This is a genomic window from Streptomyces sp. NPDC049915 (assembly GCF_040656475.1).
Classification (GTDB): domain Bacteria; phylum Actinomycetota; class Actinomycetes; order Streptomycetales; family Streptomycetaceae; genus Streptomyces.
Genome location: NZ_JBFAMH010000042.1, coordinates 1 through 40,723 on the forward strand (window position 1 = coordinate 1; position 40,723 = coordinate 40,723).

Annotated in this window: 38 protein-coding genes; 25 read left to right on the top strand and 13 right to left on the bottom strand. The window is 72.6% G+C overall.

The genetic code is table 11. From position 1 onward, the window contains the following. Positions 1–151: 151 nt before the first annotated feature. From ybaK to AB0J12_RS37015, 4 genes are all read right to left on the bottom strand, one after another. Positions 152–655, bottom strand: coding sequence for a Cys-tRNA(Pro) deacylase (gene ybaK / locus AB0J12_RS37000; protein ID WP_363269137.1), 504 nt, complete (start codon positions 653–655; stop codon positions 152–154). A 58-nt stretch (positions 656–713) separates the two neighbouring features. Beyond that, positions 714–1,454, bottom strand: coding sequence for an LON peptidase substrate-binding domain-containing protein (locus tag AB0J12_RS37005; RefSeq protein WP_363269138.1), 741 nt, complete (start codon positions 1,452–1,454; stop codon positions 714–716). A 161-nt stretch (positions 1,455–1,615) separates the two neighbouring features. Then, positions 1,616–2,620, bottom strand: coding sequence for a hypothetical protein (locus AB0J12_RS37010; protein ID WP_363269139.1), 1,005 nt, complete (start codon positions 2,618–2,620; stop codon positions 1,616–1,618). Between the two features lie 146 nt (positions 2,621–2,766). Then, on the bottom strand, positions 2,767–4,344 hold the full coding sequence (locus tag AB0J12_RS37015) for an oxidoreductase (protein ID WP_363269176.1): 1,578 nt from the start codon (positions 4,342–4,344) through the stop codon (positions 2,767–2,769). A 224-nt stretch (positions 4,345–4,568) separates the two neighbouring features. On the opposite strand from AB0J12_RS37015, the gene hisD reads away from it, so the two are divergent. The 10 genes from hisD (at position 4,569) to AB0J12_RS37065 (ending at position 12,278) form a co-directional block, all read left to right on the top strand. Further along, entirely contained in the window at positions 4,569–5,894 is a 1,326-nt protein-coding gene (hisD, locus tag AB0J12_RS37020) for a histidinol dehydrogenase (RefSeq protein ID WP_363269141.1), read from the top strand. Next, positions 5,891–7,000: a histidinol-phosphate transaminase gene (locus AB0J12_RS37025; RefSeq protein WP_363269142.1), complete on the top strand. Its 1,110-nt coding sequence runs from the start codon at positions 5,891–5,893 to the stop codon at positions 6,998–7,000. Before hisD ends, AB0J12_RS37025 begins: the two co-directional genes overlap by 4 nt. Then, entirely contained in the window at positions 6,997–7,590 is a 594-nt protein-coding gene (gene hisB, locus AB0J12_RS37030; protein WP_363269143.1) for an imidazoleglycerol-phosphate dehydratase HisB, read from the top strand. The genes AB0J12_RS37025 and hisB overlap by 4 nt, the downstream gene beginning before the upstream one ends. Positions 7,591–7,595: 5 nt before the next feature. Next, positions 7,596–7,760: a hypothetical protein gene (locus tag AB0J12_RS37035; protein WP_363269144.1), complete on the top strand. Its 165-nt coding sequence runs from the start codon at positions 7,596–7,598 to the stop codon at positions 7,758–7,760. Beyond that, positions 7,760–8,401, top strand: coding sequence for an imidazole glycerol phosphate synthase subunit HisH (gene hisH, locus AB0J12_RS37040; protein ID WP_363269145.1), 642 nt, complete (start codon positions 7,760–7,762; stop codon positions 8,399–8,401). Before AB0J12_RS37035 ends, hisH begins: the two co-directional genes overlap by 1 nt. After that, positions 8,398–9,123, top strand: coding sequence for a bifunctional 1-(5-phosphoribosyl)-5-((5-phosphoribosylamino)methylideneamino)imidazole-4-carboxamide isomerase/phosphoribosylanthranilate isomerase PriA (priA, locus tag AB0J12_RS37045; RefSeq protein WP_363269146.1), 726 nt, complete (start codon positions 8,398–8,400; stop codon positions 9,121–9,123). The genes hisH and priA overlap by 4 nt, the downstream gene beginning before the upstream one ends. Further along, complete coding sequence (locus tag AB0J12_RS37050) at positions 9,120–9,530, top strand: RidA family protein (protein ID WP_363269147.1); 411 nt, start codon at positions 9,120–9,122, stop codon at positions 9,528–9,530. The genes priA and AB0J12_RS37050 overlap by 4 nt, the downstream gene beginning before the upstream one ends. Beyond that, complete coding sequence (gene hisF, locus AB0J12_RS37055; RefSeq protein ID WP_363269148.1) at positions 9,527–10,282, top strand: imidazole glycerol phosphate synthase subunit HisF; 756 nt, start codon at positions 9,527–9,529, stop codon at positions 10,280–10,282. The genes AB0J12_RS37050 and hisF overlap by 4 nt, the downstream gene beginning before the upstream one ends. A 122-nt stretch (positions 10,283–10,404) precedes the next feature. After that, positions 10,405–10,995, top strand: coding sequence for a helix-turn-helix domain-containing protein (locus AB0J12_RS37060; protein ID WP_363269149.1), 591 nt, complete (start codon positions 10,405–10,407; stop codon positions 10,993–10,995). A gap of 41 nt (positions 10,996–11,036) precedes the next feature. Further along, the gene (locus AB0J12_RS37065; protein ID WP_363269150.1) at positions 11,037–12,278 is read left to right on the top strand and encodes an MFS transporter; all 1,242 of its coding nucleotides are present in this window, start codon (positions 11,037–11,039) and stop codon (positions 12,276–12,278) included. A 24-nt stretch (positions 12,279–12,302) separates the two neighbouring features. Here AB0J12_RS37065 and AB0J12_RS37070 read toward each other — a convergent pair whose 3' ends face one another. Then, a complete protein-coding gene (locus AB0J12_RS37070; protein ID WP_363269151.1) occupies positions 12,303–12,938 on the bottom strand; it encodes a TIGR03085 family metal-binding protein in 636 nt (211 codons plus the stop codon). Positions 12,939–12,999: 61 nt separating this feature from the next. Here AB0J12_RS37070 and hisI point away from each other — a divergent pair, with 61 nt between their 5' ends. The 10 genes from hisI to lgt all read left to right on the top strand — a co-directional run bounded on the left by hisI (position 13,000) and on the right by lgt (position 21,960). Next, complete coding sequence (gene hisI / locus AB0J12_RS37075) at positions 13,000–13,455, top strand: phosphoribosyl-AMP cyclohydrolase (RefSeq protein WP_363269152.1); 456 nt, start codon at positions 13,000–13,002, stop codon at positions 13,453–13,455. Positions 13,456–13,466: 11 nt separating this feature from the next. After that, entirely contained in the window at positions 13,467–14,966 is a 1,500-nt protein-coding gene (locus tag AB0J12_RS37080) for an anthranilate synthase component I (protein WP_363269153.1), read from the top strand. A gap of 68 nt (positions 14,967–15,034) precedes the next feature. Further along, entirely contained in the window at positions 15,035–15,682 is a 648-nt protein-coding gene (locus AB0J12_RS37085; protein ID WP_363269154.1) for a TIGR02234 family membrane protein, read from the top strand. A 116-nt stretch (positions 15,683–15,798) separates the two neighbouring features. Then, on the top strand, positions 15,799–16,062 hold the full coding sequence (locus AB0J12_RS37090) for an HGxxPAAW family protein (RefSeq protein WP_363269155.1): 264 nt from the start codon (positions 15,799–15,801) through the stop codon (positions 16,060–16,062). Between the two features lie 97 nt (positions 16,063–16,159). After that, on the top strand, positions 16,160–16,573 hold the full coding sequence (locus tag AB0J12_RS37095; protein WP_363269156.1) for a DUF2752 domain-containing protein: 414 nt from the start codon (positions 16,160–16,162) through the stop codon (positions 16,571–16,573). Positions 16,574–16,712: 139 nt separating this feature from the next. Then, on the top strand, positions 16,713–17,522 hold the full coding sequence (gene trpC / locus AB0J12_RS37100; RefSeq protein ID WP_363269157.1) for an indole-3-glycerol phosphate synthase TrpC: 810 nt from the start codon (positions 16,713–16,715) through the stop codon (positions 17,520–17,522). Between the two features lie 329 nt (positions 17,523–17,851). After that, the gene (gene trpB, locus AB0J12_RS37105; RefSeq protein ID WP_363269158.1) at positions 17,852–19,135 is read left to right on the top strand and encodes a tryptophan synthase subunit beta; all 1,284 of its coding nucleotides are present in this window, start codon (positions 17,852–17,854) and stop codon (positions 19,133–19,135) included. Further along, positions 19,132–19,950, top strand: a complete 819-nt coding sequence (gene trpA / locus AB0J12_RS37110; protein WP_363269159.1) for a tryptophan synthase subunit alpha — start codon at positions 19,132–19,134, stop codon at positions 19,948–19,950. Before trpB ends, trpA begins: the two co-directional genes overlap by 4 nt. A gap of 120 nt (positions 19,951–20,070) precedes the next feature. Continuing rightward, positions 20,071–20,847: a thioredoxin domain-containing protein gene (locus AB0J12_RS37115; RefSeq protein WP_363269160.1), complete on the top strand. Its 777-nt coding sequence runs from the start codon at positions 20,071–20,073 to the stop codon at positions 20,845–20,847. A gap of 126 nt (positions 20,848–20,973) precedes the next feature. Continuing rightward, positions 20,974–21,960: a prolipoprotein diacylglyceryl transferase gene (lgt, locus tag AB0J12_RS37120; RefSeq protein ID WP_363269162.1), complete on the top strand. Its 987-nt coding sequence runs from the start codon at positions 20,974–20,976 to the stop codon at positions 21,958–21,960. A 59-nt stretch (positions 21,961–22,019) separates the two neighbouring features. Here the strand turns inward: lgt and AB0J12_RS37125 are convergent, their stop codons facing one another. From AB0J12_RS37125 to AB0J12_RS37150, 6 genes are all read right to left on the bottom strand, one after another. After that, positions 22,020–22,826 carry a CoA ester lyase gene (locus tag AB0J12_RS37125; protein ID WP_363269177.1) on the bottom strand — a complete coding sequence of 269 codons (807 nt, stop codon included), beginning with the start codon at positions 22,824–22,826 and terminating at the stop codon, positions 22,020–22,022. Positions 22,827–22,930: 104 nt separating this feature from the next. Continuing rightward, positions 22,931–24,121 carry a CoA transferase gene (locus AB0J12_RS37130; protein ID WP_363269178.1) on the bottom strand — a complete coding sequence of 397 codons (1,191 nt, stop codon included), beginning with the start codon at positions 24,119–24,121 and terminating at the stop codon, positions 22,931–22,933. Positions 24,122–24,147: 26 nt separating this feature from the next. Continuing rightward, a complete protein-coding gene (locus AB0J12_RS37135) occupies positions 24,148–25,503 on the bottom strand; it encodes an ADP-ribosylglycohydrolase family protein (RefSeq protein WP_363269163.1) in 1,356 nt (451 codons plus the stop codon). Continuing rightward, a complete protein-coding gene (locus AB0J12_RS37140) occupies positions 25,491–26,669 on the bottom strand; it encodes an ADP-ribosylglycohydrolase family protein (RefSeq protein ID WP_363269165.1) in 1,179 nt (392 codons plus the stop codon). The genes AB0J12_RS37135 and AB0J12_RS37140 overlap by 13 nt, the downstream gene beginning before the upstream one ends. Before the next feature lie 8 nt (positions 26,670–26,677). Next, on the bottom strand, positions 26,678–27,793 hold the full coding sequence (locus AB0J12_RS37145) for an ADP-ribosylglycohydrolase family protein (RefSeq protein WP_363269166.1): 1,116 nt from the start codon (positions 27,791–27,793) through the stop codon (positions 26,678–26,680). Next, positions 27,790–29,040, bottom strand: coding sequence for an ADP-ribosylglycohydrolase family protein (locus AB0J12_RS37150; RefSeq protein ID WP_363269167.1), 1,251 nt, complete (start codon positions 29,038–29,040; stop codon positions 27,790–27,792). The genes AB0J12_RS37145 and AB0J12_RS37150 overlap by 4 nt, the downstream gene beginning before the upstream one ends. A gap of 254 nt (positions 29,041–29,294) precedes the next feature. On the opposite strand from AB0J12_RS37150, the gene AB0J12_RS37155 reads away from it, so the two are divergent. From AB0J12_RS37155 to AB0J12_RS37165, 3 genes are all read left to right on the top strand, one after another. Continuing rightward, entirely contained in the window at positions 29,295–30,026 is a 732-nt protein-coding gene (locus AB0J12_RS37155) for a VIT1/CCC1 transporter family protein (protein ID WP_363269168.1), read from the top strand. Between the two features lie 406 nt (positions 30,027–30,432). After that, positions 30,433–35,040 carry a glutamate synthase large subunit gene (gltB, locus tag AB0J12_RS37160; protein WP_363269169.1) on the top strand — a complete coding sequence of 1,536 codons (4,608 nt, stop codon included), beginning with the start codon at positions 30,433–30,435 and terminating at the stop codon, positions 35,038–35,040. After that, complete coding sequence (locus AB0J12_RS37165; RefSeq protein ID WP_363269171.1) at positions 35,033–36,496, top strand: glutamate synthase subunit beta; 1,464 nt, start codon at positions 35,033–35,035, stop codon at positions 36,494–36,496. The genes gltB and AB0J12_RS37165 overlap by 8 nt, the downstream gene beginning before the upstream one ends. Before the next feature lie 156 nt (positions 36,497–36,652). Here AB0J12_RS37165 and AB0J12_RS37170 read toward each other — a convergent pair whose 3' ends face one another. Next, on the bottom strand, positions 36,653–37,576 hold the full coding sequence (locus tag AB0J12_RS37170; RefSeq protein WP_363269172.1) for a rhomboid family intramembrane serine protease: 924 nt from the start codon (positions 37,574–37,576) through the stop codon (positions 36,653–36,655). Positions 37,577–37,724: 148 nt separating this feature from the next. Here AB0J12_RS37170 and AB0J12_RS37175 point away from each other — a divergent pair, with 148 nt between their 5' ends. Beyond that, the gene (locus tag AB0J12_RS37175) at positions 37,725–38,450 is read left to right on the top strand and encodes a VWA domain-containing protein (protein WP_363269173.1); all 726 of its coding nucleotides are present in this window, start codon (positions 37,725–37,727) and stop codon (positions 38,448–38,450) included. A 19-nt stretch (positions 38,451–38,469) separates the two neighbouring features. On the opposite strand, the gene AB0J12_RS37180 is transcribed toward AB0J12_RS37175, so the two are convergent. Then, positions 38,470–38,934, bottom strand: a complete 465-nt coding sequence (locus AB0J12_RS37180) for a MarR family transcriptional regulator (protein ID WP_363269174.1) — start codon at positions 38,932–38,934, stop codon at positions 38,470–38,472. A 112-nt stretch (positions 38,935–39,046) separates the two neighbouring features. Here AB0J12_RS37180 and AB0J12_RS37185 point away from each other — a divergent pair, with 112 nt between their 5' ends. Further along, positions 39,047–40,492, top strand: coding sequence for an MFS transporter (locus AB0J12_RS37185; RefSeq protein ID WP_363269175.1), 1,446 nt, complete (start codon positions 39,047–39,049; stop codon positions 40,490–40,492). The last annotated feature ends 231 nt before the right edge of the window (positions 40,493–40,723 follow it).

The window sequence follows — 40,723 nt, forward strand, 5'->3', positions numbered from 1 at the left end:
GACCGAGGACGGACACCCCCCACCCCGGCCCCGACCCACAACGAACCGCAGGCGCTACGCACGCCACGACGCACCGCAACGGGCCGCCGCAGGCACAAAAGGGGCGCGGGGAACTGCGCGACCAGCCACAACCCAACCCGCGCCCGAAAAACTACCCCCGCCCGATCGGCGCGAGAACCGCCTCCGTCAGCTTCGCCAGATCCCCCGGGGACAGTTCGACCTCCAGCCCCCGACGCCCCGCGGAAACACAAATCGTGTCGAACGAGGAAGCCGACGCGTCCAGCACCGTCCGCAGCCGCTTGCGCTGCCCCAGCGGCGAGATCCCCCCGCGCACATACCCCGTCGTGCGCTCCGCCAGCGACGGATCGGCCATAGCCGCCCGCTTGCCGCCCACCGCCGAGGCCAGCGCCTTGAGATCCAGCTGCCCTGCCACCGGCACGACCGCCACCGTCAGCGCCCCGTCCACGTCCGCGACCAGCGTCTTGAACACCCGTTCCGGGGAGACGCCCATCGCCTCGGCGGCCTCCTCGCCGTACGAGGGATGGCTCGGATCGTGGTCGTAGGCATGGACCGTGAAGTCCACGCCCGCCGCCGCGAGCGCCACCGTCGCCGGCGTCCCCCCGGACTGCTGCTGCTTCTTCGCCTTCTTCGCCATACCCGGCCGTTCCCCAAAGATCAGTTCACGAGTTAACGAGCTGCCCGAGTTGACGAGTTCAGTTCAGACTCGTCGGCCCCCGCGTCAGGTCCGCCGCGGGCAGCGACGGCAGCGTACGGATGATCGCCGTCTCGGCGCGCAGGAGTTTCAGCTCGTCCCGCAACCGGGACGCCGTGTCCGGCGCCTGCAGCAGCCGCTGCTTCGCCGGCGTGTCGAGCATCATGGCGGCCGCCACCAGGTAGGACACGACCGACGGCTCGTCCGGCAGATCCGCACCGGTCGACAGCGACCGCTCCCGCGCCCCCGCCAGCCGCTTCTGGTACTGCCGGAACGCCCGCAGCACCCCCTCCGCGAGCGCACCGGCCTCGTCGCCGGGCTCTTCGGGGAGCTCCTCGAGTTCCGCGGTGAGGAAGGGCCCCGAGGCGTCGACCGACAGCAGCCGCACCCTCGTCGTCCCGGTCGCCAGCACCTCGAAGGTGCCGTCGGCGCGCTCGCGGACGGTCGCCGCGTCCGCGATACAGCCCACGGAGTGGAAGGCCTTCGCCGGATCGGTGCCGAAACCGGCCGCGGGCCCATGCTCGGGCAGCGCCGTCTGGTCCGGCATGCCGGGCAGACTGGGCGCGACCTCGCGGCCGTCGCGGATGGCCACGACGGCGAACCGGCGCGGTTCGTCGTCGGGCGTCTTGAGCAGCTCGCGCATCATGGCGCGATATCGCTCCTCGAAAACGTTCAACGGGAGGACGAGCCCGGGGTACAACACCGAGTTCAGGGGAAAGAGCGGGAGCCGGACGGTGGTCACGGCGCCAAAGCCTAATGGCCGACCCGGCACCCGTGTCCGCCCCGCCCGCCCTGCGGACGCCACGACATCCGCCCAACGGTGATCACGACACCCGCCCGCAGCGGTCACGACACCCGCCCAGCGGTGGTCACCGGTGGCCACGGCACCCGGGACACCACACGTCACCGCCCCCCGGAGACCGCCACCCGCAGCTCCTCGCGTACCTGCAGAAACCGCCCCAGCGGGTCGTCCGACTGCCGCTCCCAGGGAAACGACGTGGCGTACGGGCCGTTCAGCCGCAGCTGCTCCAGCGCGTCGCCCGGCCGGTCCAGCCGGGCCAGGACGTGGATCAGCAGGTTCCGGATGGGTGCGGGCCAGGGATCGGCGGGCCCGAGCCGCGCCGACAGCGCGATCGCCCGGTCGGCCGCCGCGTCCAGCCGTTCGCGCTCCACGCGCGACTCGCGCGGACCGCGTGGGCCGACCAGACAGGCGAAGGCCGCCCGCAACGGCAGCGCCTGCACGAACGAGTCGGCCGGCGCGTCCTGTGCGGCCCGGTCGGCGAAGTCGAAGCAGGCGCGGTGGGCGTCCTGCCCGGAGGCGGCCAGATACCGCAGCGCGGCCACATGGCAGCCGTAGTGGTGCGGCGCGCGCCGCACCGCCGCCTCCCACAGCTCCTCGAAGTACCGGTGCCCGGCTCGCGCCCCGCGCGCGTGGTCCAGCGCGATGCGCCACGGCACCGGGTCGCCGTCGTCGCTGCGCGCGGCCCGGGTGATCAGCGGGCTCACCTCGCGCAGCGCCTCGGTGCGGGCCGGGGAGCGCCAGGCGCGGTCCACCGCGAGCTGGGCCTCGACCACCAGCCCGTGCGGGTCGTGCGGGTCGGCCGTGCGCCAGGCGTCCAGCCAGTCGGGGCGGGAGTGCGCGAAGGCGGCGAGCCGCAGGACGTAGCGGTCCCGGCGTTCCCACTCGGCGGCGGCGCGGGTCGCGCCGAGCAGCCCGGCGGCGGGCGCGTGGTCGCCGCGCGCGACCGCGACCAGCACGGGGGCCAGCCGGGAGTCGGGCGCGTCGAGGAGCACCTCGTCGTCGGGGACGTGGGGGGCGTCCGCGTCGGGCCCGGCGGGGTGCGCGGCGGTGGGGGTCATCCGGCCCGAGCGGATGAACGGCAGCAGCAGAGCCATGGTGTCGACCATTGAAAAGCCGCTGGTCGTGACGGCGCCAGTGGCTACACGGAACCTCCCGAAAGTTGTACGCCCCGCGGTCAAGGAAGAGCAAAACGTGACTCTTCCTCAACTTATCGAACCCCTGTGCTGCGTACCTCGGGTAACCGCAGGTCACGCTATCCGCGCCGTAACAGCCGTGTCGCCCCCGCCGCCACCGCCGTGGCCAGGACCCAGCCCAGCAGGACCAGCGCCGCGGCCAGCCACTGCCATCCGCCGGTCAGCTGCCACTGGCCGACCTGACCCAGGTCGATCACCGGCAGCAGCAGGTCCAGGGCGAACAGCGCCGGATCCCACGCCGGGTGCTCGTCGCGCTGCACCGGCGGCGGCCCCGCCTGCGCGAAGGCCAGCGAACCCGCCGCCCACAGCACCGCCAGCCACAGCGCAGCCCGGCCCGGCCGGTAGCCGTAGGCCACCGTCCAGTCCTGGGCGTATCCCCACAGCTTCGCGGCGAGCGGCAGCGTCTCGCGGCGGTGGCGCTGCTTGGCGAGCAGCACTTCGCGCGCGTCCTCGTCCTCGCCGGCGCCCCGCAGCACCGCGGCGAGGCGCTCGTACGGCTCCGGGTTGTACTCGGCGGTCGCCGCGGCCACCCATCCGAGCCGCTCGGCCAGCGGGAAGGGTCCGTGCGGCACCAGGCACTCGTAGGTGAAGCCGGCCATCTGCAGCCGCCCCGGTCCCGGCCAGGCGCTCGCCCGGTCGATGAGCGTGACGATCCGAGCCCCGGACAGCACCACCCGCCCCAGCCGCGGCTGCTCCCCGAGGAAGCGCAGCTCCGGTGTCTGCACCCGGCGCAGCGACAGCTCCTGCTCCTCGCCGAGCGCGAACCGGGCCCGCTCGAAGTCCACCGCGTCCCCGAACCGCCCGTCGTCCAGCCGCACCCCGCCCCGGCACTCGAACGCCTGGATCCGCGTGCCCTGCGCCGGTGTGACACCCATCAGCGTCTGGCCGATTCCGGCCGGGGTCAGGTACAGCGTGCGCTCGACGGTCAGCTGCGGGGCGTTCAGCGCGTGCCGGGCGTACGGGTTGGCCAGCCGCGCCCCGCGCAGGCTCAGCGACACGCCGATCTTCGCGCCGCGCAGGCTCAGCTCGCCGTCCGACTGGAGCAGCTCGGCCTGCAGGTCCTGGCCGACGCTCAGACCGTCCCCGGCGATGGACCGGCCGGTGCGGTCGCGGTGCACGATCGCCTCATTGAGCATCAGATCGGTGCCTATGTGCGCGTCGGTGAGCCGGACGCCGCGGTGGAAGCGGCAGTGCGGCAGATGCAGATCGCCCTCGGTGTGCAGCCGCGCGGCCTCCAGCCGCGGCACCGAGCAGTTCACCAGCCGCAGCGTCGTGAAGCGGGCCTCCGGCAGCAGCACGTCGCTCTCGAAGCGGCAGCCGCGCAGCTCCACGTACGGCGCGACCGTGCCGCCCGCGAGGTCGAGCGCGCCGCTGAGCTGCACCCCGACCAGTTTCAGCGCGGAGACGCGGCCCGCGAGGGCGGGCGGGCCGTCCAGCAGCAGCCAGGCCACGATCCGCGCCCGCACCGTGCGCTCCGCTCCCCAGGGGTGCCCGCCGTGCGGGTCGTCGACGGTCAGGTCGCCGCTGCTCAGGTCGTACACACTGCCGTTGCGGAAGGCCAGCCACATGCCGGCTTCCGTGGCGGTCAGCTCGTCCGGCAGATCGCCGGTGTCGTGGAGGCCCACCTCCTCGGTCACCACGCTCACTTCCTCCCCGGCTACTCGCGGGTTCGGTCTTCGTACAGCCGTTCATGCCCGGTGGGTGACACGCCGAACACCGAAAGTGACGGTCGTGTTCCGGACAGACCGCGCGCCCCCCGGCCGCGCGGTCCCGCGCCCGCACCCCCGCGTCGTACCACGTCGTGTATCAGCCATTGATACGGCCGCACGGCACTCGGCGCGGGTCTGAGAGAATTGAGACCGTGATCTCCCGAATCGATCTGCGCGGCGACGCCCTTCCTGAGGGCCCCGCCCTGCGTGACCTGCTGCCCCGAGCCGACTTCGACGTTTCTGCCGCACTGGAGAAGGTGCGTCCGATCTGCGAGGCCGTGCATCATCGTGGCGACGCGGCACTGATCGACTTCGCGGAGAAATTCGACGGCGTCCGGCTGGAACAGGTACGGGTGCCGGCCGAGGCGCTCGCCAAGGCGCTCGACGAGCTGGACCCGGCCGTGCGCGCGGCCCTGGAGGAGTCCATCCGCCGCGCCCGTCTCGTCCACCGTGCGCAGCGCCGCTCCACGCACACCACCCAGGTCGTGCCCGGCGGCACCGTGACCGAGAAGTGGGTGCCGGTCGAGCGCGTCGGTCTGTACGCGCCCGGCGGCCGGTCCGTCTACCCCTCGTCCGTCGTGATGAACGTCGTGCCGGCGCAGGAGGCCGGTGTCCCCTCGATCGCCCTCGCCTCGCCCGCCCAGGCCGAGTTCGGAGGGCTGCCGCACCCGACGATCCTCGCCGCCTGCGCCCTGCTCGGCGTCGACGAGGTGTACGCCGCGGGCGGCGCCACGGCCGTCGCGATGTTCGCCCACGGCACCGAGTCCTGCCCGCCCGCCAACATGGTCACCGGCCCCGGCAACATCTGGGTCGCCGCCGCCAAGCGCTACTTCACCGGCAAGATCGGCATCGACGCCGAGGCCGGTCCGACCGAGATCGCGATCCTGGCGGACGCCACGGCCGACCCGGTGCACGTCGCCGCCGACCTGATCAGCCAGGCCGAGCACGACCCGCTGGCCGCCGCCGTCCTGGTCACCGACTCCGTGGAGCTGGCCGACGCGGTCGAGCTCGAGCTCGAGCCGCAGGTCGCGGCCACCAAGCACATCGACGACCGGATCGTGCCCGCCCTCAAGGGCCGCCAGTCCGCGATCGTGCTGGTCAACGGCGTCGAGGAGGGTCTGCGCGTGGTCGACGCCTACGGCGCCGAGCACCTGGAGATCCAGACCGCCGACGCCGCCGCGGTCGCCGACCGCGTGCAGAACGCCGGCGCTATCTTCATCGGCCCCTGGGCACCCGTCTCGCTCGGCGACTACGCGGCCGGCTCCAACCACGTCCTGCCCACCGGCGGCTGCGCCTGCCACTCCTCCGGCCTGTCCGTGCAGTCCTTCCTGCGCGGCATCCACATCGTCGACTACACGAAGGACGCGCTGGCCGAGGTCGCGCACCACGTGGTGACGCTGGCGGAGGCGGAGGACCTGCCCGCGCACGGCGCGGCGATCAAGGCGAGGTTCGACTGGAAGGTGCCGGAGAGCAAGTGAACGTCCGGATCGACGATCTCCCCGTACGGGACGAGCTGCGCGGCAAGTCCCCCTACGGCGCGCCCCAGCTGGACGTCCCCGTACGGCTGAACACCAACGAGAACCCCTACCCGCTGCCCGAGCCGCTGGTCGAGCGGATCGCCGAGCGGGTGCGCGAGGCGGCCCGCAGCCTCAACCGCTACCCGGACCGCGACGCCGTCGAGCTGCGCACCAAGCTGGCCGAGTACCTGACCGGCACGTCCGGCTACGAGGTCGCCCTGGCGAACGTCTGGGCGGCCAACGGCTCCAACGAGGTCATCCAGCAGCTGCTGCAGACCTTCGGCGGGCCCGGCCGCACCGCCATCGGCTTCGAGCCGTCGTACTCGATGCACGCGCTCATCGCGCGCGGTACCGGCACGGGCTGGATCTCCGGCCCGCGCAACGACGACTTCACCATCGACCTCGCCGCCGCCGAGAAGGCGATCGCCGAGAACCGGCCCGACGTCGTCTTCATCACCACCCCCAACAACCCCACGGGCACGGCGGTCCCGCCGGAGACCGTGATCGCCCTGTACGAGGCCGCGCAGGCCGCCAAACCCTCGATCGTGATCGCGGACGAGGCGTACATCGAGTTCAGTCACGGCGACTCGCTGCTGCCGCTGCTCGAAGGCCGCCCGCACCTCGTCGTCTCCCGCACCATGTCGAAGGCGTTCGGCGCGGCCGGACTGCGCCTCGGCTATCTCGCCGCGCACCCGGCCGTCGTGGACGCCGTCCAGCTGGTGCGGCTGCCGTACCACCTCTCGGCGATCACCCAGGCGACCGCGCTGGCCGCGCTGGAGCACACCGACACCCTGCTCGGTTACGTCGAGCAGCTGAAGGCCGAGCGGGACCGGCTGGTGAGCGAACTGCTGGCCATCGGCTACGAGGTGACGGCGTCGGACGCCAACTTCGTGCAGTTCGGCCGGTTCGACGACGCCCACGAGGTCTGGCAGAGGATCCTCGACCGGGGTGTCCTGGTCCGCGACAACGGCGTGCCGGGATGGCTGCGGGTCACCGCCGGCACCCCGCAGGAGAACGACGCGTTCCTCGACGCGGTCCGTGAAGTGAAGAAGGAGCTTGAGGCATGAGCCGCGTTGGACGCATAGAGCGCACCACCAAGGAGACCTCGGTGCTGGTCGAGATCGACCTCGACGGCACCGGGAAGACCGACATCGCCACCGGCGTCGGCTTCTACGACCACATGCTCGACCAGCTCGGCCGGCACGGTCTGTTCGACCTGACCGTGAAGACCGACGGCGACCTGCACATCGACTCCCACCACACCATCGAGGACACCGCCCTCGCGCTGGGCGCCGCCTTCAAGCAGGCCCTCGGCGACAAGGTGGGCATCTACCGCTTCGGCAACTGCACGGTCCCGCTGGACGAGTCCCTCGCCCAGGTCACCGTCGACCTCTCCGGCCGCCCCTACCTGGTGCACACCGAGCCGGAGAACATGGCGCCGATGATCGGCGAGTACGACACCACGATGACCCGGCACATCCTGGAGTCCTTCGTGGCGCAGGCCCAGGTCGCCCTGCACGTGCACGTGCCCTACGGCCGCAACGCGCACCACATCGTGGAGTGCCAGTTCAAGGCGCTGGCCCGGGCCCTGCGCTACGCCTCCGAGCGCGACCCGCGCGCGGCGGGCATCCTCCCGTCCACGAAGGGTGCGCTGTAAAAGCGATGAACGGTCTGTCCACCGTCCTGATCGTCGTCGGTCTGTTCCTGATCGGCGGCATCATCTCCTTCGTCAAGCAGCAGATGCCGCGGAGCCTGATCGTGCTGCTGTCCATCGGCGCGGCCATGTGCCTGGTCGCCGGGGTGATGCGGCTGGAGGTGTGGAGCTGATGAGCAGCCCGAAGAAGGTCGTCGTCTTCGACTACGGCTTCGGGAACGTGCGCTCCGCCGAGCGCGCCCTGGCACGCGCGGGTGCCGATGTCGAGATCACCCGCGACTACGACCGGGCCATGAACGCCGACGGCCTGCTCGTGCCCGGCGTCGGTGCCTTCGCCGCCTGCATGGCGGGGCTCAAGGAGGCGCGCGGCCACTGGATCGTCGAGCGCCGGCTGGCCGGCGGCCGCCCGGTGATGGGCATCTGCGTCGGCATGCAGATCCTCTTCGCGCGGGGCATCGAGCACGGCGTTCAGGCCGAGGGGCTGGACGAGTGGCCCGGCACGGTCGAGCCGCTCCAGGCCGACATCGTGCCCCACATGGGCTGGAACACCGTGGACGCCCCGGCCGGCTCGGAGCTGTTCGCCGGCCTGGACGCCGACGCCCGCTTCTACTTCGTGCACTCCTACGCGGTCCACGACTGGAGCCTCGAGGTCACCAACCCGGTCATCGCGGCTCCCAAGGTCACCTGGGCCACGCACGGCAAGCCCTTCGTGGCCGCCGTCGAGAACGGCGTCCTGTGGGCCACGCAGTTCCACCCCGAGAAGTCCGGCGACGCCGGAGCCCAGCTCCTCACCAACTGGATCGGAACACTGTGAGCAAGCTCGAACTCCTCCCCGCCGTCGACGTCCGCGACGGCCAGGCCGTCCGCCTGGTGCACGGTGAGTCCGGCACCGAGACCTCCTACGGCTCCCCGCTGGAGGCCGCCCTCGCCTGGCAGCGCTCCGGCGCCGAGTGGCTGCACCTGGTCGACCTGGACGCCGCCTTCGGCACCGGGGACAACCGCGAGCTGATCGCCGAGGTCGCGAAGGCGATGGACATCAAGGTGGAGCTGTCCGGCGGTATCCGCGACGACGAGACCCTGGCCGCCGCGCTGGCCACCGGCTGCACCCGCGTCAACCTCGGCACGGCCGCCCTGGAGACCCCCGAGTGGGTCGCCAAGGTCATCGCCGAGCACGGCGACAAGATCGCCGTCGGCCTCGACGTGCGCGGCACCACCCTGCGCGGCCGCGGCTGGACCCGCGACGGCGGCGACCTCTACGAGACGCTGGACCGCCTGAACAAGGAGGGCTGCGCCCGCTACGTCGTCACCGACATCGCCAAGGACGGCACGCTGCAGGGCCCCAACCTGGAGCTGCTGAAGAACGTCTGCGCGGCCACCGACCGCCCGGTCGTGGCCTCCGGCGGCGTGTCCTCGCTGGACGACCTGCGCGCCATCGCCGACCTGGTACCGCTCGGTGTGGAGGGCGCCATCGTCGGGAAGGCGCTGTACGCAAAGGCGTTCACCCTCGAAGAGGCTCTGGAGGCGGTAGCCAAGTGAGCGATGTCCGACGCGTGTCGACCGGCGCGCCCTGGGAGGAGCAGTTCGGCTACTCCCGCGCGGTGGAGCTGCCGAACGGCCTGGTGCTGGTCTCGGGCTGCACGTCCATCGTGGACGGGCAGATCGCCGGGGGCGGCCCGTACGAGCAGACGGTCAACGCCTTCCAGGTCGCCCTGGCGGCGCTGAAGGAGGTGGGGCTCGGCCGGGACGACGTCGTGCGCACGCGCATGTACATCACCCACGCCCGGGACGTGGACGACGTCGGCCGTGCGCACAAGGAGCTGTTCGACTCCGTCCGGCCCGCCACGTCGATGATCATCGTCTCCGGTTTCGTCGACCCCTCTCTGGTCGTCGAGGTCGAGGTGGAGGCGTACCGCTCCGGCGGAGTGCAGGGAGTGTCCGCATGACCCTGGCGGTCCGAGTCATTCCCTGCCTGGACGTGGACAACGGCCGGGTCGTCAAGGGCGTCAACTTCCAGAACCTGCGCGACGCGGGCGACCCCGTCGAGATGGCCAAGGTGTACGACGCCGAGGGCGCCGACGAGCTGACCTTCCTGGACATCACCGCGTCCTCGGGCAACCGGGAGACGACGTACGACGTGGTGCGCCGCACCGCCGAGCAGGTCTTCATCCCGCTGACCGTCGGCGGCGGTGTGCGCACGGCCGAGGACGTCGACAAGCTGCTGCGCGCGGGCGCCGACAAGGTCGGCGTCAACACGGCCGCGATCGCCCGCCCGGAGCTGATCCGGGAGATCGCCGAGCGCTTCGGCCGGCAGGTGCTGGTGCTGTCGGTGGACGCCCGCCGTACCGAGTCCGGCTCCTTCGAGGTGACCACCCACGGCGGCCGCCGCGGCACCGGCATCGACGCCGTCGAGTGGGCCCACCGGGCGGCCGAGCTGGGCGCCGGCGAGATCCTGCTCAACTCGATGGACGCCGACGGCACCAAGGACGGCTACGACCTGGAGATGATCGCGGCCGTGCGCAAGCACGTCACGATCCCGGTGATCGCCTCCGGTGGCGCCGGCAAGCTCGCCGACTTCGCGCCGGCCGTGGAGGCGGGCGCGGACGCGGTGCTGGCCGCGTCGGTGTTCCACTTCGGCGACCTGCGCATCGGCGAGGTGAAGCAGACGCTGCGGGAGGCGGGCCACCCCGTGCGCTGACCCGTTCGACCAGGGCCCCGGCCGGTTGCGTGACCGTGCCGGGGCTTTTTCACGCGCAGATGCGAAAGGAAAGTTGCGCAAAATATATTGTGCAACTTTTCTTGTGCATCTAGCGTGGAGGCATGCCAGACAGGGAGAGAGACCGCCGGATCCGGGACGTGGGCACGCTCAAGGCGCTCGCCCACCCGCTGCGGATGAAGCTGTACCGGGCGCTGACCATCGCCCGCACCGCCACCGCCTCCCAGCTCGCCGAACAGGTCGACGAAGCGGTGTCCCTGGTCAGCTACCACCTGCGCAAACTCGCCGAGCACGGCCTCATCGAGGAGGCCGGGACACAGAGCACGGACGCCCGCGAACGCTGGTGGCAGCCCTCCACCGACGGCGTCTCGATCCGCGACGAGGACTTCCGCGACGCCCCGGAGAAGGCCGCCGCGCACACCGCCGCCAGCCGCCTCTTCTTCGAGCAGCGGGCCGACATGTACCGCCGCTTCCTCGACGAACGCCCCCACTGGGGCGCCGAGTGGAACACCGCCTCCGACTCCTCCGAGTGGCTGCTCAAGCTCACCCCGGACGAACTGGCACGGCTGTCCAAGGAGATCCACGACCTCGTGCGCACGTACGAGGAGCTCGGCCGTGCCGCAGCCGAAGCGGGCGACACGGAAGGCCGCGAGAACGTCGCCATGCACACGTACGGCTTCCCCTTCCGCACCTGAGATCCCGCGACCCGGGATCCTCTTCCGAGAGGACGGTCCGCGTGACCACCACCCTCGCGTCACCCGCCCGCCCGGTCGACAGACCCGCCCACCGCGACCCCAACGTCCTGCGCTGGCTCGGCGCCTACGCCTCGTCCGCGGTCGGCGACAACGTCTACTACATCGCCCTGTCCTGGACGGCCGTCCAGAGCGGCACCCCCGCACAGGCCGGCCTCGTCACCGCGGCCAGCGCCGTGCCGCGCGCCCTGCTGATGCTCGGCGGGGGAGTGGTGGCCGACCGCTACGGGCCGCGCCGGGTCGTCCTCGGCTCCACCGCCGCCCGCAGCGCCCTCGTCCTCGGCGCCGCCGTCCTGCTGCTCGTCACCAGCCCGGGCCTGTGGGTGCTCGGCGCGGTCGCCGTGCTCTTCGGCATCGTCGACGCCGTCTTCCTGCCCGCGGCTGGTGCGCTGCCCGCGCGGATCACCTCACGCGACCAGCTCACCCGCGTCCAGGGCATGCGCGGCATGGCCACCCGGCTCGCCAACGTCCTCGGCGGACCGCTCGGCGGCCTCGGCGTCGCCGTCGGCGGCACCGCCGGCGCCTTCGGCCTGGCCGCGCTGCTCGTCGGGGTGTCCCTGCCACTGCTGCTGGGCGTGCGGGTCGGTGCGCTGCCGCCGGACGAACGCCAGGACCGGCAGCCCGTGCTCGCCGAACTGCGGGACGGACTGCGGCACATCCGGCGGGACGCGGTGCTGCGTCCGCTGGTGATCGCCGCCGCTCTCAGCGACCTCGGCTTCGTCGGCCCCATGAACCTCGGCCTGACCGTCCTCGCCCAGCAGCGCGGCTGGGGCTCCGCCGGCATGGGCTGGGTGCTCGCCGGCTTCGGCACCGGCGCGGCAGGGGCCGCCCTGCTGATCACCTGGCGCGGCCGCATCCCTCGCGCCGCCGTGGTGGCCGCGGTGACCAACCTGGTGGCGGCCCTCGCCATCGCCGCCCTCGCCCAGGTCCCGTCCGTCGCCGCCGCGGCCGGCGTGGCCGCACTCATCGGCGTGACCGCCGGCCTGTCCGGCGCCCTGTGCGGAGCACTCGTCCAGGTCCGGGCCGGTGCCGCCTACCTCGGCCGGGTCATGTCCGTCTCCACCCTGGTGGGCTTCGGCGTCGCACCCCTCACCTTCCCCCTGGTCGGCGGGGCCGTGACGCTGTGGGGCACCGGACCGGTGTTCGCGGTGTGCGCGGGCGTCAGCGCCCTCGCCGGCGTGGTCGTCCTGGGCGCCCGCCCGCTGCGCCGCGCCGAACTGCCGTGACCCGGGACCGGGCGAACGCGGGCGCTAGATCCCCAGCTCCTTCGCCTCGTGCAGCTTGGCGATGGCGTCCTCCTCGCCGTCCAGCGCCACCTTCGCCGCGCTCTGCCGGCCGTACAGGAACAGCACCAGCTCCGACGGCTCGCCCGTCACCGTGACCACCGGTGTGCCCCGGTGGGCGACCGCCGTCTGGCCGTCGGGGCGGCGCAGCACCAGGCCCGTCGGGGCGCCGCGGCCCATCAGCCGGGCCGTGCGCTCCAGCCGGGACCACAGGGCGTCCTGGAACACCGGGTCCAGCTCGCGCGTCGACCAGTCCGGCTGGGCGCGGCGGACGTCCTCGGCGTGGACGTAGAACTCGATCGTGTTCGACGCCTCGTCGAGCTGCTTGAGCTGAAACGGTGAGAAGCGCGGCGGGCCGGTGCGGATGAGCCGGATCAGCTCCTCGTACGGCTTGCCCGCGAACTCCTCCATCACCTTCTCCAGGCGGGACGCCAGCGGCTTGATCAGAATGCCCCCGGCGGCGTCCGGGCGGCGCTCACGCACCACCACGTGCGCGGCGAGATCGCGGGTCTGCCAGCCCTCGCACAGGGTCGGGGCGTCCGGACCGGCCGTCTCCAGGAGGTCGGCGAGCAGGAGTCGTTCACGCTTGGCGAAGGTCGACATACCGTCAGCCTACGACCACCCAGTGGACACGGCACCGGTGCGATCACCCGCGCGCGGCACAATGGCACCCATGACCAGCAGCACGCCCGCCCGTCACCCGACCACCGCCCCTGGTGGAGGCGCTTCGCGCCACAGCTCTCCGCCCAGCAGCCTCGCCCCGGAGATCGCCGCGCGTCTCAAGCGCAGCCCCGACGGCCTCCTGCCCGCGATCGCCCAGCAGTACGACACCGGGGAGGTGCTCATGCTCGGCTGGATGGACGACGAGGCCCTGCACCGCACGCTCACCACCGGCCGCTGCACCTACTGGTCGCGCAGCCGCCAGGAGTACTGGGTCAAGGGCGACACCTCCGGGCACTTCCAGTGGGTGAAGTCCGTCGCCCTGGACTGCGACGCCGACACCGTGCTCGTGAAGGTCGACCAGGTCGGCGCCGCCTGCCACACCGGCGCGCGCACCTGCTTCGACGTCGACGTGCTGCTCAAGGACGCCGGTTCCGGCGTACCGGGCTCGGATCAGTAGGGTCGGCCGCCATGGACCTCGAGACGTTCCGCAAGCTCGCCACCGACCGCCGGGTCATCCCGGTCACGCGCAAACTCCTCGCCGACGGCGACACCCCGGTCGCCCTCTACCGCAAGCTCGCCGCCGAACGCCCCGGCACCTTCCTGCTGGAGTCCGCGGAGAACGGCCGCACAGCGTTTCAATGGTCTCGGTACTCCTTCGTGGGCGTGCGCAGCGCCGCCACCCTCACCGCCCGCGACGGGCAGGCGCACTGGCTGGGCACCCCGCCCGTCGGCGTGCCCGTCGACGGCGACCCGCTGGCCGCGCTGCGCGCCACCCTCGAGACACTGCACACCCCGCGCGACCTCGCCCACGACCTGCACCTGCCGCCCTTCACCGGCGGCATGGTCGGCTACCTCGGCTACGACATCGTCCGCCGCCTGGAGAAGATCGGCCCCGGCGAGCACGACGACCTGAAGCTGCCCGAGCTGACCATGCTCCTCACCAGCGACCTGGCCGTCATGGACCACTGGGAGGGCTCGGTCCTGCTGATCGCCAACGCGATCAACCACAACGACCAGGACAGCGGCGTCGACGAGGCCTATGCCGACGCGATCGCCCGCCTCGACGCCATGCAGGCGGACCTCTCCAGCGCCGTCGCCCAGCCGCCCGCGGCGCTGCCGCCCTCCGAGCTGCCCGAGTTCACCGCCCGCTGGGGCGGCACGGACTTCCAGGCCGCCGTGGAGGACGTCAAGGAGCGCATCCGGGCCGGCGAGGCCTTCCAGGTCGTCCCCTCGCAGCGCTTCGAAACGCCGTGCACGGCGAGCGCGCTGGACGTCTACCGGGTGCTGCGGGCCACCAACCCCTCGCCGTACATGTACCTGTTCCGCTTCGACGGGTTCGACGTCGTCGGCTCCTCGCCCGAGGCGCTGGTCAAGGTCGAGGACGGGCGGGCCATGGTCCACCCCATCGCCGGCACCCGGCACCGCGGCGCCACCCCGCAGGAGGACCAGGCCCTCGCCGACGATCTGCTCGCCGACCCCAAGGAGCGCGCCGAGCACCTCATGCTCGTCGACCTCGGCCGCAACGACCTGGGCCGGGTCTGCGAGCCGGGCTCGGTGGAGGTCGTCGACTTCATGTCCATCGAGCGCTACTCGCACGTGATGCACATCGTCTCCACGGTCACCGGCCGCGTCGCCCCCGGCCGCACCGCCTACGACGTGCTCACCGCCTGCTTCCCGGCCGGCACCCTCTCCGGCGCCCCGAAGCCGCGCGCCATGCAGATCATCGACGAGCTGGAGCCGTCCCGGCGCGGGCTGTACGGCGGCTGCGTCGGCTACCTGGACTTCGCCGGCGACTCCGACACCGCCATCGCGATCCGCACCGCCCTGCTGCGCGACGGCACCGCCTACGTCCAGGCGGGCGCCGGCGTCGTCGCCGACTCCGACCCGGTCGCCGAGGACACCGAGTGCCGCAACAAGGCGGCCGCCGTCCTGCGCGCCGTGCACACCGCCAACCGGCTCGGCGCGTAGGGCACTCCCCACGGTGGGGCGCTTCTCACGGCACCCCGGGTGACGGTTCACCCGGGGTTCGGGCGATAGTGGAGTACGTGACTGCCGTACCTCACCCCCGTACCGAAGCCGCCCCCGCCCGGTCGGGCCGCCGCAGCCTCGCCCTCGCCCTGCTGTGCGGAGCGCTCGGCGCGGCCGTCGCACTGCTGTCCACCCGGCAGCGCTGGGCCGAGGGCACCGCGACGGTCGCCGGCGGCGCCTTCCCGCTCACCGCCAAGGGCAGCGACGTCACCGGCGTACCCGCGGCGCTCGCCATAGTGGGCCTGGCCGCGCTCGTCGCCGTCTTCGCGGTACGCCGGTCCGGCCGGCTGCTGGTGTCCGCCGTCCTCGCCCTGTCCGGCGCCGGGATCGTCGTCGCCGCCGTGGTCGGCGCGAGCGACAGCGCCGCCCTCGACGACAAGGCCGCCGCGGCCTCCGGCGACACCTCCGCCACCGTCGCCGCCCTCACCCACACGGCCTGGCCCTACGTCGCCGCCGTCGGCGGCGCGCTGATCCTGCTGGCCGGCCTGCTCGCCCTGCGCTACGGCCGGCTGTGGCCCGCGATGTCCGGGCGCTACGAGCGCAACGGCGCCCCCCGCCCGCGCCGCGCCACCAAGGCCGTCGACCCCGACCGCCCCGAGGACCTGTGGAAGGCCCTCGACCGCGGCGAGGACCCGACGGGCACCGGCCCGGCCTGACCCGCTCCGACGGCCCACCCCGGCGCACGGCACGCGCGTGCGTACGGGACAATGGAGCTGAACACAACGTCCGTCACGGACACGTACGACACGTACACGGCAACGAGGAGCTAGCAATGGCGGGCAGCAGCCACGGACACACCCCGGCCGCCTGGACCGGTGTCATCATCGCCTTCATCGGTTTCTGCGCCGCCGGCGCCTTCGTGGTGCTGGCCCAGCCCGTCGGCTTCTGGGTCAGCATGGGCGTCGTGTGCCTCGGCGGTGTCGCCGGCGGCGTCATGCGCGCCATGGGCATGGGCGCCCCGAAGTCCGCGTCGGAGCCGCTGGTGATGGCCGACCGGCCCACGGCCAACCGCGAGGCGGCCGTCGCCAAGGGCTGAGCCCTCGGACCGACCGCACGAAGACGCCGTGAGGGGCGCCCGGGCACACACGCGTGCCGGGGCGCCCCTCAGGCGTCCTCGGCCCGCGGGGAGCACAATGCGACACGTGAGACACGGACTCCTTCAGCGGCTGGCGGTGCCCGCCGCCGTCCTCGCCGCCGTCGTGGGCGCCTTCGCCTACGTCGGCGCCGTCGACCCCAACGAGCCCGGCCACTACCCCGTGTGCCCCCTGCTGCGCCTGACCGGCGTCTACTGCCCAGGCTGCGGCGGGCTGCGCAGCGCGCACGCCGTCGCGCACGGCGACCTGATGGGCGCGCTGCACGACAACGCGGCGGCCGTCGTGGGCTATCTGGGCTTCGCGGTGCTGTGGACCGTCTGGGTGGTTCACGCCGTGCGCGTACGGCCCTTCCGGCCCGACCCGCGGCCCGTCCACCTGTGGACGCTGGGCGGGCTGCTGCTGGTCTTCACGGTTGTCCGGAACCTGCCGTTCGGCGGCTGGCTCCATCCGTGACGGATCGGTGAATGTCCAGGTAGTGGGACCGGCATCCACCGGATGCGAAGTCATGGCCTTCGGGCGGATACCATCGCAGTGACCAATGGTTCCCCCCTGGTCGCTGGAACTGTCAACCGTCTGGAAGGGGGCCGCTCGCGTGAGTGTGCTCGACGAGATCATCGACGGAGTCCGTGCCGACCTCGCGGAGCGGCAGGCGCGCGTCAGCCTCGACGAGCTCAAGGAGCGCGCGGCGAAGGCCCCCGCGGCCAAGGACGGGGTGGCCGCGCTCAAGGGCGACGGCGTCAAGGTGATCTGCGAGGTCAAGCGCTCCAGCCCCTCCAAGGGTGCGCTGGCCGCGATCGCCGACCCGGCCGGGCTCGCCGCGGACTACGAGGCGGGCGGCGCGGCCGTCATCTCCGTCCTCACCGAGGAGCGCCGCTTCGGCGGCTCGCTGGCCGACCTGGAGGCCGTCCGCGCCCGCGTGGACATCCCGGTCCTGCGCAAGGACTTCATCGTCACGTCGTACCAGCTGTGGGAGGCCCGTGCCTACGGCGCCGACCTCGCCCTGCTGATCGTCGCCGCCCTGGAGCAGCCGGCCCTGGAGTCGCTGATCGAGCGCGCCGTCTCCATCGGCCTCACCCCGCTGGTCGAGGTGCACGACGAGGACGAGGTCGAGCGGGCCGTGGACGCCGGCGCAAAGATCATCGGCGTCAACGCGCGCAACCTCAGAACGCTGGAGGTCGACCGCGGCACGTTCGAGCGCGTCGCCCCGGAGATCCCCGACCACCTCGTCAAGATCGCCGAGTCCGGCGTCCGCGGTCCGCACGACCTGATCGCCTACGCCAACGCCGGCGCCGACGCCGTCCTCGTGGGCGAGTCCCTGGTCACCGGCAAGGACCCCAAGGCCGCGGTCGCCGACCTGGTCGCAGCGGGCGAGCACCCGGCACTCCGGCACGGCCGGGGCTGAGGTCCCGGTAGAGTTTCCCCGATGACTGCGACGACCCCCGCGACCACGACGGACCGGTACGCGCGCCTCGCGCGCGGCTGCCGCCCGCGTGGCTGCCGCGCGCCCGCCCGCCGGGTACACGGCCGCAGGGTCCGCTACGTCATCGGAGACGAACCGGGACAGGTGAACGGACGTCGATGGCAGCGCGCCCTTCAGGGGCGCGGGGCTGTGCTTGATATGCGGCTACCGCCGCGCGAGCGCGACCAGCCACAAACGGCCTGAGGTCGACGACAGGCTCCGCCCCCACGGCGATCAGTGTTCTCTCCACGCACTCACCGTGAGGTTCTGGCATGCCCAGCGATTTCTTCATCCCCGACCCCCAGGGTCAAGTCCCCGACTCCGCAGGCTACTTCGGAGAATTCGGCGGCAAGTTCATCCCGGAGGCCCTCGTCGCCGCCGTGGACGAGGTGGCCGTCGAGTACGACAAGGCCAAGAACGACCCCGAGTTCGCCAGGGAACTCGACGACCTGCTGGTGAACTACACCGGCCGTCCGTCAGCCCTGACGGAGGTGTCCCGCTTCGCCGAACACGCCGGCGGCGCCCGCGTGTTCCTCAAGCGCGAGGACCTGAACCACACCGGCTCGCACAAGATCAACAACGTGCTCGGCCAGGCCCTGCTCACCAAGCGCATGGGCAAGACCCGCGTGATCGCCGAGACCGGCGCCGGCCAGCACGGCGTCGCCACGGCCACCGCCTGCGCGCTGTTCGGCCTCGAGTGCACGATCTACATGGGTGAGATCGACACCCGCCGACAGGCCCTCAACGTCGCCCGCATGCGCATGCTCGGCGCCGAGGTCGTGGCCGTGAAGTCCGGCAGCCGCACGCTGAAGGACGCCATCAACGAGGCGTTCCGCGACTGGGTCGCCAACGTCGACCACACCCACTACCTCTTCGGTACGGTCGCCGGTCCGCACCCCTTCCCGGCGATGGTCCGCGACTTCCACCGCGTCATCGGCGTGGAGGCCCGCCGCCAGCTCCTGGAGCGGGCCGGCCGGCTGCCCGACGCGGCGATCGCGTGCGTCGGCGGCGGCTCCAACGCCATCGGCCTCTTCCACGCCTTCATCCCCGACGCGGGCGTCCGCCTCATCGGCTGCGAGCCCGCCGGCCACGGCGTCGAGACCGGCGAGCACGCGGCCACGCTGACCGCCGGCGAGCCGGGCATCCTGCACGGTTCGCGCTCCTACGTCCTGCAGGACGAGGAGGGCCAGATCACCGAGCCGTACTCCATCTCGGCCGGTCTGGACTACCCGGGCATCGGTCCCGAGCACTCCTACCTCAAGGACTCCGGCCGCGGCGAGTACCGCGCGATCACGGACGACGCCGCGATGCAGGCGCTGCGCCTGCTGTCACGGACCGAGGGCATCATCCCGGCCATCGAGAGCGCCCACGCTCTCGCGGGCGCCCTGGAGGTCGGCCGTGAGCTGGGCAAGGACGCACTGATCGTGGTCAACCTGTCCGGCCGCGGCGACAAGGACATGGACACCGCCGCCCGCTACTTCGGGCTGTACGACACCGACGCCGAGGTGGCGGCGAACGAGGCCGACACGGCGGAGATCGAGGGGGACGCCAAGTGAGCGGGAACGTTCAGCTGCTGATCGACACCCTGGCCGCCGCCAAGGCCGAGGGCCGCTCCGCGCTCATCGCCTACCTGCCGGCCGGCTTCCCGACCGTGGACGGCGGCATCGAGGCGATCAAGGCCGTCTTCGACGGCGGTGCCGACATCGTCGAGGTGGGCCTGCCGCACAGCGACCCCGTGCTCGACGGCCCGGTCATCCAGACCGCCGACGACATCGCCCTGCGCGGCGGCGTGAAGATCGCCGACGTGATGCGGACCGTCCGCGAGGCCCACGCGGCCACCGGCAAGCCCGTCCTCGTCATGACCTACTGGAACCCCATCGACCGCTACGGCGTCGAGCGGTTCACCGCCGAGCTGGCCGAGGCGGGCGGTGCCGGCTGCATCCTGCCCGACCTGCCGGTCCAGGAGTCGGCGCTGTGGCGCGAGCACGCCGACAAGCACGGACTCGCGACCGTGTTCGTCGTGGCGCCCAGCAGCAAGGACGCACGGCTGCGGGAGATCACCGCGGCCGGCAGCGGCTTCGTCTACGCCGCCTCCCTCATGGGCGTCACCGGCACCCGTGAGTCGGTCGGCGCGCAGGCCCAGGACCTGGTCGGACGCACCCGCGCCACCGGGGCCGACCTGCCCGTCTGCGTCGGCCTCGGCGTCTCCAACCGCGCCCAGGCCGCCGAGGTCGCCGGGTTCGCCGACGGTGTGATCGTCGGCTCGGCCTTCGTCAAGCGGATGCTGGACGCGCCGGACGAGGCGGCCGGCCTGGAAGCGGTGCGCTCCCTCGCGGGCGAGCTGGCGCAGGGCGTGCGCGGACAGGCGTAGGCGTCCGCGTGCAGGCGTAACAGACTGGGACGCAGACAGGGACATTTCGTATCGATCACTCGAACGGGTGGACCTGGGACCGGGGAGGCGCAATGCGCCTCCCCGGTTCGTTCTGGGGGTGTGAGCGAGAAGAACCGTGACGGAAAGCGCACCGCCAGGGAGCGGCTGGCAGTCGAGCGCGAGAAGCAGAAGGCCGCCGAGAAGCGCAGGCGCGCCCTGATCATCGGGGCCAGCGTCGTGTGTGTGCTGGGCCTTGCGGCGGTGATCGGCGTCGTCGCCGCGAACGCGGGCAAGGACAAGGGCTCCAGCAGTGCCGGTCCTGTCGTCGCGCCCTCGGGCGCGCAGGGCAAGGACGCCCTGGCCATCCCGGTCGGCAAGGACGGCGCCAAATCCACGCTCGTCGTCTGGGAGGACTTCCGCTGCCCGGCCTGCCAGGCCTTCGAGGCGGCGTACCGCCCCACGATCCACGAGCTCACCGGCTCCGGCCTGCTCAGAGGCGAGTACCACCTGGTCACCCTGATCGACGGCAACCTCGGCGGCAGCGGCTCCCGGCACGCCGCGAACGCCGCGGCCTGCGCCCAGGACGCGGGCAAGTTCACCGCGTACCACGACGTGCTGTACGCGAACCAGCCGAAGGAGACCGACGACGCCTACGCCGAGGACAGCAAGCTGATCGAGCTGGCCGGCAAGGTCCCCGGCCTCGACACGCCCGCCTTCCGTTCCTGCGTACAGGACGGCAGGCACAACAGCTGGGTGGCCAAGTCGCACCAGGCGTTCCAGAAGGCCGGCTTCCAGGGCACGCCGACCGTGCTGCTCAACGGCAAGAACATCTACCAGGACCAGACGATGACACCGGCGAAGCTGAAGCAAATGGTCCAGGAGGCCGCCAAGGGCTGAGACCGGCGGCGGCGGAACCCGGGCCCTTGCGGCGCCACACACGGCGTTTTCTCACGCCCCCGTTATGGACCCGTAGCCAGGGTGCCTGCCGTCGGCCGGGTCCGGCACGGTAGCGTCGACCTTGCCATGGAACTTGCCTTCATTCCCAGCCCGTCGCGCGGGGTGCTGTACCTCGGGCCCATTCCGCTGCGCGGCTACGCCTTCTGCATCATCATCGGCGTCTTCGTTGCCGTCTGGCTCGGCAACAAGCGCTGGATCGCCCGGGGCGGACGGGCCGGCACGGTCGCGGACATCGCGGTCTGGGCGGTGCCGTTCGGCCTGGTCGGCGGACGCCTCTACCACGTGATCACGGACTACGAGCTGTACTTCAGCGAGGGCCGTGACTGGGTGGACGCCTTCAAGATCTGGGAGGGCGGCCTCGGCATCTGGGGGGCGATCGCGCTGGGCGCGCTGGGCGCGTGGATCGGCTGCCGCCGCCGGGGCATCCCGATGCCGGCGTACGCCGACGCCGTGGCCCCCGGCATCGCCCTGGCCCAGGCGATCGGCCGCTGGGGCAACTGGTTCAACCAGGAGCTGTACGGCAAGCCGACCGACCTGCCCTGGGCGCTGAAGATCACGTCCTCGGCGGACGGGCGGGTGCCCGGCACCTACCACCCGACGTTCCTGTACGAGTCGCTGTGGTGCATCGGCGTCGCGCTGCTCGTCATCTGGGCCGACCGCCGCTTCAAGCTGGGCCACGGCCGCGCGTTCGCGCTGTATGTCGCCGCCTACTGCGTGGGCCGGTTCTGGACCGAGTACCTGCGCGTGGACGACGCGCACCACATCCTCGGCCTGCGGCTGAACAACTGGACCGCGCTGTTCGTCTTCCTGCTCGCGGTGCTCTACATCGTGCTGTCGGCGAAGAAGCGGCCGGGCCGGGAGACGGTCGTGGAACCGCAGGCCTCCGGCGAGGCGGCCGACGACGACGAGGTGCCCCGCGGTGACGGCGCGGCCGGGGAGGCCGCGGCGGACAAGGCCGGGACCACGTCCGAGGCCGAGCCCGACGCTGTGGCGAAGACTTCGGTGAGCGACGAGGCGAAGGACGAGGCGGGGTCCGCGACCAAGAAGTCGTGACGCTTCGCGTCGTACCGCCATAAGGGGCGCCCGGAATCTTCCGGGCGCCCTTCGGCATCTCAGGGGCGGCGGGCCAGATCCAGTGTGCGGTGAGCCGCGGTCACCGCCGCGGCGTCGATGAAGCGGCCGTCGGGGAAGGCGTGAGCGCCCGGGTGGGCGGCCGCCGCCTTGATCACCGCCTCCGCGTCCTCGATCTCCGCCGGGGTCGGCAGATAGGCCCGTTCGATCACCGGGAGCTGGCGCGGGTGGATCGCGGCGCGTCCGAAGAAGCCCAGAGCACGGCCGTGGGCGCAGCTCGCGGCGAGGCCGTCCAGGTCGCGGATGTCGGGGTGCACGGACTGGGCCGGCGGTGGCAGCCCCGCCGCCCGCGCGGCGACGACCACCCGGGAGCGCGGCCAGTCCAGCCCGGCGTCGTCCCGCACCCCCAGATCGGCCCGCAGATCGGCCTCGCCCAGCGCGATGCCGCACACGGCACGGTGAGCGGTCGCGATGGCGTGGGCGTGCTCGACGCCGAGCGCCGACTCCAGGAGGGCGTACAGCGGCAACGCCCCGCCGTCCGCGGTCACCGCGCGCTCGGCGACCCGCACGATCTGCTCGGGCCCGCCGACCTTCGGCAGCCGCAGCCCCGCCACCCCCGGCAGAGGGGCGAGGGCTCGCAGGTCGGCCGCGGCGAGCGGGCCGTCCAGGGCGTTGATCCGCACGTGCACCGGCACCGGCTGCCGCTCGGTGAGGAGGTCGGCGGTGGCGGCGCGGGCGTACTCCTTGCGGTCGGGGGCGACCGCGTCCTCCAGGTCGACCACCACCACGTCGGCCCCGCAGCCGAGCGCCTTGGCGACGACCCGCGGCCGGTCACCGGGGGCGTACATCCAGGTGAGCGGGAAACCGGTGCGCGGCAAACCGGTGCGCGGGGACGCGGCCGGCGCGGAAGCGGCCGGTGAGGAAGCGGCGGACGGGGCGCGCGGCGGGCGCGTCATACGGCGCCCTCGGCGCGCAGCGCGGCCACCTCGGCCGCGGTCAGACCCAGCTCGGTGAGGACGGCGTCGGTGTCGGCGCCGTGCGGGCGGCCGGCCCAGCCGATCGCGCCGGGTGTGGCGGACAGCCGGAACAGGACGTTCTGCATGCGCAGCGGGCCCAGCTCCGGGTCGTCGACGGTGGTGATCGTGGACAGTGCCTGGTACTGCGGGTCGGTCATCACCTCCCGTACGTCCTGCACGGGGGCGATCGCCGCCTCCGCCTTGTCGAAGGCGGCGAGGACCTCCTCGCGGGGTCGGGCGGCGATCCACCGCCCGACCGCCTCGTCGAGCAGGCCGGCGTGGCGGGCGCGGCCGTCGCCGGTGGCGAACCACGGCTCGTCGATCAGCTCGGGGCGGCCGACCAGCTCCATCACCCGCTCCGCGACCGACTGGGCGGAGGTGGAGACGGCCACCCAGGTGCCGTCGGCGGTGCGGTAGGTGTTGCGCGGGGCGTTGTTGGCGGAGCGGTTGCCGGTGCGTTCCTGGACGTATCCGAGCTGGTCGTACCAGGTCGGGTGGGGGCCGAGGACGGTCAGGATCGGCTCGATGATCGCCATGTCGACGACCTGTCCGGCGCCGGTGCGCTCCCTCGCGGCCAGCGCGGTCATCACCGCGTAGGCGGTGGCGAGCGCGGCGATGGAGTCGGCCAGCCCGAACGGCGGGAGCGTGGGCGGGGTGCCCGGTTCGCCGGTGATCGCGGCGAAGCCGCTCATGGCCTCGGCGAGCGTGCCGAAGCCGGGCCGGTGGGCGTAAGGGCCGAACTGGCCGAAGGCGGTGACCCGGGCGAGGACCAGCCGCGGGTTGGCGGCGGACAGCTCCTCCCAGCCGAGGTCCCACTTCTCCAGGGTGCCGGGGCGGAAGTTCTCCACGATCACGTCGGCGCCGGCGGCCAGGCGCAGCAGGGTGGTGCGGCCGCCCGGGGTGGACAGGTCGAGGGTGAGGGTGCGCTTGTTGCGGCCGAGCACTTTCCACCACAGGCCGATCCCGTCCTTCGCGGGGCCGTGGCCGCGGGACGGGTCGGGTTTCGCCGGGTGCTCGACCTTGATCACCTCCGCGCCGAAGTCGCCCAGGAAGGTGGCCGCGAGGGGCCCGGCGAAGAGGGTGGCGAGGTCCAGCACACGCAGACCGGTGAGCGGGGCCTCGGTCATGGACGGGATGGCTCCCGGGGCGTCGGTCATGGACGGGATGCCTCCCGGTGCGTGAGGTGGGCCAGGGCGTCGAAGCCGATGCCGTCGAAGCCGCCGACGGAGGTGGCGAGCCGGTTCTTCAGCGGGGCCGTGAAGCGGTCGGGCAGCGCGGCGGGGGAACCGGCGAGCAGTCCGGCGACGCTGCCGGCCGTGGCGCCGTTGGAGTCGGTGTCCAGGCCGCCCGACACCGCCCGGCAGACGGACCCGGCGAAGTCCCCGTCGGCGTGGGTGAGGGCTGCGGCGGTCAGCGCGGTGTTGGGCAGGGCGTGCACCCAGTGGTGGGTGGAGGCGTAACGGGCGTGGAGACGGTCGACGACGGTGTCGAAGTCGGCGTGCTCGTGGGCGAGTTGCACCGCGTGCCGGACCGCCTTCGCCAGCCGGGAGCCGGGCGGGACCACCGTGAGACCGGTGCGCAGGCAGGCGTGCACGTCCTGGGCGCCGGAGGCGGCCGCGGCGAGGGTGGCCGCGGTGAACATCGCCGCGTACACGCCGTTCGCGGTGTGGCTGAGGATGGCGTCGCGGTGGGCCTGTGCGGCGGCGCCCGCCGGGTCGCCGGGGTTGGTCCAGCCGTGCACATCGGCGCGGATCACCGCGCCGATCCACTCGCGGAAGGGGTTGCGGTGGCGGGCGGTCTCCGGCGGTTCGAGGCCGAGCAGCAGGTTGCGCAGGGCGATGCGCTCGGCGGTGAAGACCCGGCCGGGCGCCAGTTCGTCCAGCCAGAGGCCGGCGACGTCGGCGGTGGTGAAGGCGCGGCCGTGACGCTGGAGCAACAGCAGGTTCAGCAAAGGGTAGTTGAGGTCGTCGTCCTCGGGCATGCCCTCGATGGTCTCGGCCAGGGAGGTGGCGGCCGAGCGGCGGTTCCACGGGTGCGCCGCGAGCAGTTCGGCGGGGACACCGCGGGCGGTGAACCACGTGCTCAGCGGCCAGTTGCCGACCGCCTGGGCGAGCGCGCGGATGCCGTCGAGCGGGAGTTTCTCGACGGGCTTGCCGAGCAGGCAGCCGGCGGCCCGGCCGAGCCAGGCGGCCTCCAGCCGTTCCGCGGTGAGGGGCGTACGGGGTGCGGGGGCGGGCCAGTCGGGGCAGAGCCGTCCGATCCGCTCCAGGTCGGTCGGCTCGTCCAGCCGACTGGGCAGATCGGCGAGTTCGTCCAGCAGGTCCCCGGCGAGCTGCCGCAGATAGCGGGAGGCGCGCTGCGGGGAGGCCCCGGCCCGCTCGGGGGCGTCCGGGCCGCCGGCCGCCCGCCAGCGCGCCGCGATCGCCTTCGGCTCGCGGCCGTCCAGCGCCGCCTGGCGCAGCTCGTGGCCGATCAGGTCCTCGGGCTGGACCCAGGTCAGTCGGCGCATCCGGCGCCTCCGAGCCGCGCGAACGCCTCCTCGTGGGCGCGCCGGCGCTCCACGTCCCGCCGGAAGACCTCCCGGGCGACCTCGGTGAGGGCGCGGGCCGGCTCCCACAGGTCGAGGCGGCTGGCCTCGGCGACCGTCTTCGCCCAGTCTTCCGGGACCGGGGAGCCGAGGGCGCCGGCCAGCGCGCCCGCCATCGTCGCGATGGAGTCGCAGTCGCGGCCGTAGTTCACCGCGCCGAGCACCGCGTGCCGGTAGTCGCCGCGCGCGACCAGCACCATCCCCAGCGCGACGGGCAGTTCCTCGATCGCGTGCAGCCGGGACGGGCGGCGGGCGCCCAGCGAGGGGGAGCGGTAGTCGGGGCCCACGGTGTCGTACGGGGCGACGGCCGCCCGCAGCGGGGCGAGCGCCGACTCGAAGTCGGTGTACCGGGCGGCGACTTCGCACACCGCCTCGATCGCCGCCCGGGTGCCGTCCTTGGCCAGGCCCAGGCAGGCGCGGACCACGGACTCCGGTGTCGCGCCCGGAGCGCAGGCCGCCGCCACGGCCGCGGCGAAGACACCGGCCGCCTCCCGGCCGTACGACGACTGGTGGGCGCCCGCCACGTCCAGCGCCTCGGCGTACGCGGCGGCCGGGTTCGCCGCGTTGACCAGGCCGACCGGGGCCATGTACATCGCGGCGCCGCAGTTCACGAGGTTGCCGACGCCGGCCTCGCGGGGGTCGACATGGCCGTAGTGCAGTCGGGCGACCAGCCACTTCTCGGCGAGGAAGATCCGCTGCAGGGGCAGCGCCTCCGCCTCCAGCTCCGGGATCCAGCGCGGGGTGGTCATCAGGTCCGGGACCAGGTGGTCGGCGACCGCGTAGGCGTCCAGGTGGTCGCGGACCGTGGCGTACACCCTGACCAGTGCGTGGGTCATCAGGGTGTCGTCCGTGACGTGCCCGTCGCCCTTGTGGTACGGCGCGAGGGGGCGGGCGGTGCGCCAGGCGTCGCCGTGCCAGGGGCCGACGATGCCGTGGATGCGGCCGCCGTGACGTTCGGTGATCTGGTCGGGGGAGTAGCCCTCGACCGGGCCGCCGAGGGCGTCACCGACGGCGGCGCCGACGAGGGCCCCGGTGATCCGCTCCGCCAGGGCCACGGGCCCTGGGCTTTCTTCTCCTTTGGGCGTCATGTGCCGAATCATCCTCCCGGCAGGGCCGGTTGCGCGGCTTCCAGCAGCTCGGCGAGTTCCACCAGGTCGGTGCCGGTCAGACGGGGCAGGGCGCAGCCGGTGAGGGTGCGGCAGGCGGCGCGCCAGGTCTCCGGGATCGCCTCCGCACCGCCGAGCGCGCCGGTGAGGGCGCCGGTGAGAGCCGGGGCGGAGTCCGCGACCCGGGACAGACAGGCGGCCGCCGGCACGGCGACGGCGATGCGGCCGTCCGCGGCGCTGGCCAGCGCGAGGGCGACCGGCACGGTCTCGGCGGCGGCGATGCCGTAGCTGTAGACGTGGTCGACGATCTGGTGCTCCAGCGGCGGGACCAGCGCGAAGGCACTGCCGGCGTCGCGCGCGAGGGCGAGCGCGTGCCGGGCGTTGCGGCCGATCTCGGTGTCCGGGGGGAGTTCGCCGAGGGCGGCGGTCACGCAGGTGCCGGTGTCGGCGCCGGTCAGGGCCAGCGCGAGGGCCGCCGCCATCGCCCGGGCGCCGTGCACGCCGTCGCCGTCCTGGGTGTAGCGGGCGTCGAACTCGGCGAGGTCGGCGGCGGCTCGGGAGTCGCCGACGTGGGCGGCGGCCAGGACGCAGGCGCGCACGCAGGCCGCGTCGTCGAAGTAGTGCGGGTTGTCGTGTCCGGTGGCGGGCGGGCGCAGTCCGGCGGCCAGGTTGCCGAGGCCCGCGCGCACGGAGATACGGGCGCGCAGGGGCAGGACGGCGGACTCGATCTCGGCGGCGCGCTCCGCGGCGGCGGCGACCTCGGCGGCCACGGCGGTCCAGGTCAGGTCCAGCGCGGTGCGCACCCGGCGTTCCCGGCTGAGGTCGCCGAGGGCGTGGTCGTCACCGGCCCGCAGCACCGCCTCGGCGGCGAACGCCGCCCACTCGGCGTCGTCGGAGGGGCCGAGGCGCAGTGGCTCCGGCGGCTGGTTGAGGGAGATGGGGACGGGCAGGGTGGTCGTGGCGTTCTGCTCGGCGAAGGTGTCCAGCTCGCGGGTGAGCCGCCGGGTCCACTCCGGCATCCGCGCGGCGCGGTGCCGGGCGGCGGGCCATCCGGCCGCGTCTCCGGCGGCGAGCCCGAGGAGCAGTCCTTCGATACGGCGCGTCACGGCTTCACCTCGTCGGGCTCACCGGGATCCATCGCCGGTACGAGAGGGTTCGGCGCCCGGGACCCGCGGGGCGGCGCCCCTCCGCCGGCCGGCTCGGCCGGGGGAGAGGCGGGCGCGAGGGAGCCGCGCACCTCGTCCAGCACCTTGTCGGGGCCGTAGTGCGGCACCTTCTCGGGGACATAGTCCGGCACCGTGTCCGGGACGAGGTCCGGCACCACGACCCGCGCCGCCCACGCGCCGGGTTCCCCGGCCTGCGCGGTCCTCTCGGCCTCCTCGTCCCCGCCCGCCCCCGGAGAGGCGACCTCCACCAGCAGGTCCGCCACCTCCAGCACATGCCGCCCCTTCATCGCCGGCAGGCAGCTGCCCCGGGCCGGGCCGATCCCCGCCGCCCAGTCGGCCGGGATCGCCGCCACTCCCTGCGTCGCGCCCGCCAGAGCGCCGGCCACCGCCGCCGTCGTATCCGCGTCGCGCCCCATGTTGACGGCGGTGAGCACCGCGTCGCGGAAGTCGCCGTCGGCCGCCGCGTACGCGCCGAAGGCGAGGGCGACCGCCTCGGGGGCGAGGTCGGTCCAGGGGTAGCCGCCGATGACGACGGCGGTGCGCACCGCGCGTTCACCGCGGTGGGCGGCGATGACCGCGCGCCGCAGGGAGCGAGCCGTCCAGGAGTCGTCCGGTACGACGGTGAGCGCGGCCGCGACCACCGCCTCCGGCGCGGCACCGCCCATCGCCGCCGCGACCCCGGCCGCGACCGCCTGGCCGCCGTAGATGCCCTCGCCCTCGTGGCTGACCGAGCCGTCGATCGCGGCGAGCCGTGCCGCCTCCGCCGGGCGGCCCGCGGCGTGCACCCCGGACGCCGCCGCGCGCATGGCGAGCCCGTCGCTCCAGGCGTGCCGGTGCTGGGCGGAGATGGGCGCTGCCAGGCCCCGGCGCAGGTTCTCCAGGGTGCCGCGCTCGCTGAACCCCGCGCCGCGGAAGGGGCCTTCGGCGCGGTCGGCGATCCACTCGTGCCAGGCCGCCTCCACATCGGCCGGGGTCAGGGCCGAGCCGTGCCGGACCAGCAGCAGTCCGGAGAAGATCGCGTACTCGGTGTCGTCGGTGCCGGCCGGCTCGGCGGCGACGAATCCGGTGATGCGGCCCCAGCGGGCGCGGATCTCGGAGGGCTTGAGGTTCTCCGCGGGCGCCCCGAGGGCGTCGCCCACGGCCAGGCCGAGCAGGGCGCCACGGGCCCGCTCACGGATCGAGGCCATGACGGCGTCACCTCCCGACAGTCCCGTCGAGGGCGTGCAGCCCCTTGCGTCAGGTGTGCCACGGCGGACGTCACGCCCCGCGCGTGCGGGCCCGGTGTCACCCGGTCGGCTGTCATCGGGCGGCGGGCAAAACCGCAGGTTAGCCCAGCCTTTCCTTGCTGGCGGCGAGGGAATCACCTGGCATAGATTTGGCGTTGTCGGAAGTTGGAATCTATCCAGACTTAGCTTTGCCTTAGCTTTCTTGGGGGACCGCAATGGCCATCATCGAGACCCGGGCGGCGCTGCACGAGGCGCACCGCGACAACCACACCCACCGTGACGTCAACGGAGGGTGGCTGCGCCCCGCCGTCTTCGGTGCGATGGACGGACTGGTCTCCAACCTGGCCCTGATGACCGGTGTCGCGGGCGGCTCCGTCGGTCAGCACACAATCGTGCTGACCGGGCTCGCGGGCCTGGCCGCCGGCGCCTTCTCGATGGCGGCCGGCGAGTACACCTCGGTCGCCTCCCAGCGTGAGCTGGTCGAGGCCGAACTGGACGTCGAGCGCCGCGAGCTGCGCAAGCACCCCGCGGACGAGGAGGCGGAGCTGGCCGCCCTGTACCAGGCGCGGGGCGTGGAGCCGGAGCTGGCCCGCGAGGTCGCCCGGCAGCTGTCGAAGGACCCCGAGCAGGCGCTGGAGATCCACGCCCGCGAGGAGCTGGGCATCGACCCGGGCGATCTGCCGTCGCCGCTGGTCGCGGCCGTGTCCTCGTTCGGTTCCTTCGCGCTTGGTGCCCTGCTGCCCGTGGCGCCGTATCTGCTCGGCGCGACCGTGCTGTGGCCGGCCCTGCTGCTCGCGCTGTTCGGGCTGTTCGCCTGTGGTGCGGTGGTCGCCAAGGTGACCGCGCGCAGCTGGTGGTACAGCGGTTTGCGCCAGCTTGTCCTGGGTGGTGCCGCGGCCGGTGTGACGTACGCCCTGGGCAGCCTGTTCGGAACGGCCGTAGGATGACGCGGCTGGTACTTATGCGATGGGCCGCATAAGTTCTCCATTACCCGCTGGTTTCGGCAGTGTGACCGCGGGGCATGAGCCGTACGCGCTGTGGGCAATGAGGCCTGCGGCGCGCCCCCCGGGGCGTGCGACGACGCCCGTCCCGGTCACCGGTCCGACGGACACCGATCTGTCCGTGCCGGGCCCCATACTTTCCGCCGCAGGGTCGCGTCACCCCCCGCCCGAGCACCCGCGCGGCGTCCGCATGTTGGAACGGAGTATCCGGTTCCCGAGAACCGCTCCATCATGTAACCTGCACGAAATTTTGAGACACGCAGAGGGCCAACGTCGTCCCTCGGCACTTGCTCCCCCAGAGCCTGAAGGCCTGGGAGGTGCCCCCAGCCACTTGACGACGACGGGAGAGCCGATGCGTACGCCGCGCCAGCCGTCCCAGCATTCCACGGACCGCTCGAACTGGTCCTTCATGGATGCTCGCCCTGCTGCGCAGGGTATGTACGACCCCCGCAACGAGCACGACGCCTGCGGCGTCGGCTTCGTCGCCACCCTCACCGGCGAGGCGTCCCACACGCTGGTCGAGCAGGCCCTGACGGTCCTGCGCAACCTGGAGCACCGCGGTGCCACCGGCTCCGAGCCCGACTCGGGCGACGGCGCGGGCATCCTCTCCCAGGTCCCCGACGCGTTCTTCCGCGAGGTGGCCGGATTCGAGCTGCCCGAGGCCGGTGCCTACGCCGCCGGCATCGCCTTCCTCCCGGAGGACGGCGCCGCCGACGCCGTCTCACAGATCGAGACGATCGCCGCCGACGAGGGCCTGACCGTCCTCGGCTGGCGCGAGGTCCCGGTCGCCCCGGAGCTGCTGGGCGCCACCGCCCGCTCCACCATGCCCCTCTTCCGCCAGCTCTTCGTCACCGACGGCGCCGCAGTACCTGCCACGGGCATCGCCCTGGACCGCAAGGCGTTCGTGCTGCGCAAGCGCGCCGAGCGCGAGGCGGGCGTCTACTTCCCGTCGCTCTCCGCGCGGACCATCGTCTACAAGGGCATGCTGACCACCGGCCAGCTCGAGCCCTTCTTCCCGGACCTGTCCGACCGCCGCTTCGCCTCCGCGATCGCGCTCGTCCACTCGCGCTTCTCCACGAACACCTTCCCGTCGTGGCCGCTCGCGCACCCCTACCGCTTCGTCGCCCACAACGGTGAGATCAACACCGTCAAGGGCAACCGCAACTGGATGCGCGCCCGCGAGTCGCAGCTGGTCTCGGACCTGTTCGGCTCCTCCGGGAAGACCCTCGAGCGGATCTTCCCGGTCTGTACGCCCGACGCCTCCGACTCCGCGTCCTTCGACGAAGTGCTCGAACTCCTGCACCTCGGCGGCCGTTCGCTGCCGCACTCCGTGCTGATGATGATCCCCGAGGCGTGGGAGAACCACGACTCCATGGACCCGGCCCGGCGCGCCTTCTACCAGTTCCACTCCACGATGATGGAGCCCTGGGACGGCCCCGCCTGCGTCACCTTCACCGACGGCACCCAGGTCGGCGCCGTGCTCGACCGCAACGGTCTGCGCCCCGGCCGCTACTGGGTCACCGACGACGGCCTCGTCGTCCTCGGCTCCGAGGTCGGCGTCCTCGACATCGACCCCGCGAAGGTCGTCCGCAAGGGCCGCCTGCAGCCCGGCCGGATGTTCCTCGTCGACACCGCCGAGCACCGCATCGTCGAGGACGACGAGATCAAGGCGCAGCTCGCCGCCGAGAATCCGTACGCCGAGTGGCTGGAGACCGGTGAGATCGAGCTGGGCGACCTGCCCGAGCGCGAGCACATCGTCCACACCCACGCCTCGGTCACCCGCCGCCAGCAGACCTTCGGTTACACCGAGGAGGAGCTGCGCGTCATCCTCGCCCCGATGGCCCGCGCCGGCGCCGAGCCGATCGGCTCCATGGGCACCGACAGCCCGATCGCGGCCCTGTCCGAGCGCCCGCGCCTGCTCTTCGACTACTTCACCCAGCTGTTCGCACAGGTCACCAACCCTCCGCTGGACGCCATCCGCGAGGAACTGGTCACCTCCCTGCGCTCTTCGCTGGGCCCCGAGGGCAACCTGCTGGAGCCGACGGCCGCCTCGTGCCGCTCGGTCACCCTGCCCTTCCCGGTGATCGACAACGACGAGCTGGCCAAGCTCATCCACATCAACGCCGACGGCGACATGCCCGGCTTCAAGGCCGCGACCCTCTCCGGCCTGTACCGGGTGCACGGCGGCGGCGAGGCCCTGGCCGCCCGCATCGACGAGATCTGCGCCGAGGCCGACGCCGCCATAGAGAACGGCGCTCGCCTGATCGTCCTCTCGGACCGCCACTCGGACGCCGAGCACGCGCCGATCCCGTCGCTGCTGCTCACCTCGGCCGTCCACCACCACCTCATCCGCACCAAGCAGCGCACCCAGGTGGGCCTGCTGGTCGAGGCCGGCGACGTCCGCGAGGTCCACCACGTCGCCCTGCTCATCGGCTACGGCGCCGCCGCCGTCAACCCCTACCTGGCGATGGAGTCGGTCGAGGACCTGCTGCGCGCGGGCACCTTCCTCAACGGCCTGGAGCCCGAGAAGGCCATCAAGAACCTGATCTACGCCCTCGGCAAGGGCGTGCTGAAGGTCATGTCCAAGATGGGCATCTCCACCGTCGCCTCCTACCGCGGCGCCCAGGTCTTCGAGGCCGTCGGCCTGGACGAGACCTTCGTCGAGAAGTACTTCAACGGCACCACCACCAAGATCGGCGGCGTCGGCATCGACGTCATCGCCAAGGAGGTCGCCGCCCGCCACGCCAAGGCCTACCCGGCCTCGGGCATCGCCCCGGCGCACCGCGCGCTGGAGATCGGCGGCGAGTACCAGTGGCGCCGCGAGGGCGAGCCGCACCTGTTCGACCCGGAGACGGTCTTCCGCCTCCAGCACTCCACGCGCACCGGCCGCTACGACATCTTCAAGAAGTACACGGACCGCGTGAACGAGCAGTCCGAGCGCCTGATGACGCTGCGCGGCCTGTTCGGCTTCAAGTCCGGCCGCGGACCGATCCCGATCGACGAGGTCGAGCCCGTCTCCGAGATCGTCAAGCGCTTCTCCACGGGCGCCATGTCGTACGGCTCCATCTCGCAGGAGGCGCACGAGACCCTCGCCATCGCCATGAACCAGCTGGGCGGCAAGTCCAACACCGGTGAGGGCGGCGAGGACCCGGAGCGCCTGTACGACCCGGCGCGCCGCTCGGCGATCAAGCAGGTGGCCTCCGGCCGCTTCGGCGTGACCTCCGAGTACCTGGTCAACGCGGACGACATCCAGATCAAGATGGCCCAGGGCGCCAAGCCCGGCGAGGGCGGCCAGCTGCCCGGCCACAAGGTCTACCCGTGGGTCGCCAAGACCCGTCACTCGACGCCGGGTGTCGGCCTGATCTCCCCGCCGCCGCACCACGACATCTACTCCATCGAGGACCTCGCCCAGCTGATCCACGACCTGAAGAACGCGAACCCGCAGGCGCGGATTCACGTCAAGCTGGTCTCCGAGGTCGGCGTCGGCACGGTCGCGGCCGGTGTGTCCAAGGCGCATGCGGACGTCGTGCTGATCTCCGGCCACGACGGCGGCACGGGCGCTTCCCCGCTGACCTCGCTCAAGCACGCCGGCGGTCCCTGGGAGCTCGGCCTCGCCGAGACCCAGCAGACCCTGCTGCTCAACGGCCTGCGCGACCGGATCGTCGTGCAGACCGACGGCCAGCTCAAGACCGGCCGTGACGTGGTCATCGCCGCGCTGCTGGGCGCCGAGGAGTTCGGTTTCGCGACCGCTCCGCTCGTCGTCTCCGGCTGCGTGATGATGCGCGTGTGCCACCTGGACACCTGCCCGGTCGGCATCGCCACCCAGAACCCGGTGCTGCGCGACCGCTTCGCCGGCAAGGCCGAGCACGTGGTGAACTTCTTCCGGTTCATCGCGCAGGAGGTCCGCGAGCTGCTCGCCGAGCTGGGCTTCCGTTCCATCGAGGAGGCCGTCGGCCGCGCCGAGGTGCTGGACGTCGAGCGCGCGGTGGACCACTGGAAGGCCCAGGGCCTGGACCTCTACCCGCTGTTCCACGTGCCCGAGCTGCCCCAGGGCGCGGTCCGCCACCAGGTCATCGCCCAGGACCACGGCCTGGAGAAGGCCCTCGACAACGAGCTGATCAAGCTGGCCGCCGACGCGCTGGCCGCCGGGAGCGCGACGGACGCACAGCCGGTCCGCGCCCAGGTCGCCATCCGCAACATCAACCGCACGGTCGGCACCATGCTCGGCCACGAGGTGACGAAGAAGTTCGGCGGTGCGGGTCTGCCCGACGACACCATCGACATCACCTTCACCGGCTCCGCCGGCCAGTCCTTCGGCGCCTTCGTGCCGCGCGGTGTCACGCTGCGCCTGGAGGGCGACGCCAACGACTACGTCGGCAAGGGCCTGTCCGGCGGCCGGATCGTCGTCCGCCCGGACCGGGGCGCCGACCACCTCGCCGAGTACAGCGTCATCGCCGGCAACACCATCGGCTACGGCGCGACCGGCGGCGAGATGTTCCTGCGTGGCAAGACCGGCGAACGCTTCTGCGTGCGCAACTCCGGTGCGCTGGTCGTCTCCGAGGGCGTGGGCGACCACGGCTGCGAGTACATGACGGGCGGTCACGCCGTCGTCCTCGGCGAGACGGGCCGCAACTTCGCGGCCGGCATGTCCGGTGGCATCGCGTACGTCATCGACCTGGACCGCGACAACGTCAACGTCGGCAACATCGACGCGGTCGAGGCGCTGGACGAGACGGACAAGCAGTGGCTGCACGACGTCGTGCGCCGCCACCAGGAGGAGACCGGCTCCACCGTCGCCGCGAAGCTCCTGGCCGATTGGGACACCGCCGTCGAGCGCTTCAGCAAGATCATCCCCAGCACGTACAAGGCAGTGCTCGCCGCCAAGGACGCCGCCGAGCGAGCCGGTCTGTCGGAGACCGAGATCACCGAGAAGATGATGGAGGCGGCGATCAATGGCTGACCCGAAGGGCTTTTTGAACCACGGCCGCGAGGTCGCCAAGTCCCGTCCGGCCGAAGAGCGCGTCAAGGACTGGAACGAGGTCTACGTCCCCGGCTCCCTGCTGCCGATCATCAGCAAGCAGGCCAGCCGCTGCATGGACTGCGGCATCCCGTTCTGCCACAACGGCTGTCCGCTCGGGAACCTCATCCCCGAGTGGAACGACTACGCCTACCGCGAGGACTGGTCGGCCGCGCAGGAGCGTCTGCACGCCACCAACAACTTCCCGGAGTTCACCGGCCGCCTGTGCCCGGCTCCCTGCGAGTCGGCGTGCGTGCTCGGCATCAACCAGCCGCCGGTCACCATCAAGAACGTCGAGGTCTCGATCATCGACAAGGCGTGGGAGACCGGGGACGTCGCCCCCCAGATCCCCGAGCGCCTGTCCGGCAAGACCGTCGCCGTCGTCGGCTCGGGCCCCGCGGGCCTGGCCGCCGCCCAGCAGCTCACCCGGGCCGGCCACACCGTCGCCGTCTACGAGCGCGCGGACCGCGTCGGAGGTCTCCTCCGCTACGGCATCCCCGAGTTCAAGATGGAGAAGCGGCACATCAACCGCCGTATCGAGCAGATGCGCGCGGAGGGCACCCGCTTCCGCACCGGCATCGAGATCGGCCGCGACCTGAAGGCCACGGACCTGAAGAAGCGGTACGACGCGGTCGTGCTGGCCGTGGGCGCCACCACCGCGCGCGACCTGCCGGTGCCGGGCCGAGAGCTCAAGGGCATCTACCAGGCCATGGAGTACCTGCCCCTGGCGAACAAGGTCCAGGAGGGCGACTTCGTGGCGCCCCCGATCTCCGCCGAGGGCAAGCACGTCGTCGTCATCGGCGGCGGCGACACCGGTGCCGACTGCGTGGGCACCGCCCACCGCCAGGGCGCGGCCTCCGTCACGCAGCTGGAGATCATGCCCCGCCCCAGCGAGGAGCGGCACCCGACGAACCAGCCGTGGCCGACCTTCCCGATCCTGTACAAGGTCACCTCGGCCCACGAAGAGGGCGGCGAGCGGATCTACGCCGCCTCCACCACCCACTTCGAGGGCGACGAGGACGGCAACGTGCAGTGGCTGCACCTGAGTGAAGTCGAGTTCGTCGACGGCAAGCTGACCTCCAAGCCGGGCACCGAGCGCAAGATCCCGGCCCAGCTGGTCACCCTCGCGATGGGCTTCACCGGCACCGACCGGGACAACGGCCTGGTGGAGCAGTTCGGCCTGGACCTCGACGAACGCGGTAACATCGCCCGCGACGCCGACTTCCAGACGAACGTCCCCGGTGTCTTCGTCGCCGGTGACGCCGGCCGTGGCCAGTCCCTGATCGTGTGGGCGATCGCGGAGGGCCGCTCGGCCGCCCGCGGCGTCGACCGCCACCTGACCGGAGCCAGCGACCTGCCGGCCCCGATCCGCCCGACGGACCGCGCCCTGGCGGTCTGACGGCCCTTAAGAACGTCCCGTACAACGGCGTGCGGAACACAGACGGCGCCTGCCCTGTCCCCGACCGGACCCTGGGCAGGCGCCGTCGCCTTTCTCCGCACACCTACGGCACCCGGCACGACTCCGCCCGGGCCCGGGGTGTCCCTCCGATCACCCTCACGCCGTGACCGACGTCAGCTCGACGAACTTGCCCCACGCGCACAGCGCGAGCAGCGCCAGCAGCGCCACACAGGCGCCCGCCTGAACCAGGGCGCGGTAGCGGTTGCGGGGCGCGTAGGCGTACGCCAGGGTCAGCGCACCGCCGGTCAGCAGGCCGCCGAGGTGGCCCTGCCAGGACGTCAGACCGGCGGAGACCAGCATCCACAGCAGCAGCATCCCCATGAACCGGTTGACCTGCCCGGGGTCGCCGCCCATGCGCCGGGCCAGGACGTAGTACGCCGCGCCGAGCCCGAAGACGGCACCCGAGGCGCCCACCGACTCGGTCGCCGGGTCGGCGATGAGCAGTTCCAGCACCGAACCGCCGAGCGCGGACAGCAGATACAGCGCCAGATAGCGGACCCGGCCGAGCAGCGCCTCCGCGACGCGGCCGATCTGCCACAGCGCGAACATGTTCATCACGATGTGGGCGATCCCGAACGCGCCCTCGGTCGGCGGCAGATGCAGGAACGCGCCGGTCAGCAGCCGCTCCCACTCGCCGGCCACGACACCCTGGGCGTGGTAGCCGCCCGGGAAGCCGCTGTCGTAGACGTAGTAGCCGCCGTCCGGGCCGACCAGCCGGGCCCCGAGCATCGAGAACCGCTCCACGATCCCCGGCCGCACCAGCTCGCCCAGATACGCGAGCACGTTCAGCCCGATCAGCACGCAGGTGAGCACCGGCGCCGCGGGCACCCGGCCGCCCACGACCGTACGGGCCTGCCGCACCGAGCGCGCGCCCTCCTTCACGCACTCCACGCACTGGTGGCCCACCGCCGCCTCGCGCATGCAGTCCGGGCAGATGAACCTCTCGCAGCGGGTGCAGCGGACGTAGGACTCCACCTTGGGGTGGCGGTAGCAGGTGGTGACGGTGGACTCGGGTTCCACGCCGGCTCCTCACAGAGATGGGACGGACGGTGAGCCGGTGGGGACGGCGGCGAACAAAATAACGAACGCCTGTGGAGGGCGGGATGCCAGGGGCGCGCGTGACATACCCTCGCCCCACCGGAACCACGAAGCCGAGGGGGAGAAGCGCGTGGCCGCGATCAGTCTGACCAAGGTGGAGGAGAGCGCACCCGCGCTGGTCAGCCTCTACAAGAACGCCGGGATCTCGCTCACCAAGCACGGCCTGGACGGCCTGAGGGCGGCCGTCTACCTCGTGGTCGACCACTCGGGCTCCATGAAGCCGTACTACCGGGACGGCAGCGTGCAGGCGCTCGCCGACCGCGTACTGGGCCTGTCCGCGCACCTCGACGACGACGGCAGCGTGCCGGTCGTCTTCTTCTCCACGGACGTCGACGCCGTCACCGACATCGCGCTCGCCGACCACCAGGGCCGGATCGACCGGATCGTGGCCGGACTCGGCCACATGGGCAGGACGAGCTACCACTCGGCGATGGACGCCGTCATCGACCACTACCTCGACAGCGGCGCCAAGGACCCCGCCCTGGTGGTCTTCCAGACCGACGGCGGCCCGACCGACAAGCTCGCCGCGGAGCGCTACCTGTGCAAGGCGGCGCGGCTGCCGCTGTTCTGGCAGTTCGTCGGGTTCGGCGACCCGCACAGCAAGCAGTTCGACTTCCTGCGCAAGCTCGACGACCTCGCCGTACCGGACAGGCGGGCGGTCGACAACGCCGGCTTCTTCCCCGCCGGCACAAACCCGCGCACGGTCTCCGACGCCGAGCTGTACGACCGGCTGGTGGGGGAGTTCCCGCAGTGGCTGGCGGCCGCCCGCGCCCAGGGCATCGTGCGCCCGGCCTGATCAGGCCCCTGGCGCTCCCTCAGGAACCGGTGAGCCGGGCCGCCGCAGCGCGCTGGCGCTCCGCCATCACCGCCAGGAACCGCACGACGGTGTCCAGTTCCTCGGTGCTGAACTCCTCGCACGCCTCGACGATGTCCCGGGCCCAGTCCTCGAAGAACACGGCGAGCTCACCGACCCGGTCCGCGTTCAGCTCCACCAGCACCCGGCGCTTGTCCGTGGGGTGCTTGACGCGCCGGGCGAACCCCTTGGACTCCAGGCGGTCCACCAGCCCGGTGACGGAGGCGGGGGCCAGCCCGGTCAGCCGCGCGAGGTCCTTGGCGGTGAGCGGGCCGTGCCGCTCCAGCAGGTCGAGGGTCTTCTCCTCGGTCGCGTTCAGCCCCTGCTTGGCGGCGATCGCCGAGTGGAACATCACCGTGACGCCGCTGTGCTCACGGCCGACGGCCATGAGCCGTCCCAGAGTCTCCGCGCGCTTCTCGTCCGACATGCTCCCACCCTACTAAAAATTTAGTTCGCCCGAACGAATGACTTGCGCTCACCCCGACACCCCTGCAACTCTTTCGTTAGTCCGAACGAAATAATCAATCCGGGGAGCGACCATGTCCAACTCACCGTCCCTGACCACACCCCCACCCACCACCACCTCGCAGCCCCACCCCCGCCGCTGGGCGGCCGCCGTCGTGATGATGACCGCCGCCCTGATGGACCTCCTCGACGTCACCATCGTCAACGTCGCCGTCCCCTCCATCGGCCGCGACCTCCATGCCTCGGCCGGAGATCTCCAATGGCTGGTCTCGGCCTACCTGCTCGGCTTCGGCGCCACGCTGATCGTCTCCGGCCACCTCGGCGACCGCTACGGCCGCCGCGGCCTGTTCCTCGCCGGCACCGCGGGCTTCGGCCTGGCGAGCCTGGCCTGCGGCATCGCTCAGTCGCCGGACCAGCTGATCACCGCACGCGCCGTGCAGGGCGTCATGGCAGCCGTCCTCGTCCCCCAGGTGATCGGCTCGTTCCGCACCCTCTTCGCCGGCGAGGAGCGCGGCGCCGCCTTCGGGATGTACGGCGCGGTGTCCGGCTTCGCCTCCGCGGTGGGCCTGCTGCTGGGCGGCCTGCTGACCGACGCCGACCTGTTCGGCTGGGGCTGGCGCTCGGTGTTCCTCGTGAACGTGCCCATCGCGGTGGCGACGTTCATCGGCGGTCTGCTGCTGGTGCCGCCCACGAAGGAGCGCTCGGCCGGACGCCCCGACGTCTTCGGCAGCGTGCTCCTCGCGGCCGGCCTGGTGGCGATCGTGCTGCCGCTGGTACAGGGCCGCGAGAACGGCTGGCCGCTGTGGGGCTGGCTGTGCCTGGCCGCGGGCGTCTGCGCGGTCGCGGCGCTCGCGATCGCCGAGGAGCGCCGCCGCACGACCCACATCACCCCCCTCCTCCCGGCCCGCGCCTTCAAACTCCCCGCGTTCTCCTTCGGCGTCCTGGTCCAACTCCTCTTCTCCATCGGCATGCAGGGCTTCTTCCTGGTCTTCGCGATCTGGCTGCAGGCCGCGGAGCGCTACACGCCGATGCAGGCCGGACTGGTGACGGTGGCCTTCTCGGCCGGCGGCTTCCTCACCGCGCCCGTCGCGGACTCCCTCGCGGTGAAGTACGGCCGGGTGGTGCTGGGCGCGGGCGCGCTGATGATGGCCGGCGGCTTCGGCTGGGTCTGGGCGGCCGTCACGGACGCCTCCGGCACGCACACGGGTGCGTGGCCGCTGGTCCCCGGCCTCCTCATGGCCGGCGCCGGCCTCGGCTTCCTCGTCGTGCCCCTGGTCAACGTGGTCCTGTCCGCCGTACCGGCCGACCTCGCCGGCGGCGCGTCCGGCATCTTCTCCACGGCCCAGCAGTTCGGGGGCGCGCTGGGCGCGGCGGCGATCGGCACGGTGTTCTTCGGCCACACCACCCACGGCCTGACCGACGCCCTCACCACGGCGATGCCCTGGGTCACGGCGACGTTCATCGCCTGCGCAACCCTGACGGTCGCGCTGCCGCGCCGGGCGGTGACGGGGGAGGGGTGACGGTGCGGTATCCGGTGCCCGGCGTTGGCCGGCCACCGTCAGCCGGGGCCGGCCCTTCGAGCAGGGGGACCCCCTGCCCACCCGTGAGGCGGCCGCCCGCAGCTCGCTGAAGGCGCGCGCCACGGCGTGGTGCACTCGCGTACGGCGGGAAGGGGACGGGGTGGGGGGTGTCCGCCCGCAGCGGCCGGCACCGGCACAGGGCGCCCCTCGTCGGAAACGGGCGGCCGGACC

What these genes read in the sequence shown, in the direction of transcription:
- ybaK (WP_363269137.1), bottom strand. Translation starts at nt 655, where the DNA reads ATGGCGAAGAAGGCGAAGAAGCAGCAGCAGTCCGGGGGGACGCCGGCG.
- AB0J12_RS37010 (WP_363269139.1), bottom strand. Translation starts at nt 2,620, where the DNA reads ATGGTCGACACCATGGCTCTGCTGCTGCCGTTCATCCGCTCGGGCCGG.
- hisB (WP_363269143.1), top strand. Translation starts at nt 6,997, where the DNA reads ATGAGCCGCGTTGGACGCATAGAGCGCACCACCAAGGAGACCTCGGTG.
- AB0J12_RS37035 (WP_363269144.1), top strand. Translation starts at nt 7,596, where the DNA reads ATGAACGGTCTGTCCACCGTCCTGATCGTCGTCGGTCTGTTCCTGATC.
- hisH (WP_363269145.1), top strand. Translation starts at nt 7,760, where the DNA reads ATGAGCAGCCCGAAGAAGGTCGTCGTCTTCGACTACGGCTTCGGGAAC.
- hisF (WP_363269148.1), top strand. Translation starts at nt 9,527, where the DNA reads ATGACCCTGGCGGTCCGAGTCATTCCCTGCCTGGACGTGGACAACGGC.
- AB0J12_RS37060 (WP_363269149.1), top strand. Translation starts at nt 10,405, where the DNA reads ATGCCAGACAGGGAGAGAGACCGCCGGATCCGGGACGTGGGCACGCTC.
- AB0J12_RS37070 (WP_363269151.1), bottom strand. Translation starts at nt 12,938, where the DNA reads ATGTCGACCTTCGCCAAGCGTGAACGACTCCTGCTCGCCGACCTCCTG.
- hisI (WP_363269152.1), top strand. Translation starts at nt 13,000, where the DNA reads ATGGCACCCATGACCAGCAGCACGCCCGCCCGTCACCCGACCACCGCC.
- AB0J12_RS37080 (WP_363269153.1), top strand. Translation starts at nt 13,467, where the DNA reads ATGGACCTCGAGACGTTCCGCAAGCTCGCCACCGACCGCCGGGTCATC.
- AB0J12_RS37090 (WP_363269155.1), top strand. Translation starts at nt 15,799, where the DNA reads ATGGCGGGCAGCAGCCACGGACACACCCCGGCCGCCTGGACCGGTGTC.
- AB0J12_RS37095 (WP_363269156.1), top strand. Translation starts at nt 16,160, where the DNA reads ATGCGACACGTGAGACACGGACTCCTTCAGCGGCTGGCGGTGCCCGCC.
- trpB (WP_363269158.1), top strand. Translation starts at nt 17,852, where the DNA reads ATGCCCAGCGATTTCTTCATCCCCGACCCCCAGGGTCAAGTCCCCGAC.
- lgt (WP_363269162.1), top strand. Translation starts at nt 20,974, where the DNA reads ATGGAACTTGCCTTCATTCCCAGCCCGTCGCGCGGGGTGCTGTACCTC.
- AB0J12_RS37125 (WP_363269177.1), bottom strand. Translation starts at nt 22,826, where the DNA reads ATGTACGCCCCCGGTGACCGGCCGCGGGTCGTCGCCAAGGCGCTCGGC.
- AB0J12_RS37130 (WP_363269178.1), bottom strand. Translation starts at nt 24,121, where the DNA reads ATGACCGAGGCCCCGCTCACCGGTCTGCGTGTGCTGGACCTCGCCACC.
- AB0J12_RS37135 (WP_363269163.1), bottom strand. Translation starts at nt 25,503, where the DNA reads ATGCGCCGACTGACCTGGGTCCAGCCCGAGGACCTGATCGGCCACGAG.
- AB0J12_RS37140 (WP_363269165.1), bottom strand. Translation starts at nt 26,669, where the DNA reads ATGACGCCCAAAGGAGAAGAAAGCCCAGGGCCCGTGGCCCTGGCGGAG.
- AB0J12_RS37150 (WP_363269167.1), bottom strand. Translation starts at nt 29,040, where the DNA reads ATGGCCTCGATCCGTGAGCGGGCCCGTGGCGCCCTGCTCGGCCTGGCC.
- AB0J12_RS37155 (WP_363269168.1), top strand. Translation starts at nt 29,295, where the DNA reads ATGGCCATCATCGAGACCCGGGCGGCGCTGCACGAGGCGCACCGCGAC.
- gltB (WP_363269169.1), top strand. Translation starts at nt 30,433, where the DNA reads ATGCGTACGCCGCGCCAGCCGTCCCAGCATTCCACGGACCGCTCGAAC.
- AB0J12_RS37165 (WP_363269171.1), top strand. Translation starts at nt 35,033, where the DNA reads ATGGCTGACCCGAAGGGCTTTTTGAACCACGGCCGCGAGGTCGCCAAG.
- AB0J12_RS37180 (WP_363269174.1), bottom strand. Translation starts at nt 38,934, where the DNA reads ATGTCGGACGAGAAGCGCGCGGAGACTCTGGGACGGCTCATGGCCGTC.
- AB0J12_RS37185 (WP_363269175.1), top strand. Translation starts at nt 39,047, where the DNA reads ATGTCCAACTCACCGTCCCTGACCACACCCCCACCCACCACCACCTCG.